General features: G+C 57.7%; 42 protein-coding genes and 1 pseudogene (1 of these 43 cut by a window edge). 21 read left to right on the top strand and 22 right to left on the bottom strand.

The features are described 5' to 3' along the window. On the bottom strand, window positions 1–86 hold the 5' end (the start) of the coding sequence (locus G7W63_RS06550; RefSeq protein ID WP_166254935.1) for an OsmC domain/YcaO domain-containing protein. 2,110 nt of this gene lie to the left of the window's left edge; 86 of the gene's 2,196 nt are visible here — the first part of the coding sequence; it begins with the start codon at window positions 84–86; the stop codon falls past the left edge of the window. A 142-nt stretch (window positions 87–228) separates the two neighbouring features. Beyond that, window positions 229–1,173, bottom strand: coding sequence for a methylated-DNA--[protein]-cysteine S-methyltransferase (locus G7W63_RS20110; protein ID WP_278185417.1), 945 nt, complete (start codon window positions 1,171–1,173; stop codon window positions 229–231). 402 nt (window positions 1,174–1,575) lie between these two features. Between G7W63_RS20110 and G7W63_RS06560 the strand changes: the two genes are divergently transcribed. Further along, entirely contained in the window at window positions 1,576–1,974 is a 399-nt protein-coding gene (locus tag G7W63_RS06560; RefSeq protein WP_166254938.1) for a hypothetical protein, read from the top strand. A 389-nt stretch (window positions 1,975–2,363) separates the two neighbouring features. Here G7W63_RS06560 and G7W63_RS06565 read toward each other — a convergent pair whose 3' ends face one another. After that, a complete protein-coding gene (locus tag G7W63_RS06565) occupies window positions 2,364–3,983 on the bottom strand; it encodes a BCCT family transporter (protein WP_166254941.1) in 1,620 nt (539 codons plus the stop codon). A 215-nt stretch (window positions 3,984–4,198) separates the two neighbouring features. Here G7W63_RS06565 and G7W63_RS06570 point away from each other — a divergent pair, with 215 nt between their 5' ends. Further along, window positions 4,199–5,752 (top strand): methyl-accepting chemotaxis protein, encoded by a 1,554-nt coding sequence (locus G7W63_RS06570; protein WP_166254944.1) that lies wholly within the window; start codon window positions 4,199–4,201, stop codon window positions 5,750–5,752. Between the two features lie 67 nt (window positions 5,753–5,819). Here the strand turns inward: G7W63_RS06570 and G7W63_RS06575 are convergent, their stop codons facing one another. After that, a complete protein-coding gene (locus G7W63_RS06575) occupies window positions 5,820–6,251 on the bottom strand; it encodes an SRPBCC family protein (protein WP_166254947.1) in 432 nt (143 codons plus the stop codon). Between the two features lie 212 nt (window positions 6,252–6,463). Between G7W63_RS06575 and G7W63_RS06580 the strand changes: the two genes are divergently transcribed. Further along, window positions 6,464–7,033 (top strand): NnrU family protein, encoded by a 570-nt coding sequence (locus G7W63_RS06580; RefSeq protein WP_166254950.1) that lies wholly within the window; start codon window positions 6,464–6,466, stop codon window positions 7,031–7,033. 312 nt (window positions 7,034–7,345) lie between these two features. Here G7W63_RS06580 and G7W63_RS06585 read toward each other — a convergent pair whose 3' ends face one another. After that, entirely contained in the window at window positions 7,346–7,798 is a 453-nt protein-coding gene (locus G7W63_RS06585) for a hypothetical protein (RefSeq protein WP_242634334.1), read from the bottom strand. Between the two features lie 127 nt (window positions 7,799–7,925). On the opposite strand from G7W63_RS06585, the gene G7W63_RS06590 reads away from it, so the two are divergent. The 5 genes from G7W63_RS06590 (at window position 7,926) to G7W63_RS06610 (ending at window position 13,636) form a co-directional block, all read left to right on the top strand. Then, a complete protein-coding gene (locus G7W63_RS06590; protein ID WP_207308898.1) occupies window positions 7,926–8,240 on the top strand; it encodes a hexameric tyrosine-coordinated heme protein in 315 nt (104 codons plus the stop codon). 182 nt (window positions 8,241–8,422) lie between these two features. After that, window positions 8,423–9,037: a cysteine hydrolase family protein gene (locus G7W63_RS06595; protein WP_166254953.1), complete on the top strand. Its 615-nt coding sequence runs from the start codon at window positions 8,423–8,425 to the stop codon at window positions 9,035–9,037. 25 nt (window positions 9,038–9,062) lie between these two features. Continuing rightward, a complete protein-coding gene (locus G7W63_RS06600; RefSeq protein ID WP_166254956.1) occupies window positions 9,063–10,070 on the top strand; it encodes a zinc-dependent alcohol dehydrogenase family protein in 1,008 nt (335 codons plus the stop codon). 389 nt (window positions 10,071–10,459) lie between these two features. Continuing rightward, entirely contained in the window at window positions 10,460–12,700 is a 2,241-nt protein-coding gene (locus G7W63_RS06605; protein WP_166254959.1) for a TonB-dependent siderophore receptor, read from the top strand. Window positions 12,701–12,811: 111 nt separating this feature from the next. Continuing rightward, complete coding sequence (locus G7W63_RS06610) at window positions 12,812–13,636, top strand: polyphosphate kinase 2 family protein (protein WP_166254962.1); 825 nt, start codon at window positions 12,812–12,814, stop codon at window positions 13,634–13,636. Between the two features lie 370 nt (window positions 13,637–14,006). On the opposite strand, the gene G7W63_RS06615 is transcribed toward G7W63_RS06610, so the two are convergent. The 5 genes from G7W63_RS06615 to G7W63_RS06635 all read right to left on the bottom strand — a co-directional run bounded on the left by G7W63_RS06615 (window position 14,007) and on the right by G7W63_RS06635 (window position 20,583). Beyond that, window positions 14,007–14,351: a PBPRA1643 family SWIM/SEC-C metal-binding motif protein gene (locus G7W63_RS06615; RefSeq protein WP_166254965.1), complete on the bottom strand. Its 345-nt coding sequence runs from the start codon at window positions 14,349–14,351 to the stop codon at window positions 14,007–14,009. A gap of 211 nt (window positions 14,352–14,562) precedes the next feature. Then, complete coding sequence (locus G7W63_RS06620) at window positions 14,563–15,888, bottom strand: ice-binding family protein (RefSeq protein ID WP_166254968.1); 1,326 nt, start codon at window positions 15,886–15,888, stop codon at window positions 14,563–14,565. 517 nt (window positions 15,889–16,405) lie between these two features. Then, window positions 16,406–18,043: a methyl-accepting chemotaxis protein gene (locus G7W63_RS06625; RefSeq protein WP_166254971.1), complete on the bottom strand. Its 1,638-nt coding sequence runs from the start codon at window positions 18,041–18,043 to the stop codon at window positions 16,406–16,408. A gap of 204 nt (window positions 18,044–18,247) precedes the next feature. Then, a complete protein-coding gene (locus tag G7W63_RS06630; RefSeq protein WP_166254974.1) occupies window positions 18,248–19,873 on the bottom strand; it encodes a phytoene desaturase family protein in 1,626 nt (541 codons plus the stop codon). A 191-nt stretch (window positions 19,874–20,064) separates the two neighbouring features. Continuing rightward, the gene (locus G7W63_RS06635; protein ID WP_207308899.1) at window positions 20,065–20,583 is read right to left on the bottom strand and encodes a hypothetical protein; all 519 of its coding nucleotides are present in this window, start codon (window positions 20,581–20,583) and stop codon (window positions 20,065–20,067) included. A gap of 146 nt (window positions 20,584–20,729) precedes the next feature. On the opposite strand from G7W63_RS06635, the gene G7W63_RS06640 reads away from it, so the two are divergent. Beyond that, complete coding sequence (locus G7W63_RS06640) at window positions 20,730–21,044, top strand: 2OG-Fe(II) oxygenase (RefSeq protein ID WP_166254977.1); 315 nt, start codon at window positions 20,730–20,732, stop codon at window positions 21,042–21,044. A 365-nt stretch (window positions 21,045–21,409) separates the two neighbouring features. Next, window positions 21,410–22,195: an SDR family oxidoreductase gene (locus G7W63_RS06645; RefSeq protein ID WP_166254980.1), complete on the top strand. Its 786-nt coding sequence runs from the start codon at window positions 21,410–21,412 to the stop codon at window positions 22,193–22,195. Between the two features lie 32 nt (window positions 22,196–22,227). On the opposite strand, the gene G7W63_RS06650 is transcribed toward G7W63_RS06645, so the two are convergent. Beyond that, the gene (locus G7W63_RS06650; protein WP_166254983.1) at window positions 22,228–23,109 is read right to left on the bottom strand and encodes an FkbM family methyltransferase; all 882 of its coding nucleotides are present in this window, start codon (window positions 23,107–23,109) and stop codon (window positions 22,228–22,230) included. A gap of 99 nt (window positions 23,110–23,208) precedes the next feature. Next, window positions 23,209–23,925, bottom strand: a complete 717-nt coding sequence (locus tag G7W63_RS06655) for a pseudouridine synthase (RefSeq protein WP_166254986.1) — start codon at window positions 23,923–23,925, stop codon at window positions 23,209–23,211. A 215-nt stretch (window positions 23,926–24,140) separates the two neighbouring features. Here G7W63_RS06655 and G7W63_RS06660 point away from each other — a divergent pair, with 215 nt between their 5' ends. Next, on the top strand, window positions 24,141–24,581 hold the full coding sequence (locus tag G7W63_RS06660) for a tetratricopeptide repeat protein (RefSeq protein ID WP_166254989.1): 441 nt from the start codon (window positions 24,141–24,143) through the stop codon (window positions 24,579–24,581). A 33-nt stretch (window positions 24,582–24,614) separates the two neighbouring features. Here the strand turns inward: G7W63_RS06660 and G7W63_RS06665 are convergent, their stop codons facing one another. The 6 genes from G7W63_RS06665 to G7W63_RS06690 form a co-directional block, all read right to left on the bottom strand. Next, a complete protein-coding gene (locus tag G7W63_RS06665; protein ID WP_166254992.1) occupies window positions 24,615–25,244 on the bottom strand; it encodes an ABC-type transport auxiliary lipoprotein family protein in 630 nt (209 codons plus the stop codon). Further along, window positions 25,241–26,179, bottom strand: a complete 939-nt coding sequence (locus tag G7W63_RS06670) for an MlaD family protein (RefSeq protein WP_166254995.1) — start codon at window positions 26,177–26,179, stop codon at window positions 25,241–25,243. Before G7W63_RS06670 ends, G7W63_RS06665 begins: the two co-directional genes overlap by 4 nt. 2 nt (window positions 26,180–26,181) lie before the next feature. After that, window positions 26,182–26,973 carry an ABC transporter ATP-binding protein gene (locus G7W63_RS06675; RefSeq protein ID WP_166254998.1) on the bottom strand — a complete coding sequence of 264 codons (792 nt, stop codon included), beginning with the start codon at window positions 26,971–26,973 and terminating at the stop codon, window positions 26,182–26,184. Next, the gene (locus tag G7W63_RS06680; protein WP_166255001.1) at window positions 26,967–28,097 is read right to left on the bottom strand and encodes an ABC transporter permease; all 1,131 of its coding nucleotides are present in this window, start codon (window positions 28,095–28,097) and stop codon (window positions 26,967–26,969) included. Before G7W63_RS06680 ends, G7W63_RS06675 begins: the two co-directional genes overlap by 7 nt. 154 nt (window positions 28,098–28,251) lie before the next feature. Further along, window positions 28,252–29,622, bottom strand: a complete 1,371-nt coding sequence (locus tag G7W63_RS06685) for a C13 family peptidase (RefSeq protein ID WP_166255004.1) — start codon at window positions 29,620–29,622, stop codon at window positions 28,252–28,254. Window positions 29,623–29,689: 67 nt separating this feature from the next. Further along, window positions 29,690–30,583 (bottom strand): dihydrodipicolinate synthase family protein, encoded by an 894-nt coding sequence (locus G7W63_RS06690; RefSeq protein WP_166255007.1) that lies wholly within the window; start codon window positions 30,581–30,583, stop codon window positions 29,690–29,692. 424 nt (window positions 30,584–31,007) lie between these two features. Between G7W63_RS06690 and G7W63_RS06695 the strand changes: the two genes are divergently transcribed. Both G7W63_RS06695 and G7W63_RS20175 read left to right on the top strand, forming a co-directional pair. Then, window positions 31,008–31,913 carry an NAD(P)/FAD-dependent oxidoreductase gene (locus tag G7W63_RS06695; RefSeq protein WP_166255009.1) on the top strand — a complete coding sequence of 302 codons (906 nt, stop codon included), beginning with the start codon at window positions 31,008–31,010 and terminating at the stop codon, window positions 31,911–31,913. Continuing rightward, entirely contained in the window at window positions 31,858–32,358 is a 501-nt protein-coding gene (locus G7W63_RS20175) for a DMT family transporter (protein WP_423202276.1), read from the top strand. The genes G7W63_RS06695 and G7W63_RS20175 overlap by 56 nt, the downstream gene beginning before the upstream one ends. Before the next feature lie 361 nt (window positions 32,359–32,719). Here the strand turns inward: G7W63_RS20175 and G7W63_RS06705 are convergent, their stop codons facing one another. Next, window positions 32,720–33,742 (bottom strand): hypothetical protein, encoded by a 1,023-nt coding sequence (locus tag G7W63_RS06705; protein ID WP_166255012.1) that lies wholly within the window; start codon window positions 33,740–33,742, stop codon window positions 32,720–32,722. A 384-nt stretch (window positions 33,743–34,126) separates the two neighbouring features. Further along, window positions 34,127–35,422 (bottom strand): flavin-containing monooxygenase, encoded by a 1,296-nt coding sequence (locus G7W63_RS06710; RefSeq protein WP_166255015.1) that lies wholly within the window; start codon window positions 35,420–35,422, stop codon window positions 34,127–34,129. A gap of 314 nt (window positions 35,423–35,736) precedes the next feature. Between G7W63_RS06710 and G7W63_RS06715 the strand changes: the two genes are divergently transcribed. Together G7W63_RS06715 and G7W63_RS19805 are read left to right on the top strand one after the other, a co-directional pair. Beyond that, window positions 35,737–36,702, top strand: coding sequence for an FAD-binding oxidoreductase (locus G7W63_RS06715; protein ID WP_207308900.1), 966 nt, complete (start codon window positions 35,737–35,739; stop codon window positions 36,700–36,702). 18 nt (window positions 36,703–36,720) lie between these two features. Further along, a complete protein-coding gene (locus G7W63_RS19805) occupies window positions 36,721–37,122 on the top strand; it encodes an FAD-binding oxidoreductase (RefSeq protein ID WP_207308901.1) in 402 nt (133 codons plus the stop codon). Between the two features lie 5 nt (window positions 37,123–37,127). Here G7W63_RS19805 and G7W63_RS06720 read toward each other — a convergent pair whose 3' ends face one another. Further along, the gene (locus tag G7W63_RS06720) at window positions 37,128–38,789 is read right to left on the bottom strand and encodes a PQQ-dependent sugar dehydrogenase (protein ID WP_166255018.1); all 1,662 of its coding nucleotides are present in this window, start codon (window positions 38,787–38,789) and stop codon (window positions 37,128–37,130) included. Window positions 38,790–39,167: 378 nt separating this feature from the next. Here G7W63_RS06720 and G7W63_RS20180 point away from each other — a divergent pair. After that, a pseudogene (locus G7W63_RS20180) lies at window positions 39,168–39,282 on the top strand (transposase domain-containing protein); the annotation flags it as partial. Window positions 39,283–39,364: 82 nt separating this feature from the next. Further along, the gene (locus G7W63_RS06730; RefSeq protein ID WP_166255021.1) at window positions 39,365–40,189 is read left to right on the top strand and encodes a MipA/OmpV family protein; all 825 of its coding nucleotides are present in this window, start codon (window positions 39,365–39,367) and stop codon (window positions 40,187–40,189) included. A gap of 134 nt (window positions 40,190–40,323) precedes the next feature. On the opposite strand, the gene G7W63_RS06735 is transcribed toward G7W63_RS06730, so the two are convergent. Then, window positions 40,324–40,884, bottom strand: a complete 561-nt coding sequence (locus G7W63_RS06735) for an AMIN-like domain-containing (lipo)protein (protein WP_166255024.1) — start codon at window positions 40,882–40,884, stop codon at window positions 40,324–40,326. A gap of 208 nt (window positions 40,885–41,092) precedes the next feature. Between G7W63_RS06735 and G7W63_RS06740 the strand changes: the two genes are divergently transcribed. From G7W63_RS06740 to G7W63_RS06755, 4 genes are all read left to right on the top strand, one after another. After that, window positions 41,093–41,338 carry a type II toxin-antitoxin system CcdA family antitoxin gene (locus tag G7W63_RS06740; protein ID WP_166255027.1) on the top strand — a complete coding sequence of 82 codons (246 nt, stop codon included), beginning with the start codon at window positions 41,093–41,095 and terminating at the stop codon, window positions 41,336–41,338. Continuing rightward, window positions 41,338–41,655 (top strand): CcdB family protein, encoded by a 318-nt coding sequence (locus tag G7W63_RS06745; RefSeq protein WP_166255030.1) that lies wholly within the window; start codon window positions 41,338–41,340, stop codon window positions 41,653–41,655. The genes G7W63_RS06740 and G7W63_RS06745 overlap by 1 nt, the downstream gene beginning before the upstream one ends. A gap of 125 nt (window positions 41,656–41,780) precedes the next feature. Continuing rightward, window positions 41,781–42,053 carry a type II toxin-antitoxin system Phd/YefM family antitoxin gene (locus G7W63_RS06750; protein ID WP_166255033.1) on the top strand — a complete coding sequence of 91 codons (273 nt, stop codon included), beginning with the start codon at window positions 41,781–41,783 and terminating at the stop codon, window positions 42,051–42,053. Then, window positions 42,034–42,306 carry a Txe/YoeB family addiction module toxin gene (locus G7W63_RS06755; protein WP_166255036.1) on the top strand — a complete coding sequence of 91 codons (273 nt, stop codon included), beginning with the start codon at window positions 42,034–42,036 and terminating at the stop codon, window positions 42,304–42,306. Before G7W63_RS06750 ends, G7W63_RS06755 begins: the two co-directional genes overlap by 20 nt. Window positions 42,307–42,450 lie beyond the last annotated feature (144 nt).

The following is a 42,450-nucleotide window of genomic DNA, read 5'->3' on the forward strand; positions in this document are numbered from 1 at the left end:
CGGATGGGCTGGTCGGTGAGGACGGAGAAGTCGTCAAACTTCGCTTCCAGTCTGAGGTTGTCGAGAAAGTTGACGTTGATTTCCATTGCAAGGCTACCGGATCGGGAAATTTTGGCTGAGTGGCGAAACTTTGAGCGCCATTATCCAGATTTCGACCGGCCTCGTCTCGACAGAAAGGTGCAGCACACGATTTTTCCTGCTCAGGCCCCCGTCCCCTGCGGTGACCGCTCACACGTCAGCGGGTTCGCTACGCAAGCTCTCCCAGGTCTGCACCATCAGCTTCTTGGGGCCACCCCAGCGGTAGCCGCCCATAGCGCCACTCTGCTGGATCACCCGGTGACAGGGGACCAGCAGGGCCACGGGATTGGCCCCGATGGCATTGCCTACCGCCCGCGAAGCCCTGGGCGTGCCCATCGCCCTGGCGATCTGTGAATAACTGGTCAGCTTACCGGAGGGAATCCTCAGAAGGGCACGCCATACGGCGACCTGGAAATTGGTGCCGACCACATGCAAGGACACGGGGCCCCGCTGCCAATCCGCCTGTGCCCTGAACAGCCCATCAATCACCTGGCTTGTGGCCTGATCGTTTCTTGCGAGCGTCGCTCGGGGCCAGTCCTTGTGCAGGTCAGCAAGCACATCCTCGGGGGATCGGTAATCAAGAAATTCCAGCCGGCAGATACCCCGGTTGGTGGCCGCAACCAAGATTCTGCCCAGGGGCGTTTCATGGAAACCGTACTGAATGGCCAGGTTCATACCCTGGCTCCTGTACTCCCCGGGTGTTACTGCCTCCAGGGATACAAAGTGATCGTGCAGCCTTGAGCTGCCACTTAAACCGATGCTGTGGGATACGTCCATCAGGGAGTGTGCTTCTTCCAGCCTGCGCTTGCCCCGCTCCAGGGTGAGGGCCTGCAGGAACCGCTTGGGCGTGGTTCCGGCCCAGCGACAGAACATCCGCTGGAAATGGAATGGGCTGAGGTGGACATGGGCCGCCACCTCTTCCAGGCTGGGCTGCCCCGTCGCCATGAAGGTCATGGCCTGCTCGATACGGTTATAGTCTGACTTACCCATACCCTCCTCCATGGCACCCTCCATAAGCTCTCCATAAGCCCAGCCGAATCTGGAAACGATTGCCTTATAGCCAGCAATAGCATGGCCTGGCAGATCAGTCTCCATGATAGAGGCTCGCCGACCCGGGGCCGACCCGAATCTTGCTTTGTTGAATTCGAGCGACAACACAAGGTGCGCCTAACGGAACTCCGCTGTTTCACTGGGGGTCGCCAGCCACTTTCTTATCCCATCGAGTGTTGCGGGCGGGCAGAGCCAGAAGCCCTGAAGGCAAATCTCTGCCATGTAGCCCAAGACCTGGCATACGATGGCAACATGTCGGGGCTTTTTACAACCCGGTTCAGCGAACCTTTCCTGCAATTTCCGGCCGACTGATTTATATACCTTTTTGATTATAGGCACATTTTATGCTGTTACCGGCGCAATCAAAATGTTCCGCTCTTGGATAGAGCGATGGTTGTGTCGCGGGCTATGTCCGCGACGACCTGAACAGTCGAACCGGAGAAAAGTATGCGCGCGTTTTTTGCGAACCCCAGACCATCCGCCAGGGCAGGCCTTCTTTTGGGCTCTTTGCTCTTAATAGCCACCGCCTGCAGTGAAGATGTTACCCCAGACACCAAAGCCGCCAAAAAAGCCCTGACCAACTTGCTATGCGACCATCAACGCTTACTGAACTGCCAGTGTCTGAGTGACTATGTGGTATCGAACACATCAGAGTCGGACAGAGAACTGATTCCCCTGACGGTCAAATTGCTTACCAATGGGTTTGAGGAAGGCGAGGTCGAACAGGAGCTGGAGAGTCTGGCCGCAACCCGTGGCGGAGATAAGGCAAGTGTCGAAGAAGCGATGCAAAGCTACAGCAATCGCTTTGGGGAACTTATGGAGCAAGGGTCCACAGAGTGCAAATGAGCGAGTCAATCAGGAAGGGCGCCCCGTCAGGGTGCTCGAAAGCTGAAGCTTCCGCTACAAAAGATCAATAGCCGATTATTTATAGCTGGTTGTGTAAACGTAGCGGAAGCTTCAGCTTTCGTAGAGCCGCCAGGCTCCCTGTCTAGTCAGCGGGGAAATGCTTCAAGCCGACGCTTCGGTCGGCTGATATCATGGCTGTGAATGCAGGTCAAAGCGTACGACTGTGTCTAGCGCAGGCCAAAGAATGACAGGACGACCAGGACAATAACCACCAGGCCCACGATATAGATAATGTTATTCATAAAAATCCCTTTTTGATTGCTGACTGTTTTTAGTCATCGCCAAACGCGACCATTTCACTATAGGGCGCTAGATGCTTAAAAAGATACTTATATATTTTTCAGCTCCTCAACAGGTGGTGGCTTACCTACCCTGATTTCTGTCAGATCCTCTTTTGAAAGACCCTGGAAAAGCGCAACCATCATCGCAAACACAAGAACGAACATAGGCAACCCGACCACGGTGATCACTTCCTGCAAGGCGGTCAGCCCGGCCTCGCCAGCAAGCACGATCAGCATGGCTGCGAGCACGCCTTCCGAGACACCCCAGAAAACCCGCTGATGCCAGGGCCCCGGGTCCGGAGAGCCGGTGCATAGCATATCCACCACAAGGGAGGCGGAATCTGACGAGGTGGCGAAGAATATGGCTACGATCACCACCGCCAGGCCCTGGATAAGGGCCGTGCCGGGGAAATTTTCAAAGAACGCAAACAGTGCCAGGGGAATACTTTCCTCGACCGCCGTGGACAGGGAGCCTGCCTCTGCGCCCAGGGCTGCACGGGTTTCTGCGCCGATGCCGTCGATCTCCATGGCCGACCAGCCGAAGATACTGAACCAGACCAGAGTGAAAATGGAGGGTGCAAACAGCACACCCAGCACGAACTCCCGTATCGTCCGTCCCCTGGAGATACGGGCTATGAAAATGCCGATAAAGGGAGACCAGGTGACGGTCCAGGCCCAGTAAAATACGGTCCAACCACCCTGCCAGCCCCATCCGCCGTCTTCATGGTCGTATTGGGCAAGCGCATCGTTCCAGAAAGCCATCGGCAGCAGGTTGGTTATATAAAGGCCGAATGTTTCCACCAGCGCTCGCAGCAGGAAAACCGTGGAGCCAGTAAACAGTACGAAAAACATCAGCCCCACGGCCATGCTGATATTGAGGTTGGACAGCCGCTTTATACCCGAGTCCAGACCAGCCACGATCGAACCCACCGCCACAGTCGTCAGTACGGTAATGACAATGACCTTGGAGGTTACTGAATCCGCGACACCAAACAGTTCGGTGAGTCCGGCATTGATCTGCTGGGTACCCAGCCCGACCGAAACGGCAACACCAAAGAGCGTGCCGAGTACCGCAAAGATGTCCAGGGTTTTTCCCAGCGGTCCATAAATACGGTCCCCTATCAGGGAGTAGAACACCGAGCTGAAACGCATCGGCAGGTCGTAGCGATAGATAAAGTAGGCAAAAGCCAAACCTGGCAAGGTGAAGATCGCCCAGGTATGCAACCCCAGGTGATAGATCGAGAAGCCCATGGCATCGTCTGCGGCCTCAACGGAGAATGGCTCTACTCCTGAGCGGGGTGGCGATGCGAAATGGGAAATCGGCTCTGCCACACCCCAGAACATCAGCACCGTACCGATACCGCCGGCGAAGAGCATGGTGAACCAGGAAAGATTACCGTAGTCAGGTTTGGCGTCGTTGCCTCCAAGGCGTATGACGCCATAACGGCTGAGCGCGACCCAAAGCAGGAAGGCGACCCAACTGGTCACCCCCAGGATGAAGAGCCAGCCAAGGTTGGTCACGATCCAGGTGCGTCCGGCACCGAAGGCGTCTCCAATCGGCCCCGGGGCTATCAGCAGCAACACCAGGAAAACCACCATGATACCCGCAGAGGTAAAGAAGATGGTTGGATTGGTCTTCAGCCTGAGCTTCCTTGCAAGCCATTCCATGGCGCTTCTCCCTGAGTCTTTAACCCAAGATAGAAGTGAACTGACCTGCACGCCAGTTACCGTATCGATACGTTGCCGGCAACCATAGAGGGCGTTGATTCTGTGCTTCATAACTATTGAAAACAATAAATTACACTTTCAACTTGAGCTGGTTGGTACTCTACCCGGCGCTTTCCCAGCCCTTCCAGGCCATTACCCAGCAGGTACGTTTGCAGATGAGAAAAAATCTTCCGGTCACCCAGAGTGAGCGTCCGTTTCCCCGCGGCCAGAAGCTGATTTCGGCAACGGACCTCACCGGCAAGATTGTCCATTGCAACCGGGCCTTTGTGGATATCAGCGGTTTCAGCCGGGAAGAGCTGATAGGCCAACCCCACAACATTATCCGCCACCCGGATATGCCCCCGGCCGCCTACGAAAACATGTGGTCTCACCTCAAGGCAGGCAGGCCCTGGATGGGGCTGGTGAAAAACCGCTGCAAGAACGGAGACCACTACTGGGTAAGCGCCTATGTGACCCCTGTCACCGAAAGTGGCCGGGTGGTCGGCTACGAGTCGGTACGCAGCTGTCCTGAGCGGGCAGATGTTGAGCGCGCAGCCCGGCTCTACGCTGGCATCAATGCCGGCAAGCCTGTGATCCAGTGGTGGGAGACAGTGCCCTTCGGAGCCATCGCACTGATCGCCATGATCGCCGTCGCAGCCGGTGTCCATGCTACTGGCTTCCCGGCCGTCGCGTTGGGCTTGTTGGCCATCAGCGTGGTGGTCGCCGTGATCTGGAAGCAAGCCAGTGAAAAGCAACTGCAGAGTGCCATCACGGGGCTTCTGAAAAACAGCTTTTCCGACGTTCTGGCCGCCAAGTCGTACACCGAGGATTCGCCGGAACGGGGGCGCATCAAGGTCGCGGTTATGGCTCAAAAGGCACACCTTGACGCGGTACTGACCCGAATGGAAGACTCCGCAGGCCTGATAACAACCAGTTCGGTCACTGGCCTTGAAATCGCCCACGAGACCCAGGAAGCCCTGCGCAGGCAGCAGGTTGAGACCGAACAGGCGGCCGCCGCCGTTTACGAGATGTCGATGACTATCGCGGAGGTTTCGTCAAACGTTCAAACCACAGCCAACCGGGCTGAAGAATCCCGCGGCCTCGCGGTGAGTGGCCGCAAAGTGGTGGAGTCTACCCGCAAGGCTATCGAAGAACTGAAGGTAACGGTCGACGGCATTCGCCAGTCGGTGACCGAACTGGCCAGCCAATCCCAGAGTATTGCCTCTGCCGCTGGCATCATCGAGCAGATTGCCGACCAGACCAATCTGCTGGCACTTAACGCTGCCATTGAGGCTGCCCGCGCTGGCGAGCACGGCCGCGGTTTTGCGGTTGTGGCAGACGAGGTTCGTACCCTGGCCCGACGCACCCAGGAATCCACCCAGGAAATTCATAACGTGGTGGAAAGCCTGCTGAGCGGGTCAGAGCGTTCGGTGGCGGTTGCCGAACAGGGCACAAAAGCCGCTGAAACTGGCCTGCAGAAAATGTTTGAAACAGAAAAAACCCTGACCAGCATCGCCGACGCGGTGACGGACATTGCTGATATGGCCCTCCAGATGGCCGCCGCCGTGGAAGAACAGGCCCAGGTTTCCGACCAGATCAATGCCCAGGTAGAAAACATATCCGGCCTGGCGCAAAGCAACCTTCACAAAGGCGAGGAGTCCACCCGGAGCGTCAAGGCCCTGGGACAGGTAGCCGAAGATCTCCGCGAACTGGTGATTCGGTTCAAGTAAGGTCACTTGCCCCTGACCCCTGCCGGATAGGCCTGGCAGAGTTCAGGAAGACGTCAGGCCACCCTCACTATCGCTCGATAGACTTCAGCAGAGACGCGAAGGCCCTTGCAAACCTCTGCTCAGCCAGCTTATCGAGCACTTTGCCCACAAATGGAACCTTGACGCGGCCCTCGGAGACCCAGGTCACATGGGTGTGCTCGCCCCGGGGCTCCAGGGTGATTTCACCCCGGCTGTGGGCTATGGGAAGCGGGCTCGATTTCTCTATCAGATAGTGCATTACCGTGGGCCTGTTGAACCGTGTAATACGTTCGGTGAGTTCAAGGGGGCCGGCGCCGATGACACGCAGCGCCCCGGTACCATTGGTCTCGAGCCGCCCTTTCTCCAGCAAAACTGACTTGCCAACTCCAGGGAAGCGCTCATAACGTGCGTGGTCAGAAAGGGCCTCGAATACCGTGTCTATATCTCTGGCAAGCGTGCGCTCGACGTGAATGTGAAACATCGCAGATCCTTGTGTCCTGGACAGTGACGGGCCCGGCTCTTGTCGGGAAGCGTCCGGTATGGCTGAGGCCGGGGATAAGCGAAACGCGATCCCGCCCTCGGTGATGGTTCACGTTCTGGCTTGGTTTGCACGGCTATACTCACATGGACAGCACTGCTGTTAAACCGGCAATTAATAAAGTCCGGCCTTATCGACAAAAAGGAGTTTGGCAAATGACCACACTGATCGCTGGTCTGGTTCTGTTTCTGGGGATTCACTCGCTTTCCATCGTCAATGAACCGCTACGTAACCGCCTGCGTGCGTCCATGGGTGAAGCCGCCTTCAAAGGGGTCTTCTCACTGATCTCGCTGGTTGGCCTGGTGCTGATCATCTGGGGCTACGGTGCCGCCCGAATGGATCCGACAGTCATTTACACGCCGCCAGGCTGGTTGAAACACCTGGCAATGCTGCTGCTGGTCCCGGTATTTCCCCTTCTTTTTGCCACCTACCTGCCCGGCAGAATCAAGGCGAAACTGGGGCACCCCATGCTGGTGGCCGTCAAGCTGTGGGCACTGGCGCACCTGCTCGCCAACGGCATGCTTCATGATCTGCTGCTGTTTGGCTCTTTCCTGGCGTGGGCAGTGATCGATCGCATCTCCCTGAAGCGCAGGGGCCAACGTCCCATTCCAACGCTTCCGAAGAGCGCTGCCAATGATGCCATTGCCGTAATCGGCGGCCTTGCGGTGTACCTGATCACAGTATTCTGGGCCCACCAATGGCTCTTCGGCGTGGCGCCAATCTGATCACTGCTAGCGGAAGTTTCAGCTCTGGTCGTTCGTAGCGGAAGCTTCAGCTCTGGTCGTTCGTAGCGGAAGCTTCAGCTTTCGTGCATACCGAAGGGGTGCTCAACATTCCGGCCCATATCAGGAGCCTGACGGCTCCTCGAAAGCTGAAGCTTCCGCTACATTAAAAACAGCCCGCACCGCAGGTTCAGGTGTTCGGTCGTCCGCGACATTCAGACGCTCCTACGCTGCAGCTTCAGGCGTACAGCCTTTCGTAGCGGAAGCTTCAGCTTTCGTGCACACCAACGGTGTGCTGGTCGGCCGCCGCGGCTTTCACCAGATTGCCATCAAGGCGCCGGCACCCAGGACCAGTGAGCCACCAACCTCGGCTACGACAAGGACAATCATAAAGCTGTGGATCACCCAGGGCGGCAAGGTTGTGCTTCCCAGCCTGTGCGGTTTGCGCAACTGGTTACTGGTATCGCGCAGAACGCCGTGCACAAGGTAGGTGCCTATGGCCAGGGCAAAAAAGCCGAGAGCCGATGCCGCAGCCGCTGTATTCAGCCAGGCAGGAAGCATGCTGTAGCCGGCAAACCAGCCCAGTAACAACGCCGCAAAGCTGTACATAAGCGAGCTTCTGTGGGCGACGTCCACATACCTCGGTGCTGATGCGTTCGAACTGGTTGCCATGCACCGGTATTTCCAGATGCCGGTCACCAGGCCCGTCATGAAAAAGATAAAGGCGGCGGTCAGACACAGTTTTTCCGCCAGGGTCACTGCTGCCATCTCCCTCTAAAGAGATATTGAACGTGCATATTTATAAGTCCTAAATGGGTGGACCTCAGACCGGAGGCCAAACGGGCCCGAAGCAAAAGTGCGCCGGTACCCCAACTGATGAGAAAAGGAGATCTCCATGATCACAACAAAGAAAGGTGTAATGGCAATTCTAACCGTTATGGCCCTTACCCTGCCCATGGCCATTCAGGCCGAAGAAGGCGAGAAGTCAGAGGCATGGTTAACGAGCCTGAAGACAGATACACCACAGGCAGGGTTTGAACTTGCCATCAAACTCTCCCGAATGGGTGTAAAGATTACACAGCCGGACAAGGACATTCTGTTCCGCGAGCGTGAGAAATACGCCGGTGATGGCGAGGCACTGATCCATGCCTCGGAAGTTGTAGCGGTTCACTTCCAGACCGTCGCGGCGGCAAACAATTACTGGCAGTAAAAAGCAGGCGGTCTTCTGGACCGCCACCCCTGGTTCCCGGCCAAGCTCGACCACGGGCTCTGTGAACCGCCTCGCCCAAGCTATCCTCCCAAAGACCCATCGGATCAGGTTTATCGTCGTATGTACTTCGAAGCAGGCCCATGTTGCACTGATGCATCGACGCCAAACGCAGGAGAACGACAATGACAGCATCCTCTTCCACACCGGCCACCACGCTCCGGGAACTCAACGGCCTCGGCCATGCGCCGGCAAAGCTTTCGGACTCCGCCCTGATCATGATCGATTGCCAGAACACCTACCGCGAGGGCGTGATGAAACTGGAGGGCGTAGAAGAAGCCCTGGAGGAGGCCCATGTACTTCTGGAGAAGGCCCGGGCCCAGGGGATTCCGGTATTTCATATCCGCCATGACGCCGGCCCGGGCTCACCCTACGACGTCAATGATCGAATCGGTGCCATCGCTGATATCGTTGCCCCGAAAGGCGGCGAGCCGGTCATTACCAAAAACTTCCCCAACTCGTTCGTGCAGACTGACCTGGACGAGCAGCTCAAGGCCAAGGGGGTGAAAAACATCGTTCTGGCTGGCTTCATGACTCATATGTGCGTCAACTCCACAGCCCATGGTGGCTTCAACCTGGGCTACGCGCCTACAGTAGTCGCCAGCGCCACAGCAACCCGTCCGCTGGAGGCGGCCAACGGCAAGGTGCTGTCAGCCCAGGAGGTGCATGACGGTGCCCTGGCGTCAACGCGCGATCTCTATGCCGCTGTGGTCGACCGGGTTGCGGATCTGCCCGACTGAACAACCAAAGAAAGGAGGCTTTAGCATGAAACTCGCCACTGTTTCCCAGCCTGGCGGGCTGGACCAACTGAAAATCACCGACGGACCGGAGCCGGGCGAACCTGGCCCCGGCGAGGTGCGGGTGCGCATTCACGCCAACTCTCTGAACTTCCATGACTACGCTGTGGTTGCCGGTGCCATACCAACCGCTGATGGCCGCATACCCATGGCCGACGGAGCAGGCGTGGTCGAGGCGACGGGAACCCACGTGAGCGAATTCAAGGTGGGAGACCACGTCGTGTCCACCTTCTTTCCGCAATGGGAAAACGGCCCTGCGCCTATCGACAATTTCACTACAACCCCGGGGGACGGCATCGACGGTTACGCCCGCGAGTACGTGGTGACGCCAGCGAGCTATTTCACACTGGCACCAAAAGGCTTTAGCCACGCCCAGGCGGCGACCCTGACGACCGCCGGACTGACCGCATGGCGAGCCCTGGTCGTGAACGGCGGCCTCAAGGCCGGTGATACGGTGCTCACACTTGGTACCGGGGGTGTATCCATATTTGCACTGCAGTTCGCGAAAATGATGGGCGCCCGGGTGATATCGACCTCATCTTCCGATGACAAGCTTGAGCGGCTGAGCGCCCTTGGGGCCGACCACACCATTAACTACAAAACCACCCCGTCCTGGGGCCAGCGGGTACTTGAACTCACCAACGGCCGGGGTGTGGACCTTGTAATTGAAGTGGGGGGTCCCGGAACCCTGCCGGAATCCATCGACGCCGTTTGCATCGGTGGTCACATATCGCTGATCGGCATACTCACCGGCCGGTCCGGCGACGTACCAACCGCAAAGCTGATGGCCAAACAGGCTCGCCTGCAGGGCCTGATCGTTGGCAGCCGCGCCCATCAACAGGAAATGATCCGCGCCATCGAAGCAAACGGCCTGCAACCGATGATCGACCGGTCATTCCCGTTGGACGAAATTGCGGACGCGTTTCGCTACGAGGAATCCGGCAAGCACTTCGGCAAGATCTGCCTGGAGTTCTGAGCGCCTATACAAAACCAGGAGCCTAACGGCTCCTCGAAAGCTGAAGCTTCCGCTACATTAAAACACCCTGCCTCGCAGTGTCGGGCGAACGATCGGTCGCAGCGCTCAACACCCCACACCTCAGCATCAGGCACCGGTCTTTCGTAGCGGAAGCTTCAGCTTTCGTGCACACCGAAGGGGTGCCCAACATCTCGGCCCACCGGGAGCCTGGCAGCTCCTCGAAAGCTAAAGCTTCCGTTGCATTCGAACTCCCCGCCTTCTTGCTTCTTTAATCTACATCTTAATGCGAACAATTTTTATTTGTTTTTAAAAATTGCCTATATATAATGCGCGTCTCTTAAACTTTTAATCCAGTTCCACGTTTAACACTGCCCCGTACAGAGGACATTATGAACAGATCCGCATTAACTCGCAGCGGCATTTCATTCACCGTGAAGCCATTGAATCTGGCGATCAAGGCATCGGTAGCCAGCATCGCATTCGCAACGTTTTCGACGGCCCACGCCCAGGAAACTTCCACAGATTCAAATGACGCCAGCACTGAGGCGGTGCAACTGGAAGCCATCGAGGTAACGGCGGAAGCCGACAAAAACCCGGGGGCAGACCCTGCCGAAGAATATACCGGCCAGAAAAGCCGGGCTTCTTCGGGCCTGCCGCTTTCGGTCAGTGAGACACCTCAGTCGGTCACAATGATCACTGAGAAACGCATGCAAGACCAGAATCTCACCACCGTCAATGACGCACTGGCGCAGGCCACGGGTATTTCCGTAAAAGAATACGACAGCGCCCGGCAATTCTATTTTGCCCGGGGCTTCGAGATCACCAACTACCTGATCGACGGCGTTCCAACCCCCTTCGATCCAGGCTGGGGTACCGGCGAAAACCTCTCCAGCGCCAGGCAGTACGAACAGGTGGAGATCGTCAAGGGCCCAACCGGACTGATGAGCGGCATTGGTGACCCATCGGCTGCGATAAACCTGGTGAGAAAGCGCGCCGACTCAGGGGAGTTCAATGGCTCTGCGATCGTTGGCGGAGGCAGTCGTAACGAAGCCCAGGCCGCCCTGGATGTAGCCTCGGCACTCAACGAAGACAAAACGGTCCGCGGGCGTGCGGTAGTGAGCCACGAGCAGCAGGACTCTTTCCGTGACGTCGGCGCCAGTGAAAACAGCCTGGTCTACCTGACCACTGAGATGGACCTTTCTGCCAACACCCTGCTGACCCTGGGCGCAAGCTATCAGCGCAATGACAATGATGCGCCGACCTGGGGCGGCCTGCCCCTCTGGTATGACGATGGCACGCGCACTGACTGGAGTCGCTCCAAGACCACTGCGGCCGACTGGGCATACTGGGACAGTACCCACAAGAATGCATTTGCTGAACTGGGTCATTATCTCAATGAAGATTGGCAGATTAATGCACGCTTCAATTATGGGGAATCCGACAGCGACTCCCGGCTACTGTACGTAACGGGCGCCCCCAACCGGGAAACTGGCGAGGGAATTTCCGCGTTTAAAGGCGGCAACTTCAGGACCGACTCCAAGTACTCCATGGTGGACCTGTTTGCCTCTGGCCAATACGGCCTGTTCGGACGCGACCATGACGCCACCTTCGGTGTCTCCCGCGCCGAGCGTGAGTTCGTTGCCCACTCGCACAATGCCACCAGCGTCGCGCCTATTGGGGACTTCAACAAATGGGACGGCCGCGGTTACCCCGAGCACGAGTGGGGACCGGAATTCCTCTACGAAAAGCGCACTGATACCCAGCTGGCGCTTTATGGCTCCACCCGCCTGAACGTTACCGACAGGCTGAAGGCCATAATCGGCGCCCGGGTCACCGACCTTGAAGTTGACCGCGCTGAAGCTGCGTACAACAAAGAGCAGAGCATCGAGCACGACGTTGTCTCCCCGTACTTTGGTCTGCTGTACGACATCAATGAAATCTACACCGCCTATGCGTCGTACACCGACATTTTCAATCCCCAGGATGAGCTCGACGCCTCAGGTGAAAACCTTGATCCGATCGAGGGCGCGAGTTACGAGCTGGGTGTAAAGGCCGGCTTTATGAATGACCGGCTGGTCGCAACAGCGGCGGTGTTCCGCATTGAGCAGGACAACCTGGCCCAGGCTGATGGCAGCAGTTTCGTTGCCGGCACCACCGATCAGGCCTTTCGAGAGGCCGAAGGCGCTACCTCGGAAGGGATCGAACTGGAACTCGCCGGAGCCATTCGTGAGGGCTGGGATGTGCAACTGGGTGCCACCTACTACGAAGCTGAAGACGCCAACGGCGAGGATGTGAACACCAACCAGCCGCGCAAGCTTCTGAAAAGCTTTACCACCTACCGGCTACCGGGTGCGTTTAATCAGCTGACCATCGGCGGCGGCGTGAATTGGGAAAGCTCGGTCTATGCCGATGCCACCAACCCGGTCACCGGCAACCCGGAAAAGGTCGAGCAGGACTCGCTGACACTGGTGAACCTGATGGCGAGGTACCAGTTCACCGAAGAGCTCAATGTGCAGTTAAACGTTGATAACGTAACGGATGAGAAGTACTTCACTAACATTGGACAGTTTGGCCAGGTGGCCTATGGCGAGCCGCGTACGGTCTCGCTGACGGGCAAGTACAACTTCTAGTCCATGCGGACGGCAGTCAGAGCCCCGGTTACATAGCCGGGGCTTTTTTGTGTCTTGGAAACCGCTACAGTAAAACCATGGATACGAAAAAATGAACGAAAGGACAACTCCATGGCGGATAACCCGATCCCTTTCCCTGCCGAGCCCTGGTTCTTCGAGCCCGGCAAGCCCCGACTGGCGGACTATCCCTGCAAAGTAGCGGACGCTTCCACCTTGCCGAACCTGGAAACCAGCCTGAAAGCGATCGGTGAGTACCAGCGCAGGCTCTGGGCCAATCGCGAGAAAGCGGTGCTGCTGATCGTCCACGGCACCGATGCCAGCGGCAAGGACAGTCTGATCCGTACCCTGGCCGCCTACATGGACCCGGCAGGCTTCCATGCCTGGTCCTTTTCCCGCCCCGGAGGCGCTGAGAAACACCACGACTTTCTGTGGCGTGTCACACCCATGCTTCCCGCCTTCGGAGAGGTCGCGGCCTTTAACCGCAGTCATCATGAAGCGGTGATCGCCGAGCGTGCCTGGCCGGTATGGCAGCTGCACCGCTACAACTGGGAAGCACGCTACGCATCAATACGCTTTTTCGAGCGGCATCTGGTTCAGGAAGGCACCACCGTGCTCAAGTTCTGGCTCAATCTTTCAGCAGACGAGCACCGGCGCCGACTTCTCAAGCGACTCGATAAGCCCCACAAGCAATGGAAGTTCGACCCGTCCGATATCGAGGCCTGGGAACGCCGTGATGAGCTGCTCGGCTACGCCGAAGAGGCCCTTGCCGCCACTCACCTGCCGGAAGCACCCTGGCTGATCATTCCCGGTGACAGCAAGCCCAACGCCCGCGCCATTATCGCTCGCCTGCTGGCAGACAAACTGCGCGAACTGGCCCCGGAGTATCCCTCCGCTGACAAAGCCCTACTTGCGCGGTACCGGCGCATGCTCGAGTAGTCGGAGTATGATATTTCGTAGCGGAAGCTTCAGCTTTCGTGCACACCGAAGGGGTGCCCAGCATCGCGACTAAACTCGGGAGCCTTACGGCTCCTCGAAAGCTGAAGCTTCCGCTACATTAAAATAACCTACACCGCAGCTGCAGGGGTTTGCTCGTCCCTTACGTTCAAATGCCCTATCAGGGGGTCGGTCGTTCATCCGTTTTAAACGCCCGACAATACGGCATCAGGCATCCGATCTTTTGTAGCGGAAGCTTCAGCTTTCGTGCACACCGAAGGGGTGCCCATGACTTCGACCTACCTTGGGAGCCTGACGGCTCCTCGAAAGCTGAAGCTTCCGCTACCTTTGCTCGACTTACGCAGCAGGCACTTCAGCCACAGCACTTCTTGAACTTGAGGCCACTACCGCAGTGACACGGCTCATTTCGGGCAGGCAGCTTGTCCTGTCTGACAGTTGCGCCTTTGTTCAGCACGGCAGTCAGCCCGGCGATGGACTCGACGGCTCCCTCACGGGTATCAACGATGATGTCAGCGTGCAGTTGATGTTCACAAACCGTCGCTTCAATCTCCTGCTTCCGGGCTTCGCTTGTCACCACCAGCTCTAACGGAAACTTTTTGCTGCCCGTTCGCTTGTTGGCATCGGGCTGGTAACCGCCGTAAGCGGTGTGGTGCTGACGGGCGTCCTGCCTGCCTTTGAAGAAAAACTTATCGGACATTTCTGAAATCCTGCTGCAACGGGAGGGTGGATAGCGGACGGAAACGTGACTGCCAAAAGGCGCACGTCTTTTAGCATGCTTATGGGCCAGGGGATATAGGTATTGCTGGCCGGATAGCGAATAAAAAAGGACCCCTCAGGGTCCTTTTCCAAGTGGGGACGAAGCCCCGTGCGGTTGTGTGCGGAAGACTCTCCGCAAACGCCCGCGCTACTTATTCAGCCGGCTGATTCACGTCGTTGCCGATCAGCGTCACTGCGGTCTGCACCAGGGCACGACCGTTCAGGACCGCGCCAGACTTCATGGCGACAGCAGTCTTTCCCAAGATAACGCCATTAAAAGTTGTGCCGGCTTGTAGTGTTACCTCGCCTGCAACCTGCCAGAAGATATTCTGTGGCAGGGCGCCTCCGGTCAAGATTATTGACTTGCCGTCCTGCAGTTTCAGGTCTTGGTCAATCTGGAAGATCCAGACATCGGTAGCACTGCCGTTAAGAGTCACGTCGGACGTTACCAGAACGACAGACCCCCACTTGTAAAGGCCTGGGTCCAGAGTCAGCCCACCAATTTCACCGGCACCTAGCTCGGTAAAGTCCGGATCAGTACGGCCAGCAGCCTCTGCGTAGGCGGTTTCCATATCGCTGACTGCTGTGGTAAGGGTCTTCGGTATGGGCGCCGCCATATCCGCCCCAAACAGTTTGCCGGTCACCAGGGCAGATGTTGCATAGGTACCATCAGAACTCAGCACATAATCAAAACCGGCAAGTAAAGAGAGCGCCCCTGGGCTGACGGCAATGTCGCCGAGAATATCGGTGGTACCGGTGGTGGTAATCCCTGTTTTCGTCAGGAGCACATAGTTGCCTGCGCTACCAAGATCGACAGCCGCCGGGCTTGAGGATATGTCAGCACCGGTTGTGAAGGTCAATGAGGTCGCTGCCAGAGCAATACCTGCCAGGTCTTTAATGGAGGTGCTCAGACTCAGTGTATGAGGCGTAGTTACCGCAAGAGCTGTATCCGGTGAAAACACCACTGTTGTGGGATTCACATAGGACAGGGTGCCCGCTACAACTTCGCTGGCCGTATCGTCAGTCAGCGTAATATTGGCTGCACGCACGGTGGCCGGGTCAATGGCTTCGGTAAACACCATATTGAGCTTGATGTTCCGCAGAACCCCGGTTTCACCATTGGCTGGGTTGGTTGCCGTGATGTTGAGCTCAGGCGCTGTGGTATCTACCGTCACCCCTGTCTCGAAAGACCAGACAAAATCTTCTACCAGCGCGTGCCCCTTTCCGTCTTCAACGTCCGTGCTGACGGTCGCGGTATACACGGTGGAGGCCGAGAGCTTGCTGCCAGGGCTTAAAGTCGCCGTCTTGGTGGGCGCATCGTAGGAAACAGGGCCATTGATGGCGGCCTCGCTCGCACCTTGCAATGTAAAGCTGGCTTCATTCACGGTCTCACTGCTCACTGCGTTATTGAAGACGGCAACGACCTTGCTGTTGGTGCCAATGACAGTAGAACCATCTGCTGGCGCAGTGGACGTCACTGCCAGGGCCGCAACGACCAGAGGCTCATCAACGTTAGAAGTGTTACTGCTGGAGCTGCTGTCAGAGCATGCCGAAAGAGACAAAGCCGATAAAACAAATAAGGTACTGAATAAATATCTAGCGGTATTGCGGGGGAAATTCATTATTATTGCCTGCTGCTTTATTCTACCCCTTCATAGGGGCAGAGGTGGAACCGAATAATAAATAACCATTCAGTTCCGGGACGCCTGATGCACTCGCAACTATTTATTAATTCGCAAGAATTGCCATCACTGCGCTGTTGGTAAATCTGTTGCGGCCACAAATTGGTTAAGCCACGCTCTCTTTTATTCCTTATTAAATAAACAAGCCATTTATATCGTGTGTCGAATTATATCTGCTTAGAAATGAAGGGCCCGCGGGCATGGCTGGAACAATAGGAGCGGAGACTTTCAGGAACTTAAAATGCGTTTATTGCTCAGGAAGTCAGCCGCGATCATCCATTGGCATCGCGGCCAGGTACTCAGGGGCGGCCGCTCAGACCTTGAAACGGGCCGCCTGACTATTGAGCTGTTCTGCAGAATGCGCCAGGGATTTTCCAATCTCATCAATAGTGGCTGAGCGGGAGGCTCCCTCGGTGGCCAGGTCGTTGATCTGGATAACGCTGCGATTGATCTCGTCCACCACCTGGGTCTGCTCTTCCGTCGCGGACGCCACGCTGGCATTGACGTCAGCCAGGTCATTCATGGCCCCGAGAATGGCGTTAAGCTCCACTTCGGCATCGGCAGCCAGCTTCTCTGTTTCCTGCGCCTGCTTGCTGCCGACCTCCATAACAGAAACCACATCCGCTACCCCGCCTTGCAGGGCAGTGACCATCACCTGGATGTCTTCCGTTGATTTCTGGGTACGCTTGGCCAGGGTCCGGACCTCATCGGCCACCACCGAGAACCCCCGGCCCTGCTCACCGGCCCTTGCAGCCTCGATGGCGGCATTTAGGGCCAGCAGGTTGGTCTGGTCGGCGATGTCACGGATAACGTCCAGCACCGAACTGATGTTGTCGGAATCCTTCGACAAGGCCCGGATAACATCCACGCCCTTTGAAATCTGCGCGGCCAGCTGGTGCACCTGCCCCGAGGACTTCCGGACGATCACAGCGCCCTTCTCGCCGTTCTGGCGGGCCTGCTGGGTTGCGTCGGCTGCGGTCGACGCGTTACCTGCCACTTCCTCAATGGCGCTTTGCATTTCGTTGATGGCAGCGGCCACCATGGCGATGGCGTCGGTCTGTTTGGCAACTCCATCCCTGTTGTCAGCGGCCTCGCGATCAAGCTGATGGGCCCCGTCGGCCAATTGCTCCGATAACTGCTGGATGGTGCGGATCATGGTCTGAAGGTTCGCCAGTACCTTGTTGAAGCTTTCAGACAGGCGCCCCAGGTCGTCGTTGACCTCCACCGGTATACGTTGCGTCAGGTCGCCCTCCCCTTCGGCAATCTCGTCCAGTCGCCTGCGGATCTGGTTGATGGCCATGGCCACCAGCTTGCTGGACATGAAAAAGAGAATGGCTCCGATCAGCACGGCAGCCAGGGTAATGGTAACGGTAAGGGCTGCGCTCTGCTGGCCCTCGGCAGAAGCCTGTTTAGCCAGCTCCTGGGCCTGTTCGTCTGCAAACGCCCCCACCTTGTCGTAGTAGTCGCGCAACTCGCCAAACCTGGAATCGGATTCGCCACTCAGCAGTGCCCTGGCGCCCCTGGCATCACCGTTACGGGCCAGGGCCATTGAGTTCACAGCGGAGCTGCGCCAGTCATCAAAGGACCTCTGGAAGCCCTGAACCAGACTGTCACCCTGTTCTATGCCCAGCCTGAGCCGGGCGTTTGCCATACGCTCCAGTGCCTGATCAGCATTTTCATGGAAGTCGGCCTGGTGCTGTTCCGCGACCTGGCCACCTTCAGCAAAGTTTATATACGCCATCTGTGCGACCAGGGCCTGGTAGAGGTCCCGGTCCGCATTCAGCACTTCACTGACCGCAGGCAGGAGGTTTTCGGCGAGGTAGTCACTGTCAGCGACCAGATTCCGCGAGGTGGTCACACTAAGGCTTCCAACGATAAGCACACTGACAATGGCGACGATGAAAGGCAGGGCAATCTTCGTTCTGAGGCCAAGTTTTCTGAGAAAGTTCATAGGATAGGAGCGCTCGCTAGTCCAGCTGTGCCCCGAAGCTGAAGGGATGGGCACTTTGGGACGAGCGTAGCACCTATGCAGAGACCACTAGGCCCTTGATTTGTGGCGTTCTTGTTGCGAAACATGTCGGTATTGCACATTTCGTCAAGCAGGTGCGACAACTCGACTTTGTGCTCTGCCCGGGACGCGGCCTGACAAGCACTTTTACCCCACGAACATTTTCTTCGCCAGCGGTAGCCCCCGAAAGCCACTGACAGCCACAGTCGCAAGCAGCCCACCGATCATGGCGCCGGCCACGCCACAGGTCATCACATCCTGCCCCGTCAGGTAGAGGCCGGGGATCCGGGTTTTTGGCTTCAGCCAATCCTGCTCGAAGCGGCCCGGCGTGTGGTTCAGGCCGTAGATCTCGCCCTTGCTGTAGCGGCAGAAGTAATCGGTGGACAGGGGGGTGGACAACTCGTAGTAATCCACCTTGCCCTCCAGATGGGGCAGCTTTTCGTAAAGCTTGGCCAGCAGCCGCTGGGCGAAGACCTCCTTTTCGGCTTCGTACTCTTCTCCCCGCTTGCCCCAGGTTTTGTCCGCCCATCGTTCGTACCACTCGTAGGGACCCGGCGCGACAATCTCGATGGTGGCCCGGCCCGGGTAGCGTTCGGCAAAGCTCGGGTCCTTGGCAGACGGAAAGGAAATGTACGTCAGCGGGATGTCGGTCTCATCCGGCGCTGCCATGAAATCGCTGACCTGCTTTTCATAATCTGCGCCTGGGTAAATCCAGAAGTTGGTTTTCGGCAGCTTCAGGTTCTCGGCGGTGTCCTGCAGGCCAATGTACAAGCAATTGCTGGCCATGGACCTTTCCACGGTTTTCAGCTTTTCCTGGTAAAAGGCATGGTGAGGTGCGGTTTCCGGCAACAGCTTGTCGAATGTGTTGAACACGCCGGCGTTACTGATCACCAGCGGCGCACGGACCTCTTCACCATCGGCCATGCCCACGCCAACAGCCTTGCCCTTCTCGATCAGGATCTCCTTCACATCGGCGTAGGTGAACACTTCCCCGCCGCTTTGCTGGATGACCGGAATAATAGTTTTTGCCATCTCCGAGGCGCCGCCGATGGGGTAGTAGCCGCCGTACAGATAGTGCCGGGCGATCAGGGCATGAATAATGAAGCTGGATTCCGCCGGCGGCAGGCCATTGTCGCCCCACTGGCCTGTAAGCACGGCGATCAGTTCCTGGTTGCCGGTCAGGCTTTCCAGCACCTCTCGGGTTGGCCGGTTCAGGTAGGAAGGCGCGGCCCGACTGACCAGCTTGCGCAGGGGCCCGGCGGCAAGGTCCGGAAGCACCTTGCCGATCACCAGCCCCGGCATGGCACTGGCCACTTTTTTCAGGTAAACCAGATAGGTATCGATGGCTTTGTCTTCACCGGGGAACGCCTTCTTCAGTTCCGCCTTGAACGCCTCCGGCCCCGCCACCAGGTCCACATGGCGGTCGCCAAGAAAAATCCGGTCAAAGTGACTGTCCATGGGTGCCCATTTGAGCTGGCCATCGGTAATATGGTCGAACAGACGCTTGGTGAGGGTGTGGTCGGCGCCCACATCCCCGATGTAATGCACGCCCACATCCCACTCGTAGCCGTTGCGCTCGTAGCTGTGGGTAAAGCCGCCAGCGGTGTAGTGTTGCTCAAACACCACCACTTTCCTGCCCAGCTTGCTCATGCAGGCGGCGGTGGTCAGCCCACCGATGCCGGAGCCGATCACGATGGCGTCGTAGGGACCCTCAAGACGACTGGCGCGATAACGACGGCCGACACGGATAGTGCTTGGCTTAGGGCTGCTCATGGGATTTATTCCTTGTATTGTTGTGTGTGATCGGCGACAGAACCCTCAAGCAGGAGCGTGACCACCGCTTGTGCCTGCAGTGTCTAGGCGCGGATGTTCACCTTCGGTAACGCCTGCCCACCGAACATCAGCCGGTACAGATTGGGTTCGTCTTTTATCGTTCCCCGCCCTCTTCCGTGTTACTGAGCCTGTCAGCCCAACGCATCTCTCTTTGCCTCAAGCCGCGTCTGCGCCTCGAAGGCAGTCTGGTAAACCTCAGGCTCAGCCAGCATTCGCGCGACACCAGCCGTAGAAGCACCCCATACACAGTGCGCCGCGAGCATCAACAGATTGCGGCGCAAAGGATGCTTGGTGGCCGGGCGAAGTATCGTCGCTGCGGGAATCCAGCCGAGGTAGCTGGCAGCCCATACCGTCACGCCAAAGCCGGCACCCCGGAGTATCGGGCGGGGCCGTTTATGCAGGAACAGACCGTAGAAAGCGCCGGTCGCGGCGCCATAGACAAAATGGGAGGCCAGGGTAAGTTCGACCATGGACCTGTCATCGACAGTCCTGTCGATGGGCGAGCGCTCGACCAGATCCTCCATGATTTCCCGTGGTGGAAGCGGGTAGCGCTCTTCCCGGGGCAGTTTGCGATGCAGTTTTTCCATGGCTATGGTCATCGGCACTGTCGCCAGCAAGCCTCCCAACGCGCCAGCAAGATATGGATTCATAGGAGGTTCCTTCCCTTTCATGTCCATGGACCTCAACTCTACTGCAGCATTTCACCCCCCGCAAACAGTCCGGGGGGCCAAAAGGTTGACCCCACCCTCCCCTGGAATCAGACTCAGGCATACACACCCATCACGCGTACAAGCCGATGCCAGAGAAAGTTAAAACACGGATTCTTCTCCATTCCAGGTTCCTTAACGCCTACCTGGTACGCTACCCCGAGGGTCATAAAGTCGTGCCCCATGTCGACATGGTCTCCGGGGGTCGCCTCTACAAGCTGAACTGCGTGCTGGCAAAACCGAGATCAGGCGGCGAGTTCATCTGCGAAAAAAACATCTTCAATCTGTTCGGCCGGGTCATACTCTTTCGGCCTGACCTGCACCAGCACCGGGTCTCAAGAATAGAGCGGGGTAATCGGTGGTTGCTCAGTTTTGCGTTCACCACCCAAAGCGAGAGCGCTTAGATCCTAACCAATCTCCAGCTCCGCCCGGGATCGCTCGCCTGAAGAGACAAAGGCGGAGCCCACCAGGTAGGCCACGGTGAGCGGGCACAGCCTTTCGACGAACATCAGCATCATGATGATCATCTGACCGGCGCCGGACAGTTCTTCGGTCAGGCCTCCGAATTTTCATGCTGATTTCCTCCCTGGCAGCTGACCGCACGCCATCTGATTAATCAACTGACCAACCAGAACCGTTACAAACGGGGGGGCCGGAGAAGTTAAGGGTTAAAAAATACATCCGTCGCTGATTCCCCACCGTAGCTCCCTTAAGCACACCTGCTTATAACGCAGGCTAAACGAAGAACCCAGGACTGGAAGACGGACCCATGTGGACACTCATTACAGGCGCAGGCTCCGGTATTGGCCGGGCACTGGCATTGCAGCTGGCGGAGATGGGGCACGACCTGATCCTCGCTGGTCGTACTGAATCAAAACTTGCAGAGATCGCAGGCCAAATCGGCAGGGACTGGCCTCAACGCACGGTAGTCACTCAGGCTGTGGAGCTAGCAGACCCAGGCAGCACCCATGAGCTGGCAGCCAAAGTGTGCACAGTAACCGACAGGCTCGGGGCTTTCATTCACTGCGCCGGTGCCGGCGAGCCGGCTGGGGATCTTGCCGGCCTCGCCCTGTCGGATTTCCAGGAGGCGCTCGCAGTGAACCTGACCGCGCCACTGTTACTTTCCAAGTCCCTGCTCCCTGTTCTGACAGGAAACGACCCCAGTGCGCGGGTAGTGATGATCGGCGCCGGCATGGACACCCAGGCCCAGACAGGTACAGGCAGTTACGGCATCAGCAAGATGGCACTTCGGCGGCTGGTTCAGCAGCTTGCAGTCGAGTTCGGCGCCCTGGCCGACGGGCCGTTGGTGAGCCTGTTCCAGCCGGGCCTGGTGGATACCCCCGGCATCCGCGACCATGTCCGGAAGGCCTCGGCGCTGGGTCTCCCCCACGCCTCGTGGTTAAGCGACCGCTTGGAGGCCGGCGACTGCCTGAGCGCCGAACAGGCCGCCAGCGCCCTCGCCTACACATTGAGCGACCTCCCCCGGAGTGAGTTTAACGGGGGCGTGTTCAGGGCCGGGGAACTGGTGGACTCGCTGTCTTTTTCTGCCAGTTGAGCCCCGGTTACTAGAGCGAACGGACTGAACCTTCAGGCCGCCTCCACAGACCGGGCTTTTTCCATGTCCAGCGTCGCCTTCACCGAACGCGAAAACTCGGCTTCTTTCTCGTGCGCAACGAAGAAGAAGTTATTCAGGTACTTGCTGAACTCCCTCGCCTCCAAAACTTCCGGGTTCTGGTCATGGCTCTGGTCAAACAGCGCGACCGGCTTCAGTTCATACTCCCCGATACTGACGAAATAACCGGCGTACCCAAGCCCTTCTATTTTACGGAAGATGTCTTCAATGGGGTAGTGATGGTGCCGGGCCTCAATCTCGACCAGCATCAGCGGATGGTGCTTTGCAATGGTCCTGATCGCACCTTCAATCACCTGCAGCTCGTGGCCCTCGACGTCTATCTTGATCAGTCCCACCGGGCCGTCCAACTCTGTGTCGGCGATGTCGTCTAACGGCTTGAGGTTGATCTCGACTTCCTTGGCGCCAGTCTGCCCGGTTTCCTGATGGTCGTTCAGGGTGGCCCGGGTGTCATAGAGGGTGCCTTTGATGATGGGCACTCTGATTTTCTGCCGCCCTGTGGTATTCGAAAGCGCCAGGTCGAAAACCCGGCTTTTGGGAAAGCGGTCCCTCAGGCCTTTGTTGAGGCTTGGGAGGGGCTCAAAGAGATAGACATGATCAGGGCCGAACACATCCTCCAGGGCGGCACTGTAGAAGCCTACATTGGCGCCGACATCGAGCATCGATGAGTTTCCGAAGTCGATAGTGCGAAGGAGTTTTGCTTCAATCTCGAAAGGGCAGTTGGCGGAAAGAGTCGTTTCGATTATCTGTTTGCGAAGGCGTTTCTTTTCCCGGGATGCTTTGAACGGTCGGTAATACCGGTGGTACATCTTTTTCAGAAGGGCTCTGATTGCGGACATGGGAATACACTCCGTGTTTTCCACTTGCTCGAATTTTTGGGGTGAATAACGATCACACAGAGACCCCGGGCTTTCAATTTAAAAACACGTCAGATTAAGCTAATCCGTACCCTGCTTGACTTTTACGCTAACGGACGCAATTTCTGCCCCGGTCAACGGGCGCCAGCCCCCTGGCTCAAGTGAATCCTCCAGCTCGATCACACCCATGCACTCCCGGTGCAATGCCGTGACCTCGTTCCCCACCGCAGCAAACATCCGCTTTACCTGATGGTGACGGCCTTCATAGATGGTTACCCTGGCCTCGTGGCTGCCCAGCACTTCGATCTGCGCCGGTGTGGTGGTGAGGTTTTCCCGGGCCAGATAAATGCCCTGGGCGAAACGCTCCGGCGCCTCGGAACTGACCGGCTCAAGCGTGCGCACCCGGTAAACCTTCGGCTTTTTCCCGCCCGGGTCAGTCAGGCATCGCGACCACTGGCCATCACTGGTCAGAATCAGCAGCCCGGTACTGGCCCGGTCCAGACGCCCGGCAATGTGCAGCAGGCTCCGCAGTTCTGTGGGCACCAGTTCCATCACGGTCGGGTGGACAAGGTCGGAGGTTGCACTGAGATAGCCTGCCGGCTTATTGAGCATGAGGTAGTGGCGAGGTTGACCTTGCAGGCGAGCACCTTGAAGCTTCACTTCAGAAAACCGGTCAATGATATGGCCTGGTGTACGAATGACCTCGCCGTCCACAATCACATGGCCAGCGCTGACCCATTCCCGGGTGGTGCTGTAGCTTTGGCCGGTGTGCTTGCACAGGAGTCGGTCGAGTCGCATGAAACCAGAGCCCGGGTATCGGAAGTCATAACCCGCCATCAGGAGCGCAGCAGGTTGTCAGATGGGCATCTTAGCCCAGATGCCGGTTCGGAATTTAAGAGTTCTCAGCGTTGGTTGAGAGTGGATAAAGGTACTTAAGTACCGTTCCCCCTCACCACCAGCCCTGCTAGTTTGGATCAATCACCCTATCCCAAGCCACCCGAAGCGGAGGCCTCATGCGGCCTTACAGTCAAATTCTCAGGTCTGTCGCGCTCATAATACTGACCATCCTCACATTTCAGGCAACTCAGGCATCTCAAACAACCCAGGTACAGCAGGCAGATGACCAGACCCGTATCGCCCGGGACATGATCCGCACCCTGGAGGCCTACGCCGTCTACAAGATGGGCCAATACGACCTGGCGTTCGAACGTTACCTCGCCCTCGCCGAGGACGGCAACCGCCAGGGCATGATGAACGTGGCCAATATGTATGCGGAAGGCAAAGGTGTGGAGCAGAGTGACAGTAACGCCTATCAGTGGAACCTCAGGCTGGCCGAATCCGGCGACCGGATTGGCATGGCGGCGGTCGCACAGGCTTATCGCACCGGCAGAGGCGTAGAGCAGGACTCTGATAGGGCCAGGTTCTGGGACACGCGAGCCGGGGTTAAGGAATAGGTCCACCTCTACAGACGCGGGCCCCATAACAGATCAGTCCCTGGCCCCAGCCTGTTCCAGGAGCCAGTCCACAACCTCCCCGCTCAGGTCATCGCTGGCCCGACCAAAGGTTGCAACTACGCTTTCGATTGTTTCGTCAGGGCTTGGTTTGCGGACTTCAAAGCTGCGGCTCGCGAGAATCCGCTGAGTGTTATTGTCGACCAGTTGCGCGTCGAGCCGAATTAGTACTGTCGGTGTGCCATCAACATATTCACTCTGGAATGCCCGTAAACGGCTGTCCAACTGCAGGTCGGCATAGAGATTGGCATCGGCGCTACTCACGGAAGAGCCCTGGCCTACATGCTGAAACGCTTCGATCAGACGGTCCCGCAACAGGGTCGGAGCCAGGTCAGCCCAACGTGCCCCCCGATAGGAGGTTATTTCACTGTCCTGCACAACCGCTATACGCCGGCTGTCGAGTATATGGCCGGCCCGGGGTGTTCCGATCGCCAATGACTGGCTCAGTGGCGCCGCGCCGGGGCGCTCCTCCAGCGGCTCGTGAGGCAGCAGGAAAGCACGGACCGGTTCTCCCTCCGGCAGAATGGTGCAGGCGGTTAATGTGCTGAAAAGAACAGCGACCCCGATAAGCATCAGGAAGGCCCGGAGGTTATGGCAGACAGTCATGGGGTGAACTCCTCGAGTTGTTCGCGGCGCAGCAGAAATTCGCCAGGGTTGGCCTCCAAGCGCTGGGTGATGCGTTTCAGGTTGTTCAGGGTGCCCCGCAGCTCCCTCATGACCGGGGCTATTTCGCCTAGCCCTTGCATCCCTCGGTCCAGGGAGCCCTCGTGGGCACTTAACATGCGCTCCAGCTGCGCTGTGGCACTCTCAAGGGAATTCATTGCACTTTCCGCGCTGGTAAGAATATCGTTGCCATTCTTATCCAGCATTGCATTGGCCTGCTTCCCCAGTCGTGAGAATTCAGCCATTGCCTCTTCGGCCTGCTCGGCACTGCGACTGAAGTCTGTAATCGCGCCCGCGAACTGTTCATCCTGCTCTGCCAGCATCAGTGAAACCTTCTCGACGTTGCCAAGTATGCGCGCCAAGCGGTCGCCGTTTTCCTCGGAAAAGAGACGGTTCGCGTTTGTCAGTAACTGGTCAACCTTGGAGAACAGGACCTCTGAGCTGCTGAGCAGAGAGCTTATTGGCGACGGCTCCGCCTTGATGAGTGGTGGGTTTTTCCGGTCACCCTCAAGATCAGGCCCCCCTGGCGTACCGCCGCTTAACTGGATATTCATGCTACCAGTAATATTGGCCAGACTCAGGCTGGCCCGGGTGTCTTTCTTGATCGGCACATCACTGAAGACACGGATGAGAGCCCGGACTTCACGGGGATCATCGGACCCGAGCCTGAGGGACAGCACTTCGCCCACCCTGATACCGCTGTACTCAACAGCGTTACCCTCGGCCAGGCCACTGACCGAGCGGTCGAAGGCGATCTCGTAGTAGGCATAATCCCGGTCAGTACTGGACTTGCTCAGCCAGAGGGCGAACAGCAGGCCACCTGCCAGCGTGAGCACGGTAAACAGTCCGATCAGGATGTGATTAGCACGGGGTTCCATAGTCAGTCGTTCTCCGGAGAATGGGCCTGCCCGGCCGCGCGGCCGCGGGGACCATGAAAATAGTCACGAATCCAGGGATCGTCGAAGTCTTCAACGACGGCCAGGCAGTCGGCGACCAGGACGCGGCGGCCGGACAGCACGGCAACCCGGTCACAGGTGGCATAAAGGGTATCCAGATCGTGAGTCACCAGGAAGACACTCAGACCAAGGGAGTCCCTGAGGGTCGAAATCAGCTTATCGAAGGCCGCCGCGCCGATCGGGTCCAGACCTGCTGTGGGTTCATCCAGGAAAAGGATCTGGGGATCCAGTGCTAACGACCGGGCCAGGGCCGCACGCTTGATCATTCCGCCTGACAGTTCGGACGGATATTTCAGAGCCGCATTCGAGGGCAATCCCACCAGCGACAATTTCATCCTGGCCAGTTGCTCGGCATCATTCCGCTTGAGTTTCCCATGCTCGATCAGTGGCAGGGCTACATTTTCCTGCAGATTCAGCGAAGTGAACAGGGCACCACTCTGGAACAGTACCCCGAAACGACGCTCGACCCGGGAGCGTTCACCGGCGGGCAGTTGCCGAAGGTCTTCGCCGAAGACCTCAATAGTGCCATCGCTTGGCTGCACCAGCCCGACAATACTGCGCAGCAACACCGATTTGCCGGAGCCCGATCCGCCGACCACGCCAAGGATCTCGCGCTGGAATAGATCCAGATCGAGGTTTTCATGGACAACCTGGCTGCCAAACCGGTTAACCAGGTTACGCACACGAATCAACGGCGCCTCTGTTCGACTCACCATCCCATTTCCTGAAAAAATATCGCTGCAACGGCATCGAGGACGATCACCATGAAGATCGACTGCACCACGGCCGAGGTGGTGTGCTCACCGACTGACTGAGCGCTGCCGCTGACCTTGAAGCCTTCAAGACAACCAATAACGGCGATGATAAACGCAAAGAAAGGCGCCTTCGCAAGCCCGACCAGGAAGTGCTGGACGGCAATGTTCTGCTCCAGGATCGAGATAAACTGGGCCCCCGGAATATCGAGAAGCAGCACGCAAACAAGCGCGCCACCGAAAATGCCACTCAGCATGCCGATAAAACTCAGCATCGGCAGGGTGATCATGGTGGCCAGTACCCTGGGAAGCACCAGTAGCTCAATCGGGTCGAGGCCGATTGCCCGAAGAGCGTCTATCTCTTCATTTGCCTTCATGGCGCCGATATGAGCCGTGAAGGCACTGGCTGTGCGCCCCGCAAGGAGAATCGCCGCCAGTAGCACACCAAACTCGCGGAGGAACGAAAATGCCACCAGGTCGACCGTGTAAATGGTGGCGCCGAAGTCACGCAGCACGGTGGCCCCCAGAAATGCCACCACCGCACCCACCAGAAAAGTCAGCAGCGCGACGATCAATACGGCATTGAAACCAGTCTGATGGATATGGGCAACGAGAGGTGTAAGGCGCCACCGTCCCGGTTTCAGCAGAACAGCCCCAAGCGATGCCAGCGTCTGGCCAATAAAGCCCAGCAACAAACGCTGCTGGTGCCAGAGTCCGATCACTCGCTGGCCGGTTTCTGCCAGAAAAGCGATTGCCGGGGAAACTTGCTTCACATCGGGATACCGCGCCTTCGCCACCGCCTGCGCCACCGTTTTAAGCAAAGCCAGGCGCTCTTGTGGCAGGCCTGGTTGCCAATCCGCAACCTGCTCCAGCCGTTCGGCGCCAATAAGCTCGGCCAACAGGGCTGCGCCCGCAGTGTCGAGGGCAGCCAGCTCATTCAGCGTAATCTCGCCAACGTCCGGGCGACCACGGGCCAACTGGACCTCCACTCCGCGCTTGAGCTCGGTGTAGTGCTCAACAGTCCAATCGCCCGAAATGCTTAGTTGACCTGTTTCATATTCGAATTGGCCAGGTTGGATCATGGTCATACAGGTTATCGTTCTCTCAGCTATTGATGCGGTTTGTCACCAAGAAGCGGTCGGAAGCACTGCTGTGTTGCCACGGTTTCAGGATAGATCAGTTTTAGGCAGGTGGGTGGGTTAGCTGATATGGATTGTCGCCTCTGGCCCGGGATCAACAGATTTAGCGCTGGTTAACGTTCTTGCCGAGCCACGCACTCAGGTCATCACCAAGATGGTATTGAGGCCAGGACCAATGCTCCTCCTCCATAGCCGTTTCCTCTTCCCAGCTTCTTATCTGCCTGCTGATATTCTCGAACATCGCCTCAGGCTCGATGAACGACAGCCCCACTCTCTGATACACCGCCTTGGTGAACCAGGTCATTTCCGAGTCATCGCCGCAGCCGAAAGAGGTGCGGTCATCCCTGGCAGAGGTCAGGATCATGGTATCGCTGTCCCTGAGTTCGTTGAGCCAGTGGCCTGAGTAGCAGGCGGAGACTACCAGTACCTTGCGGCGCACGTCCAATGGCTCCAGCATGTCCGCGAAGTCACGGGGGGAAAGGTTAGGCAGCTCGACGCCCGGTTGCTGCAGCAGCAATTGCCCGTCCTGCATGCCATGGCTGACCAGGTGCACCACGAGCAGGTCTTCCTCCGGATTCATCTGCTCATCCAGCGCCTTGAGCGCCGCCGCAATGGAAGGCCTTGTCGCCAGCGGAAGGGTTTCGTAATCGCGGTGGTTGAGCAGCAGAATGTCGCGGTCTTCAATATCAAACCGCGCCTGCAGACCGGTTCTGGCCACCTGGATGTCCCGCATGAACACCGATTCGGTACCGTCGCCGCCCACCGCAAGGAAATAGGCATCCGTCAGGCCGGGGCGCTCAGGTGCCAGGCGTTCGACCTGGCTTGCCAGGCGCTGGTGATCCTCGGCAAGAATCTTTTCAGTAAGCGGGGCGGGGGCGGCTTCCGGCTCAGCCTCTTCACCATCAACAAACTGGCCGTAGGCCCAGGTGCCCGAGAGACTTGCCGTAGTCTCCGGCCCGTCGAGGTAGGTGAAGCTGCCCTCGCCGTGGTAGTACCAGTCCTGAAAGTCCCCCTCGTAGGTACCGTAGTCGGTCACGTGCTTGCCCTTCACCGGATCGCCTCCGGCGAACTCGGCGATGTAGGTGCCGCTGCTGACTTCGTAACGACCCTTACCGTGGAAGTTCTCGTCCTGGAAGGCGCCCTCATACCGGCTGTCATCATCTTCCAGCACACCCTGCCCTGCCATCTGGCCTTTCCGGAATTCGCCCTCATAACGCCAGCCCGCCGGTGACTCAAGCTCCCCCTCGCCATGCCAGTAGCCGTCACGGAACTCACCGCTGTAGGTCATGCCACTGGCAAAGGCCTGAACACCCTCACCATGAAAAAGGCCTTCGTGAACGTCACCGGAGTAGGTGCTGCCGTCGGGAAGGCGGGCATCGGGCGGGAACAGCTGGCCGGCGTCGCAGGCAGTGAGCATTAGCGTGGCAACCAGGGGCAGGAACATTGCGGCAATGCGCGGGCGAGCATGTTTCATTGTTGGTTCTAGTCCCGGGGTGTGCGAAGCAGGGCTTGTGTGGGTGTCGTCAGGCAGGGTTAAGGTGTCACGTTAACTCAAGTTCATCAATCAGTTTTGCCAGTTGTCGGCGCCCTTCCCCGCCCAGGGCCTTGAGGGGCAGCGGTAAACAGGGTGCCTCAATAAGCCCCAGCAATTCTGCCGCGGCCGCGACAACACGCAGGCTCCCGCCATGCTCACCGAACAGTCTCCATAAGGGCTCTAGCCGATCCGACAGCCGGGTTGCTTCCAGCACATCGCCGGCTTCCGCCGCCCGGGTGATCGCCAGTGCTGTGGCGGGAAACACGCCGCCGATCACCGAATACCAGGCCTCGCAGCCGGCATTCAGACCCCTGGCAGCAAAGGCATCGCCGCTGACACCGAGGGTGACATGGGCAGGAATCTGCGAGCGAAGCCGTGCTACCCGCGCCTCTGCCTCAGCAGGCACTTCAGGCACACCTGGAATCTTGATGGACGCCACATTCGGAAGCCGTGCTATGTGGCCATGAAGCTCGTCGCTGAACACAAACTGCGTAGTGCCGGGGTTGTCGTAGACGCAGAGCGGTACGGACAGGGCGCCGGTGACGGTCTCGTAGAGCCCGAACACTTCGTCCGGAAGCAGTTTCTGGTAGGACATAGGCGCCAGCAGTACCCCGGCAACGCCCGCCACCTGCGCATCATCAACCAGGGCACGCACATCACGGGTGCGCAAGGCACCGATTCCCGCGATCACCGGCACCCTATCCGCGTGCTCGACCGCTAGCCTGACGATGCGCGCCCGCTCGGCCATGGTGAGATACGCATAATTGCCGGTCGAGCCCAGCACACCAATGGAATCGACTTTGGCGGCAACCAGCCGCTCAATGAGCCGGACAAACGCCGCTTCGTCCAGACCATGTTCATTCATCGGAGTCAAAGGAAATGCGCTGAGGCCGGAAAACATGCTGACTACTCCAGGTCATGAAAAAAGGGCTCATCAAGAGCTTTGGTCATTATCCACCGTTACCGCCGAACTTGCCGAAGAATGAGTCGAGATGAATTACACATAAAGCCAGCCTCATCATTGAGTATCTTCAACCGCCCAATATAAGTCAGATTCTCACCATGAGCACGGTAGCCTACAGACGGCACAAGTCGTAACCTGTAGTTCGGCGCCTGGGGCTGGTAGTCCCCGATTTTGCTCTTAACACGTTTGACCTCGGCGATGACTGAACGGTGCACCTGATTGGGTATCGCCTCTGGGCCAGGTTCCGGTCTGCTTATTTCAGCAGAGCCGTCGTGATTCGCCCCACCGCGGTTTTGCGCTGCGTAACCCACACCGGCATTCGCCGATGTGTTCGCGCCCCACCTATTGCAGGAGACAGGCAATGCCAGATTTAGAATTCACCGCCTGTATCATCATCGGTGCCGGGCCGGCTGGCATGACAGCGGCGCTGTACCTCAACAGGTTCCACCGCGAAGTGACCGTGCTCGATGCCAGCAACAGCCGCGCGCGCTGGATTCCGAAAACCCATAACTGCCCGGGCTTTCCGGACGGACTGGGTGGCCATGAGTTGCTGGAACGGCTGCAAACCCAGGCGATGGAGTACGGCACAAGGGTCACCCAGGCCAAGGCATCTCGGTTAGAGCACGTGGAGGGTGGTTTCCGGGTGACAGACACCCGGGGCGGGCAATACCTCGGACGTACAGTACTGCTGGCGACCGGAAGCGAGGACGTACTGCCGCGACAACCCTGGGTGGAGGACGCGATCCACTGCGGGGCGATGCGCTTATGCGCCATCTGCGACGGCTTCGAGGCCAGCGATAACGATCTCGCGGTGTATGGTCCACTGCGTTCAGGTTTCGATCATGCCAGATTCATGCGCACCTTTTCGGCCACAGTGGCGCTGGTGCAAAGTGACGACGAGCCAGTGGACCCAAAGCTGCGTCAGAGTGCAGAGGACTGGGGCATCGCATTGATGGAAAAACCGGTTGACCTGGTGTTCGATGGGACGCGCTGCGGCTTCATCGACGCAAACCGAGAACGTCGCGACTTTGAGACGGTCTACCCGGTTCTAGGCAGTCGCTCTCAGGCAACCCTGGCCATTGAGCTGGGCGCGAATGCGGACAAGGAAGACAAACTGACGGTGACTGCGGGCCAGATGACGTCGATCGATGGCCTGTATGCGATCGGTGATGTCGTCAGTGCGCTGAGCCAGATATCGGTAGCTGTAGGGCATGCTGCGGTCGCGGCCACCAATATCCACAACGCGCTGCCGCGTAATCTGCGTTAGCTGCTTCAGGGGATGCTGCCGTGTCTTACGGGCTCGCGGGCGTTTACGGACGCAGATCCAAAGCCATGGCGTAAACCCGATCTTTACTGCGTCAGGACAGGTCACAGTATCGTCACTCCTGATGACTCCTCTCACCCTGGCCGTAAACGGCCCTGGATTTAACCGGCCCCAACGCCGGGACCTAGGCCGCGATGATCGGGCTTGGGTGCTGTCAACGGCGGTTGCCTATGTGCTCTATTGCAAAATCCTGGAAGCGTCGGGGGCCACTAATTTGCTTCTGGTGACTTTGCTGATTCCTGTCTCTGCGATATTGCTGGGTTCACTGTTTCTCAACGAATCGCTGGAAACGGTCCACTTTGTGGGAATGGCACTTATTGCGGTTGGGTTGTCGGTTATCGATGGAAGATTATGGCGGCGGCGGGTGGTTCCTAAGGTGGCCTCTTGAAACAACTCTGGCCCGGTTCCGCCTGCGGTGCCGAAACACTGACTACAGCCGAAGGCCAACGTTCACCCAAGGTCTTGGCTAGCCTTTTCGCGCGATGATGAACACCGATTCATGGCTACTGCCCTGGAGGTTTAACGCAGAGCGCAACTCCAAGGCTGTTGATCTTGTCGTCGAACAGCTCCGCGATGGCCTTCTGTTCAAGGGACTAAAAGACCAGCGACTACGTTTTCGGGTTGGGGGCGGAGGCAGTCATGCCCAGCTTGAATTCAGAGTCACTAAAGTTAATGCCTAGCATGACCAATCAAAAGGCGCAGACAGGGCCACATAGCGGGGCCCATGAACGGCTCTTATCTGCACGGCTCTAAGGATTGCCGCAAGCTTCGGTTCTGACCGTAAAGCTCCACCATGGCGTCCAGGGACCAAACTGCGCCGGGTTCGCGGCTGCGTTCTCGATTCTCCGTACTCGCCATTGATGGCTCTCGCCAGCGGTCAGAAGCACGGCTGTGTCGTTGAGGTTGTGCCTGACGACCTTGCAGAACTCATTGAATACGGCGGCATCCGGATGGTCTATGTCTAACAGTCCGGCCAGAGGGCCGGACGAATCCGGATCAAGGGACGCACAGTCTTCTCCGCCAATCTTTTCCACCATCACCTGATAGTCCCCTGGTCGCGCGGTGACTATTTCGTCACCCTGCCATACCCACCTCAGCGGAACAGTGGTCGATCCGCTCCCGGCCTGGGTTGGCAGACCTGCACAGGTTTCGCCATCTTCCGGGTCAAAAAGCTCAATCGGGGGCACCGGTACTGGTGGCGGAGGCGGGCAAGGCATGGGGTTGCATGGCGGGGGCGGCGGCGCGGCGGCGTTGCGCACCAACTCGATCTCACCATAAGGCATCGGTGCCTCAATGAGATTGTCGTCGCTCGCCGGTGCGTCGAGTCGCTCGAGGAACCACTGGAATCTAAAGCTCCCGGATGAAAGGCCCCAAAGCGTGACGGTACAGCGCTCCGAATTCTGCGCGATGCTCTGGCAGGTCAGGTTCGTAACGAGGCTTGCTCCCGGACCCCGCGTCGGCGCCACAACCTGTCCGTTTATCGTTTGCACGCGTGAGAAACCGAACAGTTTTTCGGTCTGGGCCGTATTCCAGGTGCCCATCTTGTAAACTGCCGTAAGTTGTAGTGGTGAAGTCTGCGGTAGCGTTACGGAACCGGGATCGTAAACATCCGTAATCTGCGGCACCGCCTGGGACAAAGTGTCGACCGTCCCGCAGGAGGATAGCGCCAATTGCACAACCGCGATGCCCAACCCGACAAGCGCTTTACCAGGAAAACCAATTGATGAGACCGCTCGTGCTGAAGCCGGCCGCGTTAAGGGCTGCTCGTCCATAGCATCTGCCTCCTTGGAGGTAGCTGAAGCGGGCAGCCTCTTGTCGCGCATGGAGACGTGTGGCCCGACTGCAATAATTCCCAGAAAACACGGCAGCAACGTGCGGTTCGGTAGCCCCTGGTTAATTCCTATAAGAAACTATGCGCCTAAAATGAACGGCACGCCATTTAATTGCATGCATAACTGAATCAAAAGTGCTGACGCCTCGCGAGCGTTGCAAAGAGTTTCCGGAGTGACTTGGACCGTCCGTAGCAGCGTTTTCAGGGGGCTTAATTGGCTCAAGCGGGTGCATAAAGTCAAAGTCCTTTGGGAACACCGCCAGAACTACTTCGCACGTTTTACGGCTACCATACATCAAGGGTTTATGCGGACGGCCTGTCCCCTTCAAGGCATGGGCATCGGCCGTTTCCAGGGATGGCAGATCGCGAGCCAGAGATACTTCAGATACCAGACAGCAAAAGGGTAGTTGCCACGATCCTGCGCCGCCAGCAACTTGACCAGATCATAATGGTTGGTGAAAGATGAACACGGCGGCTTCACAAACACCGGCGTTCCCCCGATGTGAGAGATGATGGACCTGGCCACGTGGGCGTAGGCCCAGGGCGTTGAGGTGTTGGTTTCGAGCACACCCGGCGCCAGCAGGAAGAGGTGGGGCGCCTCGGCACTGAGAAAACCCGAGTAACAGCGGCTGCTGATTTCGTTGAGGCCCTTTGCGCTGGAAAGCCCCTCCAGGCCGAGGAAGCCGAAGTCCACGCCATAGCCTGTCCCCCAGAGCAGCAGATCGGTTTCAATCTGCTCACCATTTGACAGTTCGACGGTCTTACCGCGCAGCGAACGTATTTCACCCTGATGGCGTGAAATTTTTTCGAAATTTGCAATCATGCCAGGCCGTCCCGGTATGAGTTGGTCGCGTCGGATGTCGAAGTCCGCCTCTGGCATGATCGCGTTGATGCCTGCTTTTGCGTACCTCGCCCGCAGATCCTTATTGGTCAGCCGGTGGACCAGGCCCGCCGGCAGGCACAACATCTGGTACCTGGCCAGCACCCGCATGTCGATACCAAGGTGTTTGACCCGGCGTGTCGGGCGCATCCACCTAGTAGAACGATAGACCCAGGTGACACTGCGGGCGCCGTGGGCGAAGCAGAGGTCCAGAAGGTCGTACGCCGAGGCACCGCCGCCCACGACGGTGACACGCTTGTCTCGCAAGTCCTCGGGATCCCGCAAGGCGGAGGAATGATGTTCGGCGACCGAAGAGTCGGTGCGCTCCAGTTGCGGGACGAAGGGACGATTGTGACCTCCAGTGGCGGCGATGAGCCAGGTCGCCTCATACTCCGCGGTATCTGTTGTCAGGCGCCAGCCGTTGTCGCACGGTCGGGCGCTTGTTACAGATTCATTCAGGCGGATATAGGGTAAGAGTTCAAAGCGCTCCACCCAGGCTTCGATATTAGCCAGAATGGAGGCCTGGTCCTCTCCGGCGAGCGGCAGATTGCCAAGAGTCCAGTCCTCCTTGCGGAACTGGATGTCCTGCCAGGAAGGGAGGTCCCGCCACAGGCCTCCGATGCGGTCTCCTCGCTCCAGAAGCAATACGTTCAACCCGGCGTCTCTGGCATATTTCAAACAGATGATGCCGCCAATGCCCCCACCCACGATCACAAGATCGAGGCCTTCAGGACTGTTCATGAGGGGGCGTGCTTTGTGAGGCGCCGGGTCATCGGATGCTCCTGCGAATGCGGTGGCATTCCCGGGAAGGTCGGGATTGATCGACGCATTGCGGTCAATTATTAAGCTACACCCTGCTGAAGCACAGCGCCAATCGTTCACGCAAGAAGACGTCCGGCCTTTGGCGTCAAACCGCCTACCTGCACATTGCTTAATGCAAAAATGGCTAACGGATCCGCCATAGTCCCTAAACGGTCTAATGACGCGCTGGTGTTCCCGCTTAATGGGCGCAAGATAGAGAAACACGCCTACGGGGCAGGGGCAGGGAGAGCGACATGACCAGGTTACCGCCAGCAGCGATTGATACCTTCAGAGGCCTGTTCAGTGGCCCCATGTTCCAGCCGGCAGACGCCGGATACCACGAAGCCCGCCAGATCTGGAATGCCATGATCGACCGAAAGCCGGCGCTGATTGTCCAGTGCCATTCGGCGGAGGATGTGGTGGCTGCAGTCAACTTTGGTCGTGACCAGTCAATGCTGATTTCGGTCAAGGGCGGTGGACACAACATCGCTGGCAACGCCGTGTGTGACGATGGCCTGATGATCGATCTGTCGCCAATGAGAGACGTTGAAGTCGATGTTGTAAAACAGCGTGCTTTCGTAGGGCCAGGCTGCACACTGGCGCATTTTGATGCAGCGGCCCAGGCCCATGGCCTGGCGACACCGCTGGGTATCAACTCCACCACGGGAGTTGCGGGCTTGACTCTGGGTGGCGGCTTCGGCTGGCTCAGCCGCAAGTTTGGCATGACAGTGGATAACCTGGTTTCTGTGGACATGGTCACCGCCGATGGGCGCCAGACCCGCGCCAGTGCCACAGAAAACCCGGACCTGTTCTGGGGCACCCGGGGCGGCGGCGGTAACTTTGGCATTGTGACCCGGTTCGAGTTCCAGCTGCACCCGGTGGGGCCAGAGCTGTTGAGTGGTCTGATCGTGTTTCCATTCAACCAGGCCAAGTCGGTGCTGACTCAGTTTGCACGATTCACCGAAACCATGCCCGATGAGCTCAGCGTATGGCTGGTAATTCGCCACGCGCCACCATTGCCCTTCCTGCCTGATTCGGTCCATGGCGAGCCCATCATCGCCCTGGCGATCTGCTACGCAGGGGACCCGGAAATCGGCGAAGAGCTGATCGCGCCTCTGCGCTCGTTCGGCAAGGCCCATGGGGAGCATATCGGTGTTCAGCCCTACGTTAACTGGCAGCAGGCGTTTGACCCATTGCTGACCAACGGCGCACGGAACTAATGGAAATCCCATAATTTTGTGGCGCTGACCGACGACGTCATCCGGGTTGCGATGGATTACGGCAACAAGCTACCCTCCCCCCACTGCGAGATCTTTATTGCCTCCATTGGGGGGCAGACCGGCCGGGTCTCCGACGACGCCATGGCCTATTCCAACCGCGACGCCAACTATGTAATGAATGTGCATGGCCGTTGGGAAACCGCCGGCGAAGACGATCAATGCCGCCAATGGGCCCGCGATTTCTTCGGGGCCGCCAGGCCTTACGCCAGCGGTGGTGCTTACATCAACTTTCTGTCCCATGATGAAACGGACCGGGTCGAGTTTGCCTACGGCTCCGCCTACAAGCGGCTGGTAGAAATCAAGCAGAAGTACGATCCGGAGAACCTGTTCCGGGTGAACCAGAATATCAGGCCCCGTTGAGGTTTTCAGTCCGCGCCAAGGTCGTCTGTCGGGTCGATGCGAATGATCTCACCTGATGCGTGGTCGGTCAGCAGGTAGAGTTCGCCCTCCTCGCCGACGATGACATCGCGAATGCGCTTGTTGAGCTCGTGAAACAGGCGCTGATCGGCGACCAATTCGCCGTCCTCGAGGTTCAGCCGGAATACGCCACGCCCGGCAAGACCGCTGACGAGCAGGTCGCCGTTGAATTCCGGAAACCCGTCGCCCTGGTAGACCGTAATCCCTGATGGAGCGATCGACGGCGTCCAGTGATTGATGGGCCCCCGCATGTCTTCAAGCTGGTCGTGGGGCGTAATGCTGGAGCCGGGGTAGTTGATGCCCTCGGTCGCCAGCGGCCAGCCGTAATTCACCCCGGGCTCGATGATGTTGACCTCGTCACCACCGTAGGGTCCGTGCTCGCTTTCATACAGCCTTCCGGAATCCGGATCGTAGAACAGTCCCTGTGGGTTTCGGTGTCCGTAGCTGTAGATCTCCGGTCGTTTATCCTCCTGCCCGACGAATGGATTGTCGTCCGGCACTGAGCCGTCCATGTTCAGCCGGACCAGTTTGCCGATGTGATTACCCAGGTCCTGCGCCTCCTCCCGGAAATCGAAGCCATCGCCTACCGACACGACCAGGGTGTCATCAGGAAGGAACACGATGCGCGATCCGAACTGCACGGTGGTGTCCTTCAGCGGCTTCGCCTGGAAGATGGGGTGGAAATTCTGCAGCTCGTCGCCCTTGAGCTCGCCGCGTCCGACACAGAGATTATTGGCCTCGACCGAGCCGCAGGCATAGCTCAGAAAAAGCGTCCGGTCCTGCTCAAAATGCGGTGAAAGCTCCATGTCCAGCAGCCCGCCCTGCTCGCCGAAAACAACCTCGGGCACAGCATCAAGGGGTTCTTTCAGCAACGCGCCCTCGCGGTCAATGATGCGAACATCACCGGTGCGCTCAGTGACCAGACGTCGCCCGTCGGGGAGTTGCACCATGCTCCACGGATACTCAAGCCCTTTGACAACAATGGCGACCCGGTAGTTTTCCAGCGGGTAATCATCGATGGCCAGTTGGCGCTCCGGGCGCATGGTCACATGGAGGGCGAAAGCCGCAACCAGTACGGCGACCGGAAACGCCAGATGGGTCCAGGTGAACCCTATCTGCGACCGGAATTCGGGCTTGCCGCTGGTGCGCGCGAAGACCCAGGCCCCGATAATGCCGGTGGCCAGCATGGCAATAAAGCCGTTGACGTGGCGTGTCGCAGCGATCAGCGTCGGGATCGCCGCGATCTCGTTTGAGAAGACGAACGCCACCGCCAGGCCCACGGCACCTGCGCCACCAAGCAATACCGAGCGCAACCTGGGCCACTTGCGCGTCAGCCACAGGGCCGTGGGAAACGCGAACAGAAACGCAACGCCGACGAGCAAGGCGTAGAAAGGCGCGAACGTGAGCAGATCATGGAGGATCGTCCGCTGCCAATCGCGCCAGTTCGCATAAGACCCCATCTCGAGCACGCTGATAATATTCACCGTGGACTGGACCAGGGAGCCGAGTATGGAAGTGACCAGCACGGCGAACAGCCAGGGCAGCAGATTGCGTCCCAACATTCTCAAGGATTTCCTGAACGCCTTGAGGCTTAAAGATCCAGTGGGCATGGGTTTCCTTGTCGTCTTGGGTTCCTTTGTTTTCACGAGGATGCGGTACCCCCCGTATACGACATCAGCAACACACCGCACCCCGGAGTTGTGCGCTGGCTGCCGGGCCCAACCTAGCAATGGCGGTTTTAGCGGTCAAATGTCGTCCGGTGAGAGCAACCCAACCGCAGAGAAACCGGCAGAGTTGACGCGGTTAATCAGACAGCAAGATTCAGATTGTCTGTACAGATTATAGCGCTTCACCACACTGAAGCTCGCGGGCGTAGACGGCCCTCTGGACCTAACTGGCCCCAGTGCCGGCACCTGGGCCGCGATGATCGGGCTTGCGGTACTTTCGATGGCAGTTGCCTACCTTTGAAATAGATCTGTCCCGGTCTCCCCTATGCCTACCTAAAAGATGTTCTAACACGACTGCTGACGCATAAAAACCACGCCATTGATGAGCTATTGATTGCCTCACAACTGGAAGCCGGCTATACCTGACAAGGTGTGATGGCCGGAAGCTTACCTTAAAAATAATCATCTATAGTGATGAGTAAGTCGTGTTACCACCTACTGCTTGCAAGGGGAAAACGATGAAAAAAATAGTCCTCCAAGTCGCCACATTTCTCGGCGCACTTTCATGTTTTGGATCGTCAAACGCGGCGGAGCCGAGAACCGCTCTCGTTCCGCTTCCTTCTATCGTCGATTTTACAGATGGCGACGGTTGGGGTGTTGGGCTTGGGCTGGGCGTTGAATATGAGACTGCTTATGAGGGTTCGGACGAATTCGAGTTTGAGATCGATCCGGCTGGGGGTGTTCAGTGGCGGACTGGTGACCACATTTTTTTCTGGGCAGGTGAAGCCATTGGGTGGCGAACATTGGCCAAGGATGCCTGGTTGATTCAAGCCTCTGTAGGCTACGAAGAGGGCCGTGAAGAGGGTGATTCAGAAGATGGCAGACTGGATGGGTTAGGCGAATCGGATTCTGGGGTGGCATTGCTGTTGGAAGTGCGTCATGCCCTTGCAGAAGATTGGCGTTACTTTTTAGACGGCCGTGTATTAACAGGAGAAATCGGTACGCTAGGGATTTTCGGCGCAGGCACCTGTTTGGCTTGCGAACCTGATGGCACTGGCTGGGAAATTGGCGCTGCTGTCACTTTCCACGATAGTGAGTTAGCCAACCGGGACTTTGGTGTGGACAGACGGCAATCCATCGATTCAGGTCTTCCGGAAACCGATGTTGATAGCGGGTACAGATCATTTGGTATCAATGTTAGCTATAGAAATTACTTGAACGAAAACTGGCAGATTTTCGGTGAAGCTCTTTACGAAGCCTTTGGGAGTGACGTTTCAGATAGCCCAATATCTCGGAATGATTATGAAGCGGAGATCGGTGTTGGCTTCATTTATGTTTTTTGATGTTTCTCAGGCCGCCTGCAGAAACGGCAGCGTCTTTTCCAGGACCTCCGTCGGCCTCTGCGTATAGCAAGAGTTCGGTTTGCGGCACCACTGAAAATAGATCTGTCCGGGTTTCGGGTTCAGGGCGGGCGGTTTCAGTGCCGCACCTCGACAACGAGGCGCGACGGACTGCTCAATTCGCGGACCTGATAGCGGTTTGGCGACTCAACGCCAAAGACCCATGTCACCACAGCCTCGAAGTCACACGTCAGCTCCAACTCAGAGAGCACGGGCAGGTTGGGCCTACGCTCACGATTGGTGACCGTCGGCTGCCCCTCCGCGGTGTGCGCTTTCGCCGGATACATCCGGACCTCGAGCCAGCCATCACCGGTCAGGTGCGCGACCTTTCCGGAGCCGCACTTCCGCACGGGCTGGTCGATGTACCCGGTGTGATAGCCCGGGACCTGCTCATCAAACTCAAAGACCACCCGATCAAAGCCCTCGTGGGTGCCGGTACGGACGGCGACAAGCCTCGAGGTGGGCAGATCCGGTCGAGGGTGGTCAATAATGCCGGCTGTCCACGCTGGCGCCTGAACGGCCTCCCGCTCTGCATTGGCTTGCGGCGAGTGGTCTCTCTCCTTCGCTCCACCGCCGCACCCGGCCACCGTGAGACTGACGATTAGGGCCACCAGCCCAGCCTGGTCGTGGATGTTCATACCCCTCCTCGTTCGTCTGGTTACTGCTGCGCTTGGTTATATTGGCGAGGTATTTGGCCGCACCGAAAATAGATCTGTCCCGGGTTTCCAGTCCCGGGTTTCCACAAGCGTAGGCACGCCCGACAACAGCCATTGGTTAAATGCTTGCATGCGCATAGCCATGCGCATACGATCAAGCTGTGCATTGAAAGTCTACTTGGAGGCCCTCATGGCCGAACTCTATAATTCAGCCGCCCCCAAAAAAGCAGTGAACCTCTCAATCAATAGCGATCTGCTGCGTAAAACCCGGGAACTGAACATTAACTTGTCTGCCACCCTGGAACGAGCTCTGAAAGAAGAGCTTTCGAAACGCGAAGCCGCACAGTGGGTTGAAGAAAATCGCGCTGCGATAAAAAGTTACAACGATTTCGTCGAACAACATGGATGCTTCGGCGACGAGTTCAGGGAGTTCTGATGCCACAGTTCGATGTGTACCCCAACCCGAGCAAAATCAGCATGGCCCAATACCCTTACCTTGTGGATATTCAGAGCAGCCTCCTGAGCGATTTGGCAACTCGCATTGTTATCCCTTTGGGCAAACGTTCTGCCTTCGGTGGCGAAGCCATGCAAGGGCTCACTCCGGAAATCAGCTTTGCCGATCAGGAGCTGTTGCTGTTAACTCCGCAAATTTCCTCCGTGTCTGAAAAATATCTCAAGAGCCCCATTGGCTCCCTCTCACATTTCAGAGACCAAATTGTTGGGGCTCTGGACCTGGCTATCACCGGCATTTAACGCTGCCAACACGGGCAGCTTTGTAGTGGAGGCGAAGCCGCAACAAAAAAGCTGTCGCTGTGCTTGGCCTTGTTAGGGCTATTGCGCTATAGTTGTACGGAGTTTCCGTACGTGATGGTGGAGCTATGGACATAATCAGTGTAAACAAATTTAGAGACAATCTGAAAAACCTTGTCGAGCAGGTCATTAGTAGACACGAACCCCTCAAGGTAACGCGTCGTGCCGGAGAGGCTTTCGTGGTTATTAGTGCTGAGGACTGGGAGAGAGAACAAGAAACCCTGCACGTTCTCCAGAACCGAGACCTGATGCAACAGATTGCGGCCTCCCTCAATACTCACAGCCGTGGCCAAGGATTCACACCTGATGATGAGCAGATGAATGAGATCACTGGTATTTGAGGGCAATACCTGGGAAGCCTATGAAAAGATGCGCGAGAAAGACAAAAAGCTGCACAAGGCTCTCTGCAAATTGTTGAAAGAAATGCTCCGGTCTGAAGATCCATCCACTGGCACCGGCAAACCTGAACCGCTCAAACACAACTTATCAGGCCTGTGGTCAAGACGCCTCTCACAGAAGGATAGGCTGATATACCGGTTCGATGATAAATCCATTTATATTTTCGCCATTGGTGGACACTACGATCAGCCCTAACACCCAAGCATTTAATGGTCGTGCGCAGCATGACCATTAAATGTCTGTTGGACTAAGCCGCCGGCACCGAAGCTGTCGGGTGACGCATAAGGGTAAAGTAATCGGGAGGCAAGTTTCGGAACGGTGAGGCTGGCTGCCGAAGGA

The organism is Marinobacter salicampi (assembly GCF_011074795.1).
GTDB classification, from domain to species: domain Bacteria; phylum Pseudomonadota; class Gammaproteobacteria; order Pseudomonadales; family Oleiphilaceae; genus Marinobacter; species Marinobacter salicampi.

Bases quoted from the DNA above. Each gene is read 5' to 3' on its own strand.
- G7W63_RS06630 (WP_166254974.1), bottom strand. From the start codon at position 19,873: ATGAGCAGCCCTAAGCCAAGCACTATCCGTGTCGGCCGTCGTTATCGC.
- G7W63_RS06745 (WP_166255030.1), top strand. From the start codon at position 41,338: ATGCCACAGTTCGATGTGTACCCCAACCCGAGCAAAATCAGCATGGCC.
- G7W63_RS06675 (WP_166254998.1), bottom strand. From the start codon at position 26,973: ATGGTGAGTCGAACAGAGGCGCCGTTGATTCGTGTGCGTAACCTGGTT.
- G7W63_RS06695 (WP_166255009.1), top strand. From the start codon at position 31,008: ATGCCAGATTTAGAATTCACCGCCTGTATCATCATCGGTGCCGGGCCG.
- G7W63_RS06715 (WP_207308900.1), top strand. From the start codon at position 35,737: ATGACCAGGTTACCGCCAGCAGCGATTGATACCTTCAGAGGCCTGTTC.
- G7W63_RS06680 (WP_166255001.1), bottom strand. From the start codon at position 28,097: ATGACCATGATCCAACCTGGCCAATTCGAATATGAAACAGGTCAACTA.
- G7W63_RS06580 (WP_166254950.1), top strand. From the start codon at position 6,464: ATGACCACACTGATCGCTGGTCTGGTTCTGTTTCTGGGGATTCACTCG.
- G7W63_RS06735 (WP_166255024.1), bottom strand. From the start codon at position 40,884: ATGAACATCCACGACCAGGCTGGGCTGGTGGCCCTAATCGTCAGTCTC.
- G7W63_RS06750 (WP_166255033.1), top strand. From the start codon at position 41,781: ATGGACATAATCAGTGTAAACAAATTTAGAGACAATCTGAAAAACCTT.
- G7W63_RS06605 (WP_166254959.1), top strand. From the start codon at position 10,460: ATGAACAGATCCGCATTAACTCGCAGCGGCATTTCATTCACCGTGAAG.
- G7W63_RS20175 (WP_423202276.1), top strand. From the start codon at position 31,858: ATGCTGCGGTCGCGGCCACCAATATCCACAACGCGCTGCCGCGTAATC.
- G7W63_RS06610 (WP_166254962.1), top strand. From the start codon at position 12,812: ATGGCGGATAACCCGATCCCTTTCCCTGCCGAGCCCTGGTTCTTCGAG.
- G7W63_RS20110 (WP_278185417.1), bottom strand. From the start codon at position 1,173: ATGGAGACTGATCTGCCAGGCCATGCTATTGCTGGCTATAAGGCAATC.
- G7W63_RS06730 (WP_166255021.1), top strand. From the start codon at position 39,365: ATGAAAAAAATAGTCCTCCAAGTCGCCACATTTCTCGGCGCACTTTCA.
- G7W63_RS06710 (WP_166255015.1), bottom strand. From the start codon at position 35,422: ATGAACAGTCCTGAAGGCCTCGATCTTGTGATCGTGGGTGGGGGCATT.
- G7W63_RS06625 (WP_166254971.1), bottom strand. From the start codon at position 18,043: ATGAACTTTCTCAGAAAACTTGGCCTCAGAACGAAGATTGCCCTGCCT.
- G7W63_RS06575 (WP_166254947.1), bottom strand. From the start codon at position 6,251: ATGTTTCACATTCACGTCGAGCGCACGCTTGCCAGAGATATAGACACG.
- G7W63_RS06665 (WP_166254992.1), bottom strand. From the start codon at position 25,244: ATGACTGTCTGCCATAACCTCCGGGCCTTCCTGATGCTTATCGGGGTC.
- G7W63_RS06640 (WP_166254977.1), top strand. From the start codon at position 20,730: ATGCCAGAGAAAGTTAAAACACGGATTCTTCTCCATTCCAGGTTCCTT.
- G7W63_RS06660 (WP_166254989.1), top strand. From the start codon at position 24,141: ATGCGGCCTTACAGTCAAATTCTCAGGTCTGTCGCGCTCATAATACTG.
- G7W63_RS06650 (WP_166254983.1), bottom strand. From the start codon at position 23,109: ATGTCCGCAATCAGAGCCCTTCTGAAAAAGATGTACCACCGGTATTAC.
- G7W63_RS06590 (WP_207308898.1), top strand. From the start codon at position 7,926: ATGATCACAACAAAGAAAGGTGTAATGGCAATTCTAACCGTTATGGCC.
- G7W63_RS06655 (WP_166254986.1), bottom strand. From the start codon at position 23,925: ATGCGACTCGACCGACTCCTGTGCAAGCACACCGGCCAAAGCTACAGC.
- G7W63_RS06565 (WP_166254941.1), bottom strand. From the start codon at position 3,983: ATGGAATGGCTTGCAAGGAAGCTCAGGCTGAAGACCAATCCAACCATC.
- G7W63_RS06755 (WP_166255036.1), top strand. From the start codon at position 42,034: ATGAGATCACTGGTATTTGAGGGCAATACCTGGGAAGCCTATGAAAAG.
- G7W63_RS06600 (WP_166254956.1), top strand. From the start codon at position 9,063: ATGAAACTCGCCACTGTTTCCCAGCCTGGCGGGCTGGACCAACTGAAA.
- G7W63_RS06670 (WP_166254995.1), bottom strand. From the start codon at position 26,179: ATGGAACCCCGTGCTAATCACATCCTGATCGGACTGTTTACCGTGCTC.
- G7W63_RS06635 (WP_207308899.1), bottom strand. From the start codon at position 20,583: ATGAATCCATATCTTGCTGGCGCGTTGGGAGGCTTGCTGGCGACAGTG.
- G7W63_RS06720 (WP_166255018.1), bottom strand. From the start codon at position 38,789: ATGCCCACTGGATCTTTAAGCCTCAAGGCGTTCAGGAAATCCTTGAGA.
- G7W63_RS06595 (WP_166254953.1), top strand. From the start codon at position 8,423: ATGACAGCATCCTCTTCCACACCGGCCACCACGCTCCGGGAACTCAAC.
- G7W63_RS06560 (WP_166254938.1), top strand. From the start codon at position 1,576: ATGCGCGCGTTTTTTGCGAACCCCAGACCATCCGCCAGGGCAGGCCTT.
- G7W63_RS06740 (WP_166255027.1), top strand. From the start codon at position 41,093: ATGGCCGAACTCTATAATTCAGCCGCCCCCAAAAAAGCAGTGAACCTC.
- G7W63_RS06570 (WP_166254944.1), top strand. From the start codon at position 4,199: ATGAGAAAAAATCTTCCGGTCACCCAGAGTGAGCGTCCGTTTCCCCGC.
- G7W63_RS06585 (WP_242634334.1), bottom strand. From the start codon at position 7,798: ATGGCAGCAGTGACCCTGGCGGAAAAACTGTGTCTGACCGCCGCCTTT.
- G7W63_RS06690 (WP_166255007.1), bottom strand. From the start codon at position 30,583: ATGTTTTCCGGCCTCAGCGCATTTCCTTTGACTCCGATGAATGAACAT.
- G7W63_RS06615 (WP_166254965.1), bottom strand. From the start codon at position 14,351: ATGTCCGATAAGTTTTTCTTCAAAGGCAGGCAGGACGCCCGTCAGCAC.
- G7W63_RS06685 (WP_166255004.1), bottom strand. From the start codon at position 29,622: ATGAAACATGCTCGCCCGCGCATTGCCGCAATGTTCCTGCCCCTGGTT.
- G7W63_RS06645 (WP_166254980.1), top strand. From the start codon at position 21,410: ATGTGGACACTCATTACAGGCGCAGGCTCCGGTATTGGCCGGGCACTG.
- G7W63_RS06705 (WP_166255012.1), bottom strand. From the start codon at position 33,742: ATGGACGAGCAGCCCTTAACGCGGCCGGCTTCAGCACGAGCGGTCTCA.